This is a genomic window from Pseudomonas sp. NFACC32-1, assembly GCF_900101215.1.
GTDB lineage: Bacteria > Pseudomonadota > Gammaproteobacteria > Pseudomonadales > Pseudomonadaceae > Aquipseudomonas.
On sequence record NZ_FMUL01000025.1, the window covers coordinates 1 to 56,845 of the forward strand.

Genomic DNA, 56,845 nt, shown 5'->3' on the forward strand with positions numbered 1-56,845 from the left:
CATCCCGAGTTCATGTTTTCCTTCACGGTCACCGACCAGTTGGGCAACTCGCCGGACCTTGACTCACCCTTTTCGGCAATACAGATCGTGGACGTGGACCAGGCCGGCCTTCGACTGCCGGTGCCGATCCCGCGGGAAATCGCCAGCGACGGAACCGACGATCCCAGCACCATCGACCTCGACAAGCTGGGCACCAACCCGCTGTTGTTGATCATCTTGACCGGTGACTCACGCTTCCTGCCGGGGGATACGATCGAGGCGACCTACGTCGCGAAGGTGGCAGGCCAGCCGAATGTCACCCACAGCGAGACGGGAACGGTCGAAACCGATGGTTTTGGGCAGAAACAGGCCTGTGTGCTGGAAATTCCCAACGACAAGGTTATTCCGGACAGCACGGTAGAAATGTCCTACAAACTGTTCAGGGGCACGACACTGATAGGTACCTCAAAAACGGCCCATGCGACCGTGATCGGGCAAGGTGCGCCGGAGATAGAGCCTGTGATCACTCGGATAGAGGATTCCAGGGGGGAGGAGATAGTGGAGGGAGGAATCACCGTCGATACCACGGTCAAACTCTTCGGAACTGCCCTTTAAGCAATCAACCCTGCAAACAGGGGCTGGATGGGCTGCCGTAACCGGGATCGACGGGTCCCCGTCATTGCCCTGCCACGAAAGCCCGAGCCCTTCACAATGCCTTACTGACCTTGACGTCAGTAATCTCATCGTTGGCCTGGCCGTGCTGCGCCTGCAGCACGGCCCGGGCTTCTTCTTCGGTTCCGGTTTCCAGTTGCGCGAATTCGAAACGGCGCTCGCCATTGAGCTTGTACTTGATGACGTATTTGGTCGTCTGGTCCACGGTTTTACCTGCAGTTGAAGTGTGGGCGATATTCAGCTCAGTTTGGAGCTGGAGCGCCGGATGATCTTGATCTTGTGGGTCAGGTTCGGCTTGCGCGTGACGCTGATGGCCCGGCGGCTGACGGTGTCGATGGTGATGTTCCAGAAACCGGTGCTCGGGGCGGTGATTTTCGCGGGGAATTTATCGAACGCGCCGCCATGGTAAGTGTGCCGCCCACCATTCTTGAAACTGCGGAAATTGGCGTCGCTCATCAGGCGGATGTTGCACATTTGGGAGCATTCGATGACAACAATGTCGTCTTCGTTGAGGTGCTCGCGCTGGTGGATGAATTTCATGGGCGCCTCCAGAAGGGCTTTTCTACACGATCAAAACGGCAGGGGGCTGCGATAGGCGGGCAGTTTACCAGCACCGGCGACCAATAACCGACCCACGCCGGGGCTTTGTTCGTATGATGCAGTGGCGTGGAACAAAAAAAGCGTCGTGCGCCGGAGAAAAACACCGTTTGCATTGTCGGAGGGTCTTTATCGGAGGATTGATATGAAGCGTTGCGTGTGGGTGTTGGCATTGGCCTTGGGTGGATGTGCATCGGTATCGGACATCAACCAGACGCCGCCCACCATGAGCTTCATCTCCGGCAAGAAGCCCCATGAGTACGCTCGCTGTGTTGCCGACAGGCTGGCCGACAGCCGCGGGGCACTGCAGATGGAGCCTCACAAGAACGGCGTGCGGTTGATCGTCCCAGGCAAACTGTCGTCTCTTCCGGCTGCGGTGTTCGACATCGAGGAGCGTTCCAGCGGCAGTGGCATCAAGCTGCACGAAAGCCTGTCCAATGTGCCGGTGCGCCCGGGTGATGTTCAGGACGCGGCCAACGCCTGCATTTCCGGTTGAGCCAGACGTTTTTTTCCATCAGCGGCTGATTCGGTCATTTCTTGCGGCGGCTGCGGGCTGGAGCCTGTTCACGTTCCTTGGCCGCCGGGGCAGGGCGTTCGTCCTGGAAAACCGCCGCCACTTCCACCGCCATCGTCTTGCTGGGCAAGGGGCCGGCGACCTGTTCGCCGTGGTAGTTGACTATCCACCATTGCCCGTCCTTGTCCTGGGTGACTGAATAACCGTTTGCGTTTCGTGGTGCCGACATCTGCTGGCCTCGTTGGCGGAATCGAGGACGCATGATACGTCAAATGCACGCAAACGGTGCCCGGGACGCTTAATGGACACCGTTGAACCCCGGAAACGAAAGGCGATTGAACTATCCGCCGGTTTATTTCTCTATGATGGCATCGGTTAGCCAGTGCAGGCATTGTAAGGTGCCTACAGCCTGATTAGACTGCGCCGAATTTCGTCGTACACACCGCCTTTACAAGGATTCATATGATCAAGAAATGCTTGTTCCCAGCAGCCGGTTACGGTACTCGCTTCCTGCCAGCGACTAAAGCCATGCCCAAAGAAATGCTGCCGGTGGTGAACAAGCCACTGATCCAGTACGGTGTCGAAGAAGCCCTCGATGCGGGCCTGAATGAAATCTCCATCGTGACTGGCCGTGGCAAGCGTGCCCTGGAAGACCATTTCGACATCAGCTACGAGCTGGAAAACCAGATCAAGGGCACCGACAAGGAGAAATACCTGGTCGGCATCCGCAAGCTGCTGGACGAGTGTTCGTTCTCCTACACCCGCCAGACCGAAATGAAGGGCCTGGGCCACGCCATCCTGACCGGTCGTCCGCTGATCGGCGACGAACCCTTTGCCGTGGTGCTGGCGGACGACTTGTGCGTCAACCTGGAAGGCGACGGTGTCCTGACCCAGATGGTCAAGCTGTACAAGCAGTTCCGCTGCTCCATCGTGGCGATCCAGGAAGTCGATCCGCAGGAGACCAACAAGTACGGTGTGATCGCCGGCGAGATGATCCGCGACGACATCTACCGCGTCCACAGCATGGTTGAAAAGCCAAAGCCTGAAGATGCCCCGTCGAACCTGGCCATCATCGGTCGCTACATCCTGACCCCGGATATCTTCGACCTGATCGAACAGACCGAGCCAGGCAAGGGCGGCGAAATCCAGATCACCGACGCCCTGATGAAGCAGGCCCAGAACGGCTGCGTCATGGCCTACAAGTTCAAGGGCCGTCGTTTTGACTGTGGTGGCGCCGAAGGCTATATCGACGCGACCAACTTCTGCTTCGAGAACTTCTACAAGACCGGCAAGGCCTACTGATAGCCACCGTGCCTTGAAAAAACGCCCCGACTGGTTCGGGGCGTTTTTGTATGTGCAAAAAATATTCTGCTTTCCTCCACAAATTGGCGAGGGGATTTATCCCCGTTGGGCTGCACGGCAGGCCCACTGCTGACCACTCAATCGAGTTCACATGCCGAGTTTCGATGGGGGAGTGCCGCTGCACAGCCCGGCGGTGATAAATCTCCTCGCCACAAGAGCCGCGCTCGGCTTTGTCTTCTTGAGTCAACTCTCACTGGTTTTTTCGTTTTTCGAGCCCATATCCTTTGGCAAAGTTACTCGATGTGGCTGCCCACTGTGGAAGCAGCGGGTATGCTGATGGCCTGCCAAAGGAGATTGAAGATGGCCTATGATTTTGACCTGTATGTGATTGGCGCCGGTTCCGGCGGTGTGCGGGCTGCGCGATTCGCTGCCGGGTTCGGGGCCAGGGTGGCCGTGGCGGAAAGCCGCTACCTGGGCGGTACCTGTGTGAACGTGGGCTGTGTGCCGAAGAAGCTGCTGGTCTACGGGGCCCATTACGCCGATGATTTCGAGCAGGCTTCGGCCTACGGCTGGACCGCCGGCGAGGCGAGTTTCGACTGGGCCACCCTGATCGCCAACAAAAATCAGGAAATCAACCGCCTCAACGGTATCTATCGCAACCTGCTGGTCAACAGCGGGGTGACCCTGCATGAAGGCCACGCGAAGGTCACCGGCCCCCACGAAGTCGAGATCAACGGCCAGCGCCACACCGCCGAGCATATCCTGATCGCCACGGGCGGTTGGCCGGTGATCCCGGACATTCCGGGGCGTGAGCACGCCATCAGCTCCAACGAGGCGTTTTTCCTCAAGGAACTGCCCAAGCGCATCATCGTCGTGGGCGGTGGCTATATCGCAGTGGAGTTCGCGGGTATTTTCCATGGCATGGGGGCGCAGACCTCCCTGCTGTATCGCGGTGAGCTGTTCCTGCGGGGCTTTGACGGCGCAGTGCGCAAGCATTTGGCCCAGGAACTGACCCAGCGCGGCCTGGACCTGCGGTTCAACGCCGATATCCAGCGCATCGACAAGCAGGCGGATGGCAGCCTTGAGGTCACGCTCAAGGACGGCAGCGTCCTGTCCACCGATTGCGTGTTCTATGCCACCGGCCGGCGACCGATGCTCGATAACCTCGGCCTGGAGAACACCGCGGTGACCCTGGATGAGAAAGGCTTTGTCCAGGTCAACGAAAGGTACGAGACCCAGGAACCGTCCATCCTGGCCATCGGCGACGTGATCGGCCGTGTGCAGCTCACGCCCGTGGCCCTGGCCGAAGGCATGGCGGTGGCGCGACGGCTGTTCAAGCCCGAGCAGTACAGGCTGGTGGATTACCGGATGATCCCCACGGCCGTGTTCAGCCTGCCCAACATCGGCACGGTTGGCCTGACCGAGGAGCAGGCGCGGGAAGAGGGGCATGAGGTGCAGGTTTTCGAAAGCCGCTTCCGACCGATGAAGCTGAGCCTCACCGACAGCCAGGAGCGCACGCTGATGAAGCTGGTGGTGGACGCCCGGACCGACAAGGTGCTGGGGTGCCACATGGTCGGGCCGGATGCCGGTGAAATCGTCCAGGGGTTGGCCATCGCCCTCAAGGCCGGGGCTACCAAGCGTGACTTCGACGAAACCATCGGCGTTCACCCGACCGCCGCCGAAGAGTTCGTCACCATGCGTACCCCCACCGCCTGAGCCACTGGCGAGGCCCGATGGCTGGAGGCTGCGTTTTCTTGACCTGCGTCACCCTGACGCAAGATAGGGAAGCGTGGCCTTCGGCAGCTTCTATGCTTGGGTTCTTCTATCTATAGAGATTCCTGATAGCCAAAACCAATTATTCGCATGAGCTTTGCCAATGAGCCAGCATGGGAATGAATGGGTAAGCTTCACTCCATCAACTTTTCAACCCTGACGGAGAAACATCGATGCCTATCATCAACAGCCAAGTCAAACCGTTCACCGCTACCGCTTACAAAAACGGCAACTTCGTTGAAGTCTCGGACGCCGACCTGAAAGGCAAGTGGTCTGTCGTGTTCTTCTACCCAGCCGACTTCACCTTCGTCTGCCCGACCGAACTGGAAGACCTGGCCGACAACTACGCCGAGTTCCAGAAGCTGGGCGTGGAGATCTACAGCGTGTCCACCGACACTCATTTCGCCCACGCTGCCTGGCACAACACTTCGCCAGCCATCGGCAAGATCCAGTACACCATGATCGGCGACCCGACCCACGTGATTTCCCGCAACTTCGACGTACTGATCGAAGAAGTCGGCCTGGCTGACCGTGGCACCTTCGTGATCAACCCTGAAGGCCAGATCAAGATCGTTGAAATCAACGACGGCGGTGTGGGTCGTGACGCTTCCGAACTGCTGCGCAAGGTCAAGGCCGCTCAGTACGTCGCCGCTCACCCGGGCGAAGTCTGCCCAGCCAAGTGGAAAGAAGGCGAGGCCACCCTGGCTCCGTCCCTGGACCTGGTCGGCAAGATCTAAGACCGTGAGTTCCTTGAGGGCGGTCATCCGCACCTGAGTAAGCCGCACCGCCCACAAAAAACGCCCGGGCGAGATTCGCTCGGGCGTTGTTTTTTCTGAAATTCAAAAAATGGAAATCGCCCGTATGTTGGACGCCAATCTTAAAGCTCAGTTGAAGTCATATCTGGAACGGGTCACCCAACCGATCGAGATCGTTGCATCCCTCGACGACGGTGCGAAATCCCAGGAAATGCTCGCTTTACTCAAAGACGTTGCCAGTCTCTCCGACAAGATTACCTTGCTCGACAACGGTAACGATGCGCGCAAGCCTTCGTTTTCGTTGAATCGCCCGGGAGCCGATATCAGCCTGCGTTTTGCCGGCATCCCCATGGGCCATGAATTCACTTCGCTGGTGCTGGCCCTGCTGCAAGTCGGTGGCCACCCGTCGAAGGCCAGTGTCGAAGTCATTGAACAGATCCGCTCCCTCAAGGGTGAATTCAACTTCGAGACTTATTTCTCGCTGTCGTGCCAGAACTGCCCGGACGTGGTCCAGGCGCTGAACCTGATGGCGGTGCTGAACCCGAACATCCGCCATGTCGCCATCGACGGCGCGCTGTTCCAGGCCGAGGTCGACGAACGCCAGATCATGGCGGTGCCGAGCATCTACTTGAACGGCGTGAACTTCGGCCAGGGCCGCATGGGGTTGGAAGAAATTCTCGCCAAGATCGACACCAGCGGCATCGAACGCCAGGCCGAGAAGATCAGCGCCAAGGATGCCTTCGACGTGCTGGTGGTCGGCGGTGGCCCGGCCGGTGCTTCGGCGGCGATCTACGCGGCTCGCAAAGGCATCCGCACGGGGGTGGCGGCCGAGCGTTTCGGCGGCCAGGTGCTGGACACCATGGCCATCGAGAACTTCATTTCGGTCCAGGAAACCGAAGGGCCGAAACTGGCTGTCGCCCTGGAAGAGCACGTCAAGCAGTACGACGTGGACATCATGAACCTGCAACGTGCCGATGCGCTGGTGCCGGGTAAAGAGGGCGAGCTGCACGAAGTCAGGTTCGCCAGCGGTGCGCGCCTCAAGGCCAGGACCGTGATCCTCGCGACCGGCGCCCGCTGGCGCGAAATGAACGTACCGGGCGAGCAGCAATACCGCAACAAGGGCGTGGCGTACTGCCCGCATTGCGACGGTCCGCTGTTCAAGGGCAAGCGCGTGGCGGTGATCGGCGGAGGCAACTCCGGTGTCGAGGCCGCCATCGACCTGGCGGGCATCGTGGCCCATGTCACCTTGCTGGAGTTCGATGTGCAATTGCGTGCCGACGCCGTGTTGCAGCGCAAGTTGCACAGCCTGCCGAACGTGACGGTGATCACCAACGCCCAGACCACCGAAGTGACCGGTGACGGGCAGAAGGTCAACGGCTTGCGCTACAAGGATCGTCCAAGCGCAGAAGTACACGATGTGGCGCTGGAAGGCATCTTCGTGCAGATCGGCCTGTTGCCCAACACCGATTGGCTCAAGGGTACCGTCGAACTGTCCCCACGTGGCGAGATCGTGGTCGATGCCCGTGGTGAAACCTCGATCCCAGGCGTGTTCGCCGCCGGTGACGTGACCACGGTGCCGTACAAGCAGATCGTGATCGCCGTAGGCGAGGGCGCCAAGGCTTCGCTGGGAGCCTTCGACCACCTGATCCGCACCTCCGCACCGGCCTGAGCGGCCGATCGCGGGCAAAAGGAAAACCCCATGAGCCTTGGCTCATGGGGTTTTTTATCGCCCATCATTCTGTGGGAGGGCGCTTGCTCGCGATGGCGGCGGGGCAGCTTGCCTCAATGCTGAATGTGCTGCCCTCATCGCGAGCAAGCTCGCTCCCACAAGAGGCATCAGTGCAGCTTACAGTGGCGCTGGCTGGATGATCTCGACCCAGTAGCCGTCCGGGTCCTTGATGAACGCCAGGCTTTTCATGCGGCCATCGTTCAGGCGCTTCTGGAAGTCACAGCCCAGTGCTTCGAAGCGTTCGCAGGCCGCGACGACATCCGGCACCGAGATGCAGATATGACCGAACCCGCGCGGGTCGGTGTTGCCGTCGTGGTAACTGAACGCCGGGTCGTTTTCGGTGCCGTGGTTATGGGTCAGTTCCAGGATGCCTGGTATCGACTTCATCCATTCGGTGCGTGCCGCGGCATCGGCCGGGATCTGGCGCTTGTCCACCAGGGCCAGGAAATACAGGCTGAATTCGGCTTCCGGGAAGTCGCGTTTTTCCACCAGGGTAAAACCCAGAACCCGAGTGTAGAAATCCAGCGATTTGGTAATGTCCTTGACCCGAAGCATGGTGTGGTTGAAGACGTAGTGGGTCGTGGCGGCATCGGGTTGGGCGGTGACGCCCGGGAAGTGTTCGAGTTCGTGCAGGCTCATGGGCCCTCCAAAAAGAAGTGAGGCAGACGGCGCCGCAGAGCGGATCGCGACGGTTCTGGGGCTGCGCTGAATGGCTTGTAGCATGATACGCAAGGGACGCGGCAACGCCAAACCGCGAGTGGCTATTGCCTGTGTTTGCGGCCGGCTTCAGACTTGCCGATCCGTCCTTGAGTGCAACCTGATGATTCGACCGCTCCTTTCGCTGTTTGTCCTGTCGTTTGCCTTCGTTGCGAGTATCGAGGCCCAGGCGGCTGAACCGCAGGTCGCATGGCCCGAGGGCTGGGTCGTCGAGTCGTTGCCTTCAGACGCCGTCACGCCAACCCGTCAAGGGACTACACGCCAGCGAGCGACCAAAAACGATGCCGCGGGAAATGCATTGTTGGTCATGGAGCTGACTGCGACGCCTGTGGAACCCGATCATCAAGTCAACTTGCAGGGCGTGCTGCTGGAAATGCGAAAATCAATCCAGAAGGATTTTTTCCAGGGCGGTTATCAAAGTGTCTGCAATAAGATTCATGCTTCGATGTTGGGCGAGGCAACAGCTTTGGAGACCACTTGCACAATCACGCAAAATGGCCGGCACGTGTTGTCCCAGACTCTGGTTGCAGCACTAAATGCCGGGCGGGCGTATGTACTGTCCTATGCCGGGCAGGCGCAGGTGTTTGCCGAAAGCCAGGAGGAAATACAGGCGGTACGAAATAGCCTGAAACTATAAGGTTATCCGCCTGATACTCTGGGTTTAATCCAGAAGTTGAAGTCCATAAAAAAGCCCTGTTGATCAGGGCTTTCATTCAAGGCTGGATGTCAGGTACGTACCCAGGAGTCAACGGTCTCGGCGCCGTACTGCTCTTTCCAGGCTTTCAGGCCGCGATGGTTGCCGCCCTTGGTTTCGATCAGTTCGCCGGTATGGGGGTTCTGATAGACCTTCACCACCCGTGCGCGGCGCGTTTTAGGGGTCTTGCCGGCCGCTGCCGCGCCTGCCTTGGCCGGGCCCGGATCGAGAATCGCGATGATGTCGCGCAGGCTCTTGCCGTAGGTTTTCATCAGTCCCTGGAGCTTTTCTTCGAATTCGATTTCTTTCTTGAGCCCGGCATCGTTCTTCAGCTTTTCCAGCTGTTTGAGCTGGTCCTGAAGGGCCTTTTCGGCTTTACGAAATTCAGCGAGTCTGGACAATTATCGTTACTCCAATCAAATATGTGGCTGATACCAACCGCAAACAAAGCTATAAGCCAAGCGCCTTGACGCGACTCGGTGATAAATGACTCCCTGCTATCCAGCACAGGTAGAAAAATTGTAGTAGTTAAACCGGGGAGTGTAAATCGTAACTTTTTCGTTATGTAACAATGGCAAACGTTTTCCTACTAGTTGGAGTCCCGGCAGGCACGCCGCGTCAGGGCTTTGAGCCAACTATGATGCACTAGATAATTCGACGCAAAGTTGCAGCTCCACTGTCCCTTAATTGCAAAGTGTTATCACACAGTGGCGTCTATCAGGCTCTGTACGAACAGTCTTGAGCCGAAGGTCAGGCAAGGCGAAAACAGCCAAGCAAGCGCAGTTCATTGGAGTACATGAGTAATCCGAGGCTGTTTTCAGCGCAGCATGAGCGAGTCTCAAGGTTGTTCGTACAGAGCCTGATTCAGGTGGATCTGGCCAAGTCGATGAACGCCTGGGTGGCAGGCGAAACCTGGCGGCTGTCCAGCACTGCCAGGCCGATCCGGCGCGGGACCCGTGGGGCCAAGGGACGGACTACGAAGCCGCAGTGCTCGCCTTCCGGTAGCGAGCCTTCCGAGACCACGGTCACGGCTTCGCCCCGGCTCACCACATTCAACGTGCTGAGCACCTGCGAACAGCGATAGCGTACGTTTGGCGTGAGCCGCTCGGCGTTGAACAGGCGTGTGACCAGCTCCGAGGAGCCGGCCTCGGTGAGCACGAAAGGGTCGTCGCACAGGTCCTTCAGGCCCAGGCTGGATCGGGCGGCGAGGGGATGGGTGGCGGGAAGCAGGGCCACCATCTGGTCCTCCATCAGGGCGACGGTATCGAAACGCTCCTCGGGCAGGACCACGAAGCCAATGTCGATCCGTCGTTCATCCAGCCATTGGATGACCTGGCGGTCCGGTCCTTCGTCGATATGAACCTCGATGCCCGGGTGCAACGCTCGATAGCGTTGCAGGATAGGGGGCAGCAACTTCATGGAGGAGGTCGGACCGAACGAGCCGATACGCAACGTGCCCCGGCGCATGCCCTGGGCGTCGGCGGCTTCCTGGCGCAAGGTGTTGGCCAGCCCGAGCATGGCCCGGGCCCGTGACAGCAGTTGCTGGCCGATGTCGGTGAGTTCCACCAAGGATTGATGGCGCCTGAACAATTCGACGCCCAGCTCCTGCTCCAGCGACTTGATAGCGTGGGATACCGCTGACTGGCTGACCCCCAGCCGCATCGCTGCGGCGGTGAACCCTCGCAGTTCAGCGACCAGGGAGAATATTTCGAGCTGGGTAAGGGTCATGAGTATTTGCTCATTTTACGATGATAAGACATGAGTTCGAGAATACGCCATGGCGGCATTCGATTGAACTGATGTGGTGAACCATGAAGACCCTTGAACAAACTGCTCCAACCTCCTCGGACCTGCCGGTGTACCTGAACCTGTCCATGGTCACCATGATCTGGGGCGGGACCTTCGTGGCCGGCAGGATGTTGTCCAGTACCCTGGAGCCCCTGCTGGCCGCCAGTCTGCGCTTTTCGCTGGCCAGTATCGCGCTGTTGCTGTTTCTCTGCCTGGCCAGGGTCGCGCTGGTCAGACCCACGCTGAAACAGGCGTTGCAACTGGCCGTGCTGGGGTTCTTCGGCATCCTTTTCTACAACCTGTGCTTTTTCCATGGGTTGCAATATGTCCAGGCGTCGCGCGCTTCGCTGATCGTGGCCTTGAACCCGGCGGTCATCGGCCTGGCGTCCTGGTGGTTGTTCAAGGAGCGGCTGGGCCCCTCAAAGGTCTGGGGAATCGTGTTATGCATCGGCGGGGCGGGTCTGGTGATCGTCAGCCGCGATCCGTCCTCGCTGCAGAGCGCCGCACAAGGCTGGATGGGAGACCTGCTGATTTTCGGCTGCGTGTTGGGGTGGGGTATCTATTCGCTGTTTTCCAGGAACCTGAACGACAGCCTTGGTCCGTTGCAGACCGTCACCTGGTCGATTCTGCTGGGCACGGGGATGTTGTGGCTGGCTTGCGTGGCCGGGGGCGAAGCTCGGCTGGAGCCGCTGCGTGGCCTGGATATGCGCCAGTGGCTGAGTCTGCTGTACCTCGGTGTGTTGGGCTCGGCCCTGGCCTACATTGCCTGGTACGAGGGTATTCGCCGGATCGGCGCCACCCGCTGCGGCGTATTCATTGCGCTCAACCCGCTCACCGCCGTGCTGCTGGGGGCCCTGTTGCTCGATGAACGACTCGGCGCGCTGATGGGCGTGGGCGCAGGATTGATCCTGACGGGCATTTTCCTGTGCAACAAGCCTCTTGCACGATCGGCGCAAAAGACGATTTGATACAGGAGGCGGACAAATCGGGTTACGCTGTGTAGAATCGGTTTACGCATATAAGAATAACGTCTTCTGGCAGCAGAAGCCTCGCCCGCAAGAGCCTTGGGTCGACAATGAAGATACTTGGGTTACAACTGATCTATGGCGATTTCCTCGCCCGCAGCGTTCGCGGTATTTCCTGCGCGCCACCCCGCGTCCTCAGCATCGCCAGCAACTAACGCTCCGTTAATTGACAAGCATGATGAGGCGCCGACATGGCAGATCTATACGAAAACCCAATGGGCCTGATGGGCTTCGAGTTCATCGAGTTCGCATCCCCGACTCCCAATACCCTGGAGCCGATCTTCGAGATCATGGGCTTCACCAAGGTGGCCACGCACCGTTCCAAGGATGTGCACCTGTATCGCCAGGGTGCGATCAACCTGATCCTCAACAACGAACCCCACAGCGTGGCGTCCTACTTCGCCGCCGAGCATGGCCCGTCGGTGTGCGGCATGGCGTTTCGCGTCAAGGATTCGCAGCTGGCCTACAAGCGAGCCCTGGAGCTCGGCGCCCAGCCGATCCACATCGAAACCGGCCCCATGGAGCTGAACTTGCCGGCGATCAAAGGCATCGGCGGTGCGCCGCTGTACCTGATCGATCGTTTTGGCGAGGGTAGCTCGATCTACGATATCGATTTTGTGTTCCTCGAAGGTGTCGACCGTCATCCGGTGGGTGCGGGCCTCAAAATCATCGATCACCTGACCCACAACGTTTATCGCGGCCGCATGGCCTACTGGGCCGGCTTCTACGAGAAGCTGTTCAACTTCCGTGAGATCCGTTATTTCGATATCAAGGGCGAATACACCGGCCTGACATCCAAGGCCATGACCGCTCCGGATGGCATGATCCGCATTCCGTTGAACGAGGAATCGTCCAAGGGCGCCGGGCAGATCGAAGAGTTCCTGATGCAGTTCAACGGCGAAGGCATCCAGCACGTGGCCTTCCTGACCGATGACCTGGTCAAGACCTGGGACAAGCTCAAGAGCATCGGCATGCGCTTCATGACGGCGCCGCCGGACACCTACTACGAAATGCTCGAAGGCCGCCTGCCGAACCACGGCGAGCCGGTGGGCGAGCTGCAATCGCGGGGGATCCTGCTGGACGGTTCCTCCAACCCGGACGACAAGCGCCTGCTGCTGCAGATTTTCTCGGAAACCCTGATGGGGCCGGTGTTCTTCGAGTTCATCCAGCGCAAGGGCGACGACGGCTTCGGCGAAGGCAACTTCAAGGCGCTGTTCGAGTCCATCGAGCGTGACCAGGTGCGTCGGGGTGTGCTGGCGACCGAGTAATACCTGAGCGCAAAAAAAAGCCCGCCTGGCAGTGATGCCAGGCGGGCTTTTTATTGAGCGACGCAAACCCTTGTGGGAGCGGTGTGTACGTCAGTCCCGGCGCCGCTGCCGCATCAGGTGTTTGAATCCCTCGAACACCAGCACCGCCACGGCCATCCAGATGGGGATGTAGGTCAGCCATTCAGTGGCCTTGATGCTTTCGCCCAGTAGCAGCGCCACGCCCAGCAATAGCACCGGTTCGACATAGCTCAACAACCCGAACAGGCTGAACGGCAGCAACCGACTGGCGACGATGTAGCACACCAGCGCAGAAACACTGATCACGCCGAGCAGCGGAATCAGCAGCGACAGCCACGGGTATTGATTGAACACCTCGAAACCCTGTTCGCCGCTTTGCACGAACCAGAGGGCCAGCGGCAGCATCAGGGTCATGTCCAGCCAGAGCCCGCCCAGGTTGTCGGTCTTGGTGCGCTTGCGCAGGATGAAGTAGAGCGGATAGCCCAACACCACCAGCAAGGTTGCCCAGGAAAAACCACCCACTTGGTACAACTCATTGAACACGCCAAGGGTGGCGAAGAACACGGCGACTTTTTGCAGGTAAGAAAGGCGTTCGCCATAGACGATGCGGCCGGTCAGGACCATCGACAACGGCAGCAGGAAATACCCCAGCGATACGTCCAGGCTGTAGCCGTTGAGCGGCGCCCACATGAACAGCCACAATTGGGCGCCCATCAGTGCCGACGAGGCTATTGCCGCGATCAACAGGCGTGGCGTGGCAACCAGGCGGCGGATCAGCGCCGTGACCAGGTGCCACTCTCGTGCCACCAGCATGAACACGGTCATGCATGGCATCGTCAGCAGCATACGCCAGCCGAAAATCTCCAGGCCGGTCAACGGTGAGAGCAACGAGGTGTAGTAGTACATGACGGCGAACAGCGCAGAGGCTGAGACCGATAGAGCGATGCCTTTGGACACTGAGGCCTCTTATTTTGATGGGCAGGAACACCGTTGTGGTGAGAAGGGTAGTTGCGGCGAGGGAGCTCGCTCCCGCAGGGCAGCGTACCGAACCCTGGATTGCGGTCGCTCGCGGCCCAGCGGGAGCAAGCTCCCTCGCCAGGTTCTTGTTCGATGAGTGCTTAGGACGTCAGCGGCACGCGTCCCGGCACGAAATGCCCCACATCGTTGAACCCTGGCGTGGAGGCATGCCCCGGCGTCACCAACGAATCGATGAAGGCTTCATCCTCCGCGGTGATTTTCACGGCTTGCGCCTTGGTATAGGAATCCCACTGCTCCTCGGTGCGCGGCCCGACGATGGCCGAGGTCACTGCGCGGTTGTTCAGCACCCAGGCGATGGCGAATTCGACGATCCCCACGCCCCGGCCCTGGGTGTATTGCAGGATCTGCTGGGCAATGCGCAGAGACTCCACCCGCCATTCGGTCTCCAGGATGCGCTTGTCCTGCCGGCCGGCGCGGCTGTTGGCATCCGGCGCAACGTCCGGTGCGTACTTGCCACTGAGCACGCCCCGGGCGAGAGGGCTGAAGGGCACCACGCCGAGACCGTAATGCTGCGCGGCGGTGATCTGCTCGGTCTCGGCCTGGCGATTGACGATGTTGTACAGCGGCTGGCTGATCACCGGGCGGTCGATGCCCAGGCTGTCGGCGATCCGGATCACTTCGGCGATGCGCCAGCCACGGTAGTTCGACAGGCCCCAGTAGCGGATCTTGCCCTGGCGAATCAAGTCGCCGATGGCCGACACCGTCACCTGCAGCGGCGTGTTGTGGTCTTCTCGGTGCAGGTAGTAGATATCCAGGTAATCGGTGCCCAGGCGAGTCAGGCTGGCCTCGATACCGTTGAAGATGTGCTTGCGGCTCAGGCCGCTGCGATTGGGCACGCCGTCCGCCGGGCCGAACCCGACCTTGGTGGCGAGCACCCATTCCTGGCGGCGGCTGGCAATCGCTTCGCCAACGATTTCTTCGGAGCGACCATTGGTGTAGACGTCCGCGGTGTCGATGAAATTGATGCCCTGGTCCCAGGCCTTGTCGATGATCCGCAGCGAATCCTCGGTGCTGGTCTGTTCGCCGAACATCATGGTGCCCAGGGTCAGGGTCGAGACTTGCAACCCGGAATGGCCAAGCGTGCGGTAGCTCATGACAAGATCCTTTCATCCATGGGAAAGGCCCAATCAAACCCCAGAACAGGCGCGCGGATCAAACAGATTTATCGGACCCCCCTGAATCCCTGTGGGAGCGAGCTTGCTCGCGATGGCGTCGGATCAGTCGATATTGATGTTGACTGTTCGACCGCTATCGCGAGCAAGCTCGCTCCCACAGAGGATTGGCGTCAGGCGCGCAGGGTGCGGGTCATGCGCAACGCCAACAGGCTGCCGCAGACGATCACGCCAGCCAGCAGGTACAACGCCGCATCGGTCGATCCGGTGACGTCCTTGACCCAACCCACCAGGTACGGGCTGAGGAAGCCCGCCATCTGTCCCATGGAGTTGATCAATGCCAGCCCACCGGCGGCCGCGCCGGCGCTGAGCAGGGCGGTGGGCACCGGCCAGAACATCGGCAGGCCGGTGAGGGCTCCCATGGTGGCGATGGACAGGCCGACAATGGCGATGGCCGGTGTGCCGGCGAAATTGACCGCGATCAGCAGCCCGACCGCGCCCATGAGCATCGGCACTACCAGGTGCCAGCGACGTTCCTTGCGCAGGTCCGCCGAGCGACCGACCAGCAACATGAACACGGCTGCCAGCAGATAAGGGATCGCGCTCAGCCAGCCGATCACCAGGTTGTCGCTGAAGCCCAGGTTCTTGATGATCGACGGCAGCCAGAAGTTGATCGCGTACACCCCGCTCTGGATACAGAAATAGACCAGGCCGAACGCCCAGATCGCCGGGTTCTTGAACACGGCGAGCAAGGAGTCGCTGGCGGTCTTCGGCTGGCTCGCCAGGTCTTGCGCATGGTCGGCAGTGAGTACGGCGCGCTCCTCGGCGGTCAGCCAGCGTGCGTTGGCGAAGGTGTCGCTGAGCAGGAAAAATGCCAGCGCTCCCAGGATGACCGTCGGTACCCCTTGCAGCAGGAACATCCACTGCCAGCCTGCCAGGCCACCCTGGCCGGCGGCGAAGTGATTGAGGATCCAACCGGAAAACGGGCTGCCCAGCAGGCCGGACACCGGGATGGCCGACATGAACAGCGCCATGATGCGGCCTCGACGGAACGTCGGGAACCATTGCGAGAGGTACAGCACCACGCCCGGGAAGAAACCGGCTTCAGCCGCGCCGGTGAACAGTCGCAGGGTATAGAACTGGGTGGGGGTGGTGACGAAGAGCAAGCAGGTCGACAGTGTGCCCCAGGTGATCATCATCAGGGCGATCCAGCGCCGCGGGCCGAACCGGGTCAGGGCCAGGTTGCTCGGCACGCCGCACAGCACGTAGCCGATAAAGAAGATCCCGGCACCGAGGCCGTACACGGTTTCGCTGAATTTCAGTGCGTCGAGCATCTGCAGCTTGGCGAAGCCGACGTTGACCCGGTCAAGGTAATTGAACAGGTAGCAGATGAAGATGAAGGGAATCAAACGCAGGGTAATGCGTTTGTAGACGGTGTTCTTTTCGTCTGGAGTAGCCAGGACGGCTGCTGCGCTCTGGGACATGGCGAGTCTCTCTTTATTATGATTTTTGCGAGCCAAGGGGTAACGTTGACCGCCCCTTGAGTCTCGGCCAGCCCAAGGCCCCGTGTCTTTGTGCCTGAGCACAGGGTTTGAGTGCCGACCCTGTGCGCCTGACCAATCACCCTTGCAAGGAACACCGTGCATGTTCGAACTCGATCACGACCTGGCGCAGGATATCGTCGACCGGGCGATGGCGATCCTGCCGTACAACGTCAATGTCATGGACAACCAGGGCCTGATACTGGGCAGTGGCGAGCGCGAGCGCATCAACACCCGTCACGAGGGCGCGCAGCTGGTATTGGCCAATGGCCGGGTGGTGGAAATCGATGCCCACACGGCGGTGCATCTCAAGGGCGTACAGCCGGGGATCAACCTGCCGCTGATGCTCGACCAGCGGCTGATCGGTGTGCTGGGCATCACAGGCGAGCCGGAGCAGTTGCGCACCTACGCCGAACTGGTGCGCATGACCGCCGAGATGCTCCTGGGCCAGCGCAACCAGCAGGCCGAACAGCAGTGGCGTCGTCAGCGTTGCGATGACCTGTTGGCGTTGCTGCTGGGCGATAGCGGGGATTCGCCACGCTTGCTGGACGAGGCGCAGCAGATGGGCCTCAAGCCGCAATTGTCGCGGGTGCCTTATCTGTTCGAGCTGGGTCTTGAGCATGGGCCCGGGCAGACCGTCGAAGCCCTGAGTGCCTGGCTGATGTCCCGCTATCCCGACAGTTGGTGCCTGACCTCGTCCAAATCGTCGTTGCTCTGGTGCCGGCCGGTCAGCGCGTCGGTGGAGAACGAGCGGCTGTTGGCCAAGCTGGACGGGTTGGGCTGGAACATCCTGCGGGTGGCGGTGGGTGGCCAGGCCGAAGGGCTGGCGGGCCTGCGCCGCTGCTACCGACGGGTCGGGGACCTGCTGGCCTATGGACGGGATGTGTTGCCGCAGCATCGCTTGCTGGTTCTCAACCGCCATCGCCTGCCCGTCATGCTCTGGCGCCATCGCAGCGACGATGCCCTGGACGAACTGCTCACCCCGCTGCGCAAGGTGATGGCCAGGGACAGCAACGGCCAACTGCTCGCCACCTTGCGCAGCTGGTGCGAGCACGACGGCCAGAGCCAGGCCTGCGCCGACGCCCTGGGCATTCATCGCAACAGCCTGCGCTACCGCATGGAGCGCATCGCCGAACTCAGCGGCGTGGACCCGTTGCGGCTGGACGGGATGCTGGCGTTGTACCTGGGCGTGCAACTGCTGCCGCAGAGCGACCTTCCACCGGCATAGGCCCCGTGGTGGCAGGCCTGCTCGCGATAAGGCCATCAGCCTCGACCCCACTCCTCGCCAGGTCGATATTGTGGAATTGAACAATAATGCCGGGTGTCTTTTGTGCGGCGGACCGGCGTCACGGCTGCGGTCAGCTGGCAGCATGCTGGGCATCGGAACCGGAGAACACTATGAAAATAATCATCGCCCCCGACTCGTTCAAGGACAGCCTCAGCGCCCAGGGCGTCGCCGATGCCATTGCGCTCGGGCTGGCCCAGGTCTGGCCGGATGCCCAATTGGTCAAGTGCCCTATGGCCGATGGCGGCGAGGGGACGGTGGAGTCGGTACTGGCCGCCTGCAACGGCGAGTGGCGTCGTAGCCCGGTCCGTGGCCCCTTGGGCGCTGCCGTCGAGGCGCGTTGGGGGTGGTTGGCCGACAGCCGCACCGCGATCATCGAGATGGCCGAGGCCAGCGGCTTGCAACTCGTGCCGCCGGGGCAGCGCGATGCCTGCTCCAGCAGCACCTACGGCACCGGCCAATTGATCCGCGCGGCGCTGGATGAGGGGGCCGAACGGGTCATCCTGGCCATCGGCGGCAGCGCCACCAACGATGGCGGTGCCGGCGCGATGCAGGCGCTGGGGGTGGCATTGCTGGACCGACGAGGCCAACCTCTGGGCCCCGGAGGCCTGGCCTTGGCGAACCTCTCGCGCATCGACCTCGCCGGCCTGGACCCGCGCCTGGCCCGGGTCAGTTTCGAAATCGCCGCCGATGTCGATAACCCGTTATGCGGTCCCCAGGGGGCTTCCGCCATTTTCGGTCCGCAGAAGGGCGCCTCGGCCTCGCAGGTGCAGAGCCTGGACCGCGCACTGGGTCATTACGCTGACCATTGCGCCGAGGCATTGGGCCGCGATGTTCGCGACGAACCGGGCAGTGGCGCCGCTGGCGGCCTGGGATTCGCGGCCAAGGCATTCCTGCAGGCGCAGTTCCGGACCGGTGTGGACGTCGTGGCCCAGTTGACCGGGCTGGCCGCAGCGCTCGAAGGCGCCGACCTGGTCATCACCGGCGAAGGCCGTTTCGACGCCCAGACCCTGCGCGGCAAGACCCCGTTTGGCGTGGCCCGCATGGCCCGCCAGCATGGCGTGCCGGTGCTGGTCATCGCCGGCACGTTGGGGCAGGGGTACGAGGCGCTGTATGAACACGGCGTCGATGCCGCCTTTGCCCTGGTCGCAGGCCCTACGACCTTGCAGGACGCCTGCGCTGATGCCCCGCGGCTGTTGACTGAGCGAGCCCGGGATATCGCGCGCCTCTGGCGAGTGGCGGGTCGATAGGGTGGCGCGGTTCCTGATTTGCGATAGGGTTGAACCGGACCGCGCAAATTCAGGAGAAGTGCATGCGTTATTCAGCCTTGACCCAACGGATCGCCGGCGACGGCGCCGCTGCCTGGGAAATCCATGATCGGGCGCTAGCCATGCAAGGGCAGGGCATGGAAGTGTTGTTGCTATCGGTGGGCGATCCGGACTTCGATACACCGCAAGCCATCGTCACCGCCGCCATTGACAGCCTGCGGGCCGGGGAGACGCACTATTCGGATGTGCGCGGGCTGCACGGGCTGCGTCAGAGCATTGCCCGTCGCCACCGTCAACGCTGCGGCCAGCCCGTGGAGGCGCAGCACGTCACGGTGCTGCCGGGAGCGCAATGCGGGGTCTACGCGGTCGCGCAGTGCCTGCTCGACCCTGGTGACGAGGTGATCGTCGCCGAACCGATGTATGTCACCTACGAAGCCGTCTTTGGCGCCTGCGGGGCGAAGGTAGTGCCCGCGCCGGTGCGTCCGGAAAACGGTTTCCGGGTCGAGCCGGCCGAGGTGGCCCGGCTGATCACGCCGCGAACCCGCGCGTTGCTGCTCAACAGCCCGAACAATCCATCCGGCGCCAGCCTGCCGTTGGCGACCTGGCAGGCGCTGGCGCAGGTGTGCATTGAACACGACCTGTGGCTGATCAGCGACGAGGTCTACAGCGACCTGCTGTACGAGGGCGAGCACATCAGTCCGGCCAGCCTGCCGGGCATGGCTGAGCGCACCGCGACCATCAACAGCCTGTCCAAATCCCACGCCATGACCGGTTGGCGCATCGGTTGGGTCATCGGGCCTGAGCCCTTGGCCGAGCATCTGGCGAACCTGTCCCTGTGCATGCTGTTCGGCCTGCCTGACTTCGTCCAGCGCGCCGCCCAGGTCGCGCTGGAGGCGGATCTGCCGCAAGTGATGCAGATGCGTGAAGAGTATCGGCGGCGCCGGGACCTGGTGTGCGCCATGCTCGATGACTGTCCGGGCCTCAGGCCGGTGCGGCCCGATGGTGGCATGTTCGTAATGGTCGATGTGCGCGGCACCGGGCTCGCTGCCCAGGCATTCGCCGAGCATCTGCTGGATGGATATGGCGTGTCGGTGCTACCCGGCGAGGCATTCGGGCGAAGTGCGACGGGGCATATTCGCGTTGGCCTGGTGGTGGATCAATCGAGGCTGGCCGATGCCTGTCGGCGTATTGCCTTGTGCGCGGCGCGGTTGTAGCACGTGCGCGAGGCCGAACGTTTGCCTTCAAGTCGAGGACTCATCGCCGCCCGGGCGTCTGCGTGAGGAATTAAACCTGGATAATCTTCCGACCAGCGGTATTTCACACTGTCAGATATGACAGTTGGCAGCTCCGCAGGCCCGGCGCCTAATGAATTCAACGGCCGGGCTAAAACGAAAGGTGTTTCGGACGCACCTTTTTCGGAGAGCGAAATTCAATGTCACAGTCCCCTGAATACATGACGGCGGTCGCGTTGCGGATAGATGGCGTGAGCGACTCGAGTCCGGCCCGGATACCCAGAGATGTGTTGATCAATGGCACGACGGGAAGAGTTACGAGGCCATTGGGTTTTCCTCAAATTCCTAATGAACAAATAACGTTGACTGTTTACTGGGAACAAACCAATTACCCCTCCCAAACGGTAATTTTCCAGAGAACTTACACTGAAAGTGAGGATCAGCCGGAATTCACCTTTCCTATTACGCCTCAACATATGAGTGTTGATGGGATGGCCATCATTCGGTATGTCTGGATGATGTTCAATCCTGATCCTTCACCCAGACGTACCCTGATCATCGATCACACGTTGGCGCCAACGCTCCAGGAGCCGCACTATCCCGATAAGAACCCGCTGAATGGGTTTATCAACTGTGACACGGTGCCGCCCATCTGGGAAAAGATCAGGATCCAGATCAAGCCCGAATCCATCTTCGAGGAATTCGATGTATGCGTGCTTGAATGGCAGGGTTTCGAAACCTTGAATGGTCAGCCTCCGGCGCTCACACCGGTCCATGAGTTTCGCAAGACGTTGAGCAGGGATGAGGCGTTGAATGGATTCATCATCGAGATTCCCTTCGATCCCTATATAAGGCCCATGAAGGATTACGATTCGGGTGCCGCCCAATATACGATTTTTAGAAACACCATAGCCATTGCCAAATCCGAACGGGGAGTGGTGAGGTTGGACCGTATGATTCCCGGACAGGACGAGCCATGCGGGGGATTTGCCTGACCAACATGAGGGTCGGGTGTCGCCGTCAGTCTTTGACAGGTTTTCGAAGACAGTAAGAGTTGTATCGAATTTTTGCTCGACGGGCTGACCTCATTCATTTCTCAAGGAGAAACAAAAATGACTGTCAAAAGTAATGTCGTGAACTTGGATGGTGAGGAACTGACGTTGAACGAAGTCGCTGAACGCTCGCGATCGGCACTGCGTACAACCGGGGCCGAGTCGGGTGTCTTGGTTGATCCTCCTAGCATCGATGGCCAGATTGTCGACGATCTTATTCCTTTATCGGTGCTGGATCCGGGGCCCATGATTTTTCGATTTCCAATCAGTAAGATTGTGAACCCCCATGATGGCGATGCATATATATTGCAGCACAGGGACAAGAGTGGAGTAGTCACTACAATCGCAAGCGACTCGTTCGGCGCCATAGGAAACCGTCCACCGGAGATTGAAATACCCGTGGCTACGACATCCCTTGTCGATGACGATCTGCTTCGTGGATCAACCGCCTACGAGTATCGATTCTCTATTGTCCAAGGAGGTACTGGTAATCCGGACCGATCACCGTGGTTCAAGGCCGAAGTTGACCGGACTGCACCAGAGCAGGACAAGGCTTCAGGGCAGAAATTTCAGCCGGACCCTCCCGACCTGTTGAATTTGCCCGCCAGCACTATCGATGATGACTGGCTTGACAATAATTCAGCGCTTGAACTCAGCATTCATATTGGTTACCCGTTCTATCGCCCGGATGACAATATCGATGTCTACGCGGAAACCAACTATGGCACCGGAACGCCGATACACTCACAGTTTTTGACCTCCGGGACGGTTTCCGTTCCCAAGGATAAACTGCCTAAAATCGATGGCACTTATTTCATCTGGTATGTGTTGACCGATATCGTGGGGAATGCCAGTGAGGACTCTTTCTCGACGCGTGTAGCCGTTGTACGTCTTCCGCCACCTGGACTTTTTGAATGCGTCATCCCCAAAGGGGTTCCGCCGGACGCAATCGATCTCAAAGATATTGAAACGCCCGTCTACATCAACGTTGATCGTGCAACGAATGGGCTGGACGACGACAGGGTTTCGATGATTATCGGCAAAACCGGTAGGGCTTTCGAGTTGGGTTCGCTGCCGTTAGGTACGGCGCCGATGCTCCAGTTCGTAGCGACCAAAAGCAGAATTCTGGCGCTTTGGGATAACGCTACGGCACCCGTGGATATCTTTGCCAGGTATAACTACCTGAGGGGAACGGATTCGCCGATTCCTTCCGCCGTATTCGACACCCAGCTAGATTTCACCTATCGGGGCCCGGTGAATCCAGATTTCCCCAGTCTGGAAAACAAAGACATGGACGTCGTGACAGTCGTAGACTTCGAGGGCAATGTAGACCGTATAACTTCGAAGAATCGCGACAAAATCGCGACCATCAGCACACCCATGATTTCCGGCCCTACGACCTGGACAGCGCTGGGTGATGAAAAAGCCAAGCTCTGGTATGACGGTAACGAGATCTACAGCGAGGACATACCTGCCGGGCCCGTTACAGGCATATTGTCTTATGCTATGGACCCTAATAATGGATTTGATTTTAAAGTCGGCTCCATCACTGTCTACTGGACAATTGAAGAGGACGGCGGTCGTAATAGAATGAAATCACCGGACAAGACGATCACGGTCGATCCAGTTCTTGTCACAATGCCAGCGCCTACCGTTTATCTCTTTGATGGCACATTTGTGACATGCCTCTCTTTGAAGGAAGAATCTTTTTTTGAGCTGCCCGTGACTGTTCAAATCGACTCGGCTTATATGCCGGCCGGTACTGTCGTCACAGTAAAGTCCGTCGGGACCACTGATGCAACGGGAAACACAGAAGTCCCGGGCACACAATTCAGCGATACCTATAGAGTGACAGGTATGGAGCCCAATGGAGAGTTCGTTCTGGATGTCCAACCCTATCTGGAAAAATTAAAGCCGATCCAGCCTCCGAATGGCAGCAGTCAGCCCAACGGTTGGATAAAGATATGGTATGAGGTTCCAGGCGTCCCAGACCCTTCGACTGCACTGTTCAATGAAGTCAGGTTTCTCAATACCAGTTTCAACTACTGCGATGAGGCCGATGGCTAATTTTCGATACGGCGATGTCGGAGGGAGGAATTGCTCTTTCCTCCGACATTCGAATCTATTGAAGATAAATCCTAGATCGTCACCAGACTATTCCTACATACCGCCTTTGTATAGATCTGTAGTTTACCGGCCGTCTTGGGTGGAGGGCTTTCGTCCGCCCACTAGCTAGGTCTTCCGTCGGAAGGACTTGTGAGGGTAATTCTATATGTGGTCAATAAAATACAATGGGACACGGCCAAGGACGGCAATCTGGCTTGGCGGTTCATCGCTGTGTTTTTCTTTATTACTCCCTGAATCCGTGCTCGGCGGGACACTGGTGGGTGGCAGCCAGACCATTACCGACGGCTATGCCGTGGAGTCGTGGGGGCTCACACAAGAGGCCACATTGAACGTAAATGGGGCGCAGACCCTGGACATCCTTGCTTTTGAGTCCACGTTGAATGCCAATGGTGCCGCCACCTTGGACATTTCAGCTTCCGACGGCTCGACGGTGAACCTGATCAACTCGACGGTCACCGGCGGCGATGCGCTTGCGGGCCTCGAACTGGTCAACAGCACCGCTACCATCACTGGCAGCACCGTCACCAGCAACAATATAGGCCTACAGGCAGCTCACGTGGTCGGTACTCCCACCGGTTCGACGGTCACGGCGGTCAATAGTCGTTTCACCGGCGCGACCGGTGGGGCTCGTGCGACGGCCTTCAGTGCCCTGACGTTTTCAAACTCAGTGGTCGAAGGGACGAACGCCGACAGTTTTGGCCTGGCGCTGCTGGGCGGGTCGGCTTCCGCAAGCGATGGAACCCGCATCATCGGTGGTCAGAACGGCGCGGTACTGCGCCTTGAAGGGGGTGTGGCAGCAGGCAATCAGTTGACCCTCGATGGATCGAGCGTCGAGGGCAGGAACGGTTCGGCCATTGTCGTGGATTACGCGGGCGCCACCGCACCGGCTTCCCGGATCGATGTGCTCAACGGCTCGACGTTGACCGGCAGCAACGGCACCATTCTCGAAGTGAAGGAGGCAGGCGATGCGGTGATGAACGTCGGGCTCAGCAACCTGACGGGTAATGTCCAGGTCGCTGGCGACAGCAGGGCCGCGTTGAACCTCACCCAGGCTACCTTGACCGGGGATGTACGGGCCGAGGCGGGTGGCACTGCAACGGTGGCCCTGCAGCAGGGTTCGCAGATGACCGGCATCATGGATAACGTGGCCACGGCCAGTATCGATGAGCAATCGGGTTGGACCATGACGGGCGACAGCCAGGTCGGCGACCTGGTGCTCAATGGCGGCACCGTGCGGTTCGGCGCCGATAATGCGTTCTATCGATTGAACGTAGACACCTTGTCCGGCAGTGGCCTGTTTGCAATCGGCACTGACTTCTCGACCAACCAGACCGATTTCCTCAATGTCACGGGCACGGCCACGGGTAATCATCAACTCATGATCGCCAGCAGCGGCGTCGATCCGGCCAGCGGCCAACCCATCCAGGTGGTCCATACCGGCGGCGGGGACGCCTCGTTCTCCCTGGCCAATGCCGGTGGTGAGGTTGACCTGGGCGCCTACTCCTACGGCTTGAAGCAGAGCGATACGGGCAACGATTGGTTCCTGGATCCTACCGCCCGCACCGTCAGCCCTTCCACCCGGGCGGTCATGGCACTGTTCAACACTGCGCCGACCGTCTGGTACGGTGAAATGATGTCGTTGCGCAGCCGGATGGGGGAGTTGCGCTTCAACTCGCAGAAATCCGGTGCCTGGATCAGGGCCTATGGCAACAAATACAACGTTTCCGACAGTTATGGCGCGGGCTATCGCCAGGCCCAGCACGGCTTCACCCTGGGTGCCGACGCACCGTTGCCGATGGGCGATGGACAATGGCTGCTGGGGGTCATGGCCGGTCACAGCACTTCTGACCTGGACCTGCATCGTGGTACTTCCGGTACGATCAAAAGTTACTACGTCGGTACCTACCTGACCTGGATGGATGATGTCAGTGGCTACTACGTCGACAGCGTACTGAAACTCAACCGTTTCCAGAACGATGCCAAGGTCGGCATGAGCGATGGCAAGCGTTCCAAGGGTGATTACGACAACAATGGTCTCGGTGGTTCGGTGGAGGTCGGTCGTAACATCAAACTGGACGACGGTTACTTCATCGAGCCATTCACCCAATGGTCTGCCGTGGCTATCCAGGGCAAGGATTACCATCTGGACAATGGCCTTCAGGCCGAAGGTGATCGTACCTATTCGTTCCTTGGCAAGGCCGGTGTCACGGCGGGTCGGGACATGCAACTGGACAATGGCGCGACGGTACAACCTTATGTACGCGCGGCATTCGCCCACGAGTTTTCCAAGAACAATGAAGTGAAAGTCAATAACAACGTATTCAATAATGATCTTTCGGGGTCGCGGGTCGAGTTGGGCGCGGGCATTGCCGTGAACCTGTCGGAGCGCTGGCAGGCCCATGCGGAAGTCGAATACATGAATGGCAAGGGCATTGAAATGCCGATAGGTGGAACCGTCGGCGTGCAATTCAAGTGGTGATACGCAGCCGGCACCTGTCCTGCCCATAAAAGGTAATGCGTGCAAAAAGAGCCCTGGTTAAAACAGCCAGGGCTCTTTTTTTGACTCTTTCCAGACCATGACTACCAACTGAGTGCCGTATCGAAGTTGCCGGTGCACAGGTAAGTGCCACCTCCTTGAGCTTTATCGATTTGCGCTTCGAACGATCCGCTGAAACACATGCCCGGCCCAACCTGGTAGGTGATCTTGCCTGAGCGTGCCCGTTGCAATGTCGGCGCATCCGGATCGTCATAGTTGTTGTAGAGCAGGTTGACGTGCGCATCATCGACCGTGATGACAGCGTCCGTTTCTTCCTTGATGTCTTTGGAAAAGATGATCGTGAAGGTTCTTGGCCGGTTGTTTTTCCATTCGGTTGCCACCACGATCCACACTTCACCCCGTTTAGGGGTGGTAGAACCTTTCAATGTGGTCATGACTGCGCTGAAGTTTGAATTGTCCTCCAGGTTGGCCGTGAAGTTGACTTCCGACCCGAGAGGGTCCAGGGCTGGTTTCGTACTTGCGTTGCTCATGGATATAAGCTCCGTAATGTTCGGCGGGAGATCCAGCGGGCATCCTGCGATGTCATTGGCATGGAATGTTCATCTAAGACCCATCTTTCCCGCCTGTATACTGTCAGACATGACAACTGTACAAAGCCGTATTTTTATGGTTGATCTTTCAGATTTTCAAAGTCTTCCAGAATCCCCTTGCTGCGCTGTCTCGCCAGCTTCATCACCCCCACGAAAAACACCGGCACGAACACCACCGCCAATGTCGCGGTGATCATCCCGCCAATCACCCCGGTGCCGATGGCCTGCTGGCTCGCCGAACTGGCGCCGGTAGCGATGGCCAGGGGTACCACGCCGAGGATGAAGGCCAGGGAGGTCATGATGATCGGACGCAGGCGCAAGCGCGCGGCCTGGAGCGTGGCATCGACCAGGTCATGGCCTTCGTCGTAGAGGCTCTTGGCGAACTCGATGATCAGGATGGCGTTCTTGGCCGACAGGCCGATGATGGTGACCAGCCCCACCTTGAAGAACACATCGTTGGGCATGCCGCGCAACGACACCGCCAGCACCGCGCCGAGCACGCCCAGTGGTACCACCAGCAGGACCGAGGTGGGGATCGACCAGCTCTCATAGAGCGCCGCCAGGCACAGGAACACCACCAGCAGCGACAGGCCCAGCAGGATCGGCGCCTGGCTGCCGGACAGGCGCTCCTGCAACGACAGCCCGGTCCATTCCTGGCCCAGTCCCGCCGGACCTCGGGCCACCAGGCGTTCGATTTCCGCCATGGCTTCGCCGGTGCTGTGGCCAGGCGCCGGTTCGCCGGAAATGCTGATGGCCGGGTAGCCGTTGTAGCGGGTCAGTTGTGTCGGGCCCTGGGTCCATCGGGCCTGGACAAAGGCCGACAGCGGCACCATTTTCCCGCTGTCGTTGCGCACATGGATCTTCAACAGATCGGCGACCTGGCTGCGTTGATCGCCTTCGGCCTGGACCACCACCCGCTGCATCCGCCCCTGGTTGGGGAAGTCGTTGATGTAGCTTGAGCCCACGGCAGTCGCCAGCACGTTGCCGACGTCGGCGAAAGACACCCCCAAGGCATTGGCTTGCTTACGGTCCACTTCCAATTGCACTTGCGGCGCTTCGGCCAGGGCACTCTCGCGCACGTTCATCAGCACCGGGCTTTTTTCAGCGGCGGCGAGCAATTCGCTGCGAGCCTGCATGAGGGTGGCGTGGCCGAGCCCACCGCGATCCTGCAAGCGGAACTCGAAACCGCTGGAAGTCCCCAGGCCATCCACTGGCGGCGGGAGAACAGCGAAGGCCACGGCATCCTTGATCCGGCCGAAGGCCTGGTTGGCGCGCTCGGCAATGGAGCTTGCCGAGTCGTCGCTGCCACGGTCCGACCAGTCCTTGAGGGTGGTGAACGCCAGCGCGGCATTCTGCCCGCTGCCGGAAAAGCTGAAGCCGAGGATCACCGTGCTGTCGCCCACCCCCGGCTCGCCGGCGTTGTGCGACTCGATCTGCTCGACCACCTGCACCGTGCGGTTCTTGCTCGCGCCGGGCGGCAGCTGGATATCGGTGATGGTATAGCCCTGGTCTTCCACCGGCAGGAAGGAGGAGGGCAAGCGACTGAACAGCAGGCCCAGGCTCACCAGCAATACGCCGTAGATCAGCAGATAGCGCCCGGTGCGTTTCAATGCATAGGCCACCCAACCTTGATAACGATCACTCAATTGATCGAAACGCCGATTGAACCAGCCGAAGAATCCGCCTTTGGCGTGGTGTTCGCCCTGGGCGATGGGTTTTAACAAGGTCGCGCAAAGCGCCGGGGTCAACGTCAAGGCGAGGAAGGCTGAAAACAGAATCGACGTGGCCATGGACAGCGAGAACTGCCGATAGATGACCCCCACCGAGCCTTGCATGAACGCCATCGGAATGAACACCGCCACCAGCACCAGGGTGATGCCGACGATCGCGCCGGTGATCTGCCGCATCGCCTTGCGCGTCGCTTCCCTGGGGGACAAGCCCTCGCTGGCCATGATCCGCTCGACGTTCTCCACCACCACGATGGCGTCGTCCACCAGGATGCCGATGGCCAGCACCATGCCGAACATGGTCAGCACGTTGATGGAAAAACCCAGGGCAAGCATGGTGGCGAACGTCCCCATCAGCGCCACGGGCACCACCAGGGTCGGGATCAAGGTGTAGCGGATGTTCTGCAGGAACAGGAACATCACGGCGAACACCAGCAGCATGGCCTCGCCGAGGGTATAGACCACTTTGGTGATAGAGACTTTGACGAAAGGCGAGGTGTCGTAGGGGATCTTGTATTCCACGCCGGCCGGAAAATAGCGCGCCAGTTCGTCCATTTTTTCCCGTACCAGGGTCGCCGTGCTCAGGGCGTTGGCCCCGGGTGACAACTGCACGCTGACGGCGGTGGACGGCTTGCCGTTCAAGCGCGTGGAAAATTGATATTCCTGGCTGCCGACCTCGACCCGGGCCACATCGGCGATGCGCACGGTGGAGCCGTCGGGATTGGCCTTGAGCACGATGTCGGCGAATTCTTCAGGCGTCGACAGTTGGCCCTTGACCAGGACGGTCGCGGTGATTTCCTGGGTGGTACGGGTCGGCAGATCACCGATGCTGCCCGCCGACACCTGGGCATTCTGCGCCACGATGGCGGCGTTGACGTCGGCCGGCGTCAGGTTGAAGCTCAGCAGCTTCTGTGGGTCGATCCAGATCCGCATCGCCCGTTCGGCGCCGTACAACTGCGCCTTGCCGACACCGTCCAGGCGCTTGATCTCGTTCATCACGTTGCGCGCCAGGTAATCGCTGAGGGCCACATCGTCGAGCTTGCCGTCACTGGAGGTCAGGGTGATCAGCAACAGGAACCCGGCCGAGACCTTGTCCACCTGCAGGCCTTGCTGAGTGACCGCCTGAGGCAGGCGCGACTCCACGGCCTTGAGGCGATTCTGTACGTCGACCTGGGCCAGTTCGGGGTTGGTCCCGGGCTGGAACGTCGCGGTGATGGTGGCGCTGCCCAGGCTGCTCTGGGAACCGAAGTACAACAGGTTGTCGGCGCCGTTGAGCTCTTCTTCGATCAGGCTGACCACGCTTTCGTCCACGGTCTGCGCCGAGGCGCCCGGGTATACCGCATAGATCTCGATCTGCGGTGGCGCGACGTCTGGGTACTGCGCCACCGGCAGCTTCGGGATGGCCAGCGCACCGGCCAGCAGGATGAACAACGCCACCACCCAGGCGAACACCGGGCGGTCGATAAAGAACTGCGGCATAGGAAACGTCCTGCTTACTGCCCAGGGACCTGGGCAAGGGGAAGAGGGGAGTCGTCGATCCGGACTTTTTCACCGGGGCGGGCGTGTTGCAGGCCTTGCACCACGATGCGGTCGCCGGGCTTCAGGCCGTGGGTGACGATCCAGCGGTCGTTTTGTACGGCGCCCAGTTCCACCGGTTGCAGGCTGACCTGTTGTTGCGCGTCGAGCAGCAATACCTGGGCCACGCCGGCGCTGTCTCGCTGGATGGCCTGTTGTGGCACGCTGATGCCTTGCCGATCGAAGGCTTGCTCCAGGCGTACGCGCACGAAGCTGCCCGGCAACAGGTCGAGGTCAGGGTTGGGAAATTCGCTGCGCAGGGTGATCTGGCCGGTGCCCGGGTCGACGGCGATGTCGGTGAACAGCAGCTTGCCCGGCAACGGGTAGAGGCTGCCGTCGTCCTGGATCAACGTGGCCTTGGCCTGGTCCTGGCCGACCTGCTGCAACTGTCCGGAGCGCAAGGCCCGGCGCAGCTCGTTGAGTTCGCGGGTCGATTGCGTAAGGTCGGCATGGATCGGATTCAACTGCTGGATCAGGGCCAGCGGCGTGGTTTCGTTCTGGCCCACCAGCGCGCCCTCGGTCACCAGTGCCCGGCCGATGCGCCCGGCAATCGGCGCGGTGACCGTGGCATAGTCCAGGTTCAGCCTGGCCCGCTCCACGGCGGCCTTGTTGGCGGCGACATCGGCGGCAGTCTGGCGGACGGCCGAGCGGGCATTGTCATAGTCCTGGCCGCTGATGGCATTGTCGGCGATCAACTGCGAATAACGTTGCTCTTGCAGGCGGGCCTGGAACGCGTTGGCCTCTGCCTTGCGCAACGCGGCTTCGGCGCTGTCCAGGTCGGCCTTGAACGGGGCCGGGTCGATGCGGAACAGCACATCGCCTTTCTTCACATCAGTGCCTTCGCGATACACCCGTTGCAACACCACGCCGGGAACGCGTGCACGTACTTCGGCGGTTCGCGGCGCGGCGATGCGCCCGCTCAGTTCACTGCTGATGGACAGCGGCCGGGCCTGGATCGTTTCGATGGTTACGGTGGCCAGCGGCGCTTCGTCGGCCGGGGGCAAGGCGCTGTCGCAGGCGCTCAACAGCAGCGCCCCGAGCAACAGGCCCAGGGTGGCGAAGGTGTTCGTTGACATGGTGCTTCCCCAATAATGAACGCTGCCATGCTACGGGGGGCGGCCGCAGGCAACGGTAAAGCTTTGTAGGGGGTGTGTGAAATTGTGTAAGGGTTTTGTTCGCGGGTGGGTGAGGGCGTATATCCTTGGCTGCTTGAGATTTTCCGCGCTTGTCCTATCGCCATCGCGAGCAAGCTCGCCCCCACAATGATCACGCGAACCCTGTGGGGGCGAGCTTGCCCGCGATGAGGCCTTTCCAGGCGCCCCAGCACTTTCTGGAAACACGATGCCCAACATCCTCCTGGTCGAAGACGACACCGCCCTCTGCGAACTGATCGCCAGTTACCTGGAGCGCAACGGCTATCAGGTCAGCGTGCTCAGCCGTGGCGATCATGTGCGTGAGCGGGCGCGGGTCGACCCGCCGGACCTGGTGATCCTCGACCTCATGCTGCCAGGGCTGGACGGCTTGCAGGTCTGCCGTCTGCTGCGGGCCGACTCGGCGACGTTGCCGATCCTGATGCTCACCGCCCGGGACGACAGTCACGACCAGGTGCTCGGCCTGGAGATGGGCGCCGACGACTACGTCACCAAGCCCTGCGAGCCACGGGTATTGCTGGCGCGGGTCCGCACCTTGCTGCGGCGCAGCAGCCTCACCGAACCCCAGACGGCCAACGACCGCATCCTGATGGGCAACCTGTGCATCGACTTGTCCGAGCGCACCGTGATCTGGCGCGGCCAGCCGGTGGAACTGTCCAGTGGCGAATACAACCTGCTGGTGGTGCTGGCACGGCATTCGGGGGAAGTGCTGAGCCGCGACCAGATCCTGCAACGCCTGCGGGGCATCGAGTTCAACGGCACCGACCGTTCGGTGGACGTGGCGATATCCAAGCTGCGCCGCAAGTTCGACGACAACGCCGGCGAGGCGCGCAAGATCAAGACCGTGTGGGGCAAGGGTTACCTGTTCAGCCGTTCCGAGTGGGAATGCTGAGCCCATGTGGAAACTGCTGATCCGTCTTTACCTGGTGACCATCGTCTCCTACAGCGCGGCGATCTACCTGATGCCCGAACTGGTGATCCGCCTGTTCCACGAGCGCTTCCTGACCTATAACCTCGACTATTCACGTGGCCTGCAAACCCTGATGGTCAAGCAGTTCCATGCAGCGCCCGTGGCGCAGTGGCCGGCGCTGGCGGCGCAGATGGACAAGGAATTCGACCCGCTGCGCATCGAGCTGGCGTCCATCGACGACAGCGGTTTCAGCCCCGACGAGCAGGCGCGCCTCAAGCGCGGTGAGAACGTGGTGCGCCTCGGCGAATGGGGCTGGCGGACCCTGGCGGTGTCGCCCCTGGACGGGCAGGTGGCGGTCAAGATGGTCGTGCCGCCGGATCCGGCCGATGTCAGCTGGTTGTACTGGAGCATCAACGTGTTGATCGGCGCGACGCTGCTCGCCTGCCTGTTGCTCTGGCTGCGCCCCCACTGGCGCGATCTGGAGCGCCTCAAGCGCACCGCCGAACGTTTCGGCAAGGGGCATTTGAGCGAACGAACCCTCATCGCCTCCAGCTCCAACATCGGCAGCCTGGCCCATGTGTTCGATACCATGGCCGGCGACATCGAGAACCTGCTCAACCAGCAGCGCGACTTGCTCAACGCCGTCTCCCACGAACTGCGCACACCCTTGACCCGGCTCGACTTCGGCCTGGCCCTGGCATTGTCCGATGACCTGCCACCGGCCAGCCGCGAACGCCTGCAAGGGTTGGTGGCGCACATTCGCGAGCTGGACGAACTGGTGCTGGAGTTGCTGTCCTACAGTCGCCTGCAGAACCCCGAGCGTTTGCCCGAGCGGGTCGAAGTGCCGCTGGATGAGTTCATCGACAGCATCCTGGGCAGTGTCGACGAAGACCTGGCAGCGCCGGACGTGGTGATCGACGTGCTGTTGCACGGCACCCTGGAGCGTTTCGTGCTGGATCCGCGCCTGACCGCCCGGGCGCTGCAGAATCTGTTGCGCAACGCCATGCGCTATTGCGAAAAGCGCATCCAGGTCGGGGTGCTGGTCAGCGACCAGGGCTGCGAGATCTGGGTGGACGACGATGGCATCGGCATTCCCGACGACGAGCGCGAGCGGGTGTTCGAGCCGTTCTACCGCCTGGATCGCAGCCGTGACCGTGCCACCGGCGGCTTCGGCCTCGGCCTGGCCATCAGTCGCCGCGCCCTGGAGGCCCAGGGCGGCACGTTGACGGTCGAGCCCTCGCCCCTGGGCGGCGCGCGGTTCAGGCTGTGGCTGGCGACGCCCCAGTCATAGGCTACGGTTTCCCGTGGCGAGGGGATTTATCCCCGCAGGAGCGCGAAGCGGTCCCTTTCACCCGAACAACCCCGCCGCGATATTGATCGAGAACCCCAGGATCGCGGTGTTGAACACGAAGCCGATCAACGATTGTGCCAGCACGATCTTGCGCAACTGCCGGGTGGCGACGCCCACGTCCGAGGTCTGCACCGCCACGCCGATGGTGAACGAGAAATAAAGGAAGTCCCAATAGTTGGGCGTGGTCAGGCCTTCGGCGAAGCGCAAGGCCGGCTCCTTGCCGTCCCAGGTGTAATACAGTCGTGCATAGTGGACACTGAAGATCATGCCGATCAGCAACCATGAACCCAGCACCGTGAGTGCGGTGAAGCCATAGTGCAGCAGCTTGCCGGATGCCTGCAGGTCACGGCTGCCGGCCAGTTCCAGGGTGATGGTCGCCAGGCTGGCCATTGCCGCGATGCAGACCATCAGCAGGACCAGCCCGGCGTTCTCGTCTTCGATTTCGGCGATGCGCCGGACATCGGGTGCCTTGGCCTTCACGGTCAGCCAGAACATCAATGCCAGGTACGTCCAGACCCCGACATTCCAGCCGATCAGGATCCTGCCGATGACCGAGTCGGCGGGCGCCAGCACACCCGCCGTCATCCCCAACAGTGCGGCGGCGCAGAGACGTGGGTGGGTACGGGGCAGGAAGGACATGGACACCAGAGCCTAGCCTGTCAGGACGCTGGACTGGATCAGCTCTACGTTCGCTTCCTGCATCCGCCGGATTGCCGATTCCATCGAGCCCTCGGTGTCGATACCCCGGCAGGCGTCGAGCAGCACGAAGGCATTGAACCCCGCCGCCCGGGCATCCAGGGCCGAGAACATCACGCAGAAATCCAGGGCCAGGCCCACCAGGTATACGGTGTCGATGCCGCGTTCCTTGAGGTAGCCGGTCAGGCCGGTGGGAGTCTGGCGGTCAGCTTCCATGAAGGCCGAATAACTGTCGATGCCCGGGTTGCACCCCTTGCGAATGATCAGCTGTGCGTGGGGCAGGTCCAGTGCCGGGTGCAGCTCGGCGCCCTGGGTACCCTGGATGCAGTGGTCGGGCCAGAGCTTCTGCTCGCCGTAGGGCAGTTCGATCAGGTCGAAAGGTTGTCTGCCCGGATGACTGGAGGCAAACGAGGCATGCCCGGCAGGGTGCCAGTCCTGCGCGAGAATGACCTGCCTGAATGAGCGGCCCAGCCGGTTGATCAACGGCACGATTTCATCGCCCCCTGGAACGGCCAGTTGGCCACCTGGGATGAAATCGTTCTGTACGTCGATCACCAGCAGCGCGGTGTTCGTGGTTCGGGTGTCGTGCACTGGCATGGCTGCAATCTCCTTATAAGGCCTCCCCAGCTTAGCCAAACAGGCTTTGGATCAGTGTGTTTTTTTGCAAGACCAATGAGTCGGCACCTGACCCGATCGGCAACGTGCATATCGGCAGGCACTTCTTGTATGCGAGTCAGCCAGCGCTCGCCATCAGGGGCTGGGGCGCGAAGTGTCTTTCGTCGCAAATAATGGCTTTTTGATATTTGTGGCGATGCGTCTGCGGCGCGCTTGTGTACAATCGCAACCTAAACCGGGCATGGAGGCAGTTCGGCTTCAGTACGAGAAAACATCCATGCTTATCGGCAGTTATTCCCCCGCCCTTGTTTTGATTTCCCTCCTGGTCGCTGTCCTGGCGTCTTATACCGCGCTGGACCTGGCCGGCCGTATCGCCACCACCCAGGGGCGCGCCGCCCGGTTGTGGATGACCGGTGGCGCGCTGGCGATGGGGGTGGGTGTCTGGTCCATGCATTTCATCGGCATGCTGGCGTTCACCCTGCCCATAGAGCTTGGCTACGACGTCTCGATCACCGCGCTGTCGTTGCTGATCGCCATCCTTTCCTGCGGTTTCGCCCTGTGGCTGGTCAGCCAGCCCCGGCTGCCTGCCTGGCAGTTGGCTTTCGGCGCGCTGTTCATGGGGGCCGGCATCAGTGCCATGCACTACACCGGCATGGCAGCGCTGCAGATGCAGCCGGGGATCGACTACGACCCGACGCTGTTCGGCGCCTCGCTGGTGATCGCGGTGGGGGCTTCGGCGGCTGCCTTGTGGATCGCCTTTCGCCTGCGCCAGAACACGCCGCACGTACGACTGGCACGTGCCGGCGCGGCGGTGATCATGGGTATTGCCATTGTCGGCATGCACTACACCGGCATGGCCGGGGCACGGTTCAGCGAGGGCAGTTTCTGCGGCGCCCTTGGCGGATTGAGCGGCAAGGGCCTGGACAACCTGGTGCTGATCACGACCCTGGCGGTGCTGTCCATTGCCTTGCTGACATCGATACTCGACGCTCGCCTGGAAGCCCGCACCGCGGAGCTGGCGCAATCCTTGACCCTGGCCAACCGGGAATTGACCCAGCTGGCCTTGCACGACCCCCTGACCGGGTTGCCCAACCGCGTGTTGCTGGCCGACCGCATCGGCCAGGCGATGTACCGGGTGCGGGAGCAGGGCGGTTGCTTTGCCTTGATGTTCATCGACCTGGACGGCTTCAAGCCGGTCAACGACGCTTTCGGTCATCACATGGGTGACCTGTTGTTGCGCGAGGTGGCCCTGCGCCTGCGCGAAGACCTGCGCAGCCAGGACACCCTGGCGCGAATTGGCGGTGACGAATTCGTGTTGCTGGTGCAATTGGCCGAAGCGGATGACGCCTTGCGGCTGGCGGCGCGCCAGGTGGGGTTGATCGGTCGTACGTTCCGGGTCGCCGAGCATGAGCTGCAGATTTCCGCCAGCGTCGGCATTGCGCTGTATCCGGGCAACGGCCATAGCGCCGAAGAGTTGCTGATGAATGCCGATGCGGCGATGTATCACGCCAAAGGCACTGGCAAGAACGGCTACAGTTTTTTCGACGCGTCGATGAACAGCAATGCCCGCCGCCAGCTGCAACTGCTTCAGGATCTGCGTATCGCCGTCGAACAGCGGCAGTTCAGCCTGCATTACCAGCCCAAGTTCGACGCCGCCAACGGTCGTCCGGTCGGTGCCGAGGCCTTGTTGCGCTGGGTTCATCCGACCCAGGGCCTGTTGATGCCCGATACCTTCATCGACCTGGCGGAAAAGACCGGCCTGATCATCGCCATCGGCGAATGGGTGCTCAACGAGGCCTGTCGCCAGATGCGCGAATGGTACGTGCTCGGCTATACCGACTGGCGCATCGCGGTGAACCTGTCGGCGTTGCAGTTCTGCCACGCGGGCCTGGTGCAAAGCGTGGCCACGGCGCTGGCGACGCACTGCCTGCCGGCCAACAGCCTGACCCTGGAAATCACTGAAACCACGGCCATGAGCGACGCGGATGCGAGCATGACGGTGTTGCAACAGCTATCGGACATGGGCGTGGACTTGTCCATCGACGACTTCGGTACCGGCTATTCGAGCCTGATGTACCTCAAGCGCCTTCCGGCCAATGAATTGAAGATCGATCGCGGTTTCGTGCGTGACCTGGAGCATGACAGCGACGATGCGGCCATCGTCTCGGCCATTGTCGCCCTCGGCCAGGCCCTGGGCCTGCGCATTGTCGCCGAAGGTGTGGAGACCGATGTGCAGCAGAGCTTCCTGACCCGGTTGGGCTGCGATTCGTTGCAAGGCTACCTGCTGGGCCATCCGTTGCCGGCGGAGCGTTTCCTGCAGAATATCCGCCAGGCGCCACGGATGGTGGCGGTCTGACTGGGCGTCACCCAAGGATATCGAACGCCGTGCTGCCCAATCGCTCGCCATTGACCAGCAGGTGCACCGCATGCCGGCCCGCGTAGTGCCGGCGAGTGGTCAGCTCGCGGATGAATTGGGAGCGACTCAGGGCGACGCAGCCGTGGGCCGGCAGATCGAAGGTCTTTAGCTTGAAGACCTTGGCCGAGGTGCCGCCCGAGGCTTTCACATAATCGATGGCATAGTCGATCACCAGGCGCTGGGGCTTTTCCAGGGTGGATTGCACCTTGAAGGACAGCGTGATCTGGTCTCCGAGGCGAATCACCCCAGGCGTCACCTTCAATTCCGAAACCTGGACCTGGGCCTTGCCGCCGACCCCGATGACGGCCAGCGCCCTGGGATCGCCCTGCTTGATCAGGCTGCGCAGCGCATGTCGGGCGATCCAGGCGGTATGGCGGTCTTGCAGCGGCCAGCCTTCGATCCGGTCGAGCACCCAGTCGGGATGCTGCTTGGTCACATCGTTGAGATGATTGGCCACGGACTTGCGCACATAGAGGCTGCTATCGGCCTTGAGGGTCTCCAGGATAGCGGCGGTGAGCTCGGGGTTGGCCTGGATCGGCTCCAGGTGAAACGACCACGGTAGCCGCGGACGGCTGCCTTCGCTGGCCAGGCGTCGTACGTGCTCGTTGGGATCCAGCGCCCAGGTGTGCATGACCTTGAGGCAGCGTTCCAGATCATCGCGCAGGAAGTGCCGCACCGCGAATTCCGAAGAGCCGAACCGGGTGAAATACTTGAGCGCGTCCAGGGACAGGTCGAAGGCGTGCCGGCCATGGCAGGCGACATAGTGCGGCAGGAACATGCTGACGAACATGCTGTTCAGGCGCGGGGCCAGGTCCCGCAGCACGTCCAGCGAGGCTTCATAGCTCAGGGGCAGCACCGCATGCAGGCATTCGCTGACCCGGGCCATGCGTTGCATCACCGACAACTCGGCCAGCCCGTCGTTGGCCATGCGCAGGAAGGCCTTGGCATCGAATGCCGGGTACACCGCGCTCATTTGGCTGGCGATGTGTTCCAGGCGCGCGGCGTTGAAGATTTCCTTGAGGGCAGGGGAGGCAGTGGTCGGGGTCGTCATGGTGAGGGCCGATGTCCAAGGGGTGGTCACTATATCCCGTGGCGAGGGCACAAGCTTCCCTCGCCACGGCTACAGCCAATGGAATGATTCGTCGCTGGCGAAGTCCCAGCTTCAGTCCCTCGCAAAACTGGAGTTTTTTCTATGCGTAAACCAACCCTGACCGCCAGCCTGCTCCTGATCGCCGGCCTCGCCGCCCTCGGGCCTGCCGCCCAGGCAGTCGAGAAGACCGGCGATGCCCTGGAGCATTCGCCAAGCAATGGTCGCAGGCTGGTGGAGAACGACCGCGTGCCGGCGGACTACCAGCGCGCCGACAGGGCCGTGAAGGATTGGAAACAGAAGCAGCTCGAGCAGCCGACAAGCGAGCAGCAATGGGTGCATATCGACGACAAATACCTGCTGATCGAAACCGTCTCGGGCGCCATCGTCAAGATCGTTCCGGCCACGCGTTAGGCTTTGTACGTAGAGTGCCCTGGGCAACTCTTCGTACAACCCCGGGTCCTCAGATGACTTCGCCCTTGTCCCACAACTGGATCAATTCGCCGGGTGCCCGGTCCTCGGGCACCTGCAGCACCATTTCGTCGTCCTGGTCGTTGGTGCGGTAGCGCACCTCGATCTGGAAGAAACGCTGGTCGCCGCGCCCGGGCGTGGAAGAGGTCAGCGGCAGGCAGCCCTCCAGGACCGAGCAGATGCGCGTTCGCTGGTCGAGGTCGCATTGGGCGAACTCGATCTCCCGGGGCCGGGTCAGGGCATGGATGGCCGCCACGCCGCCCTGGCGTGACAGCCGCACCACGGCCTTGTCGTCGAGGTCTGGAAGGTTCTTCATCAGCTCTCCTCAGTCAGGTCGACGCCCACCTGGTCCCAGCCATCCTGCACCGCTTGCACTTCCCGCTCGCCAAACCGCTGGCGGGCGTGCTCGACGGTCAGGCGGGCGAAAGCACTGAAGGACGCGTCGTTGGCCAGTTTTCGGTCGCACAAGGTGTCATACCAGATTCGGCCGGCCTTTTCCCAGGCAAATCCGCCCAGCGCGGTGGCCACCAGATAAAAGGCGCGGTTGGGAATGCCGGAATTGATGTGCACGCCGCCATTGTCCTCGCGGGTGATGACGAACTGACGCATATGCGCCGGCTGCGGGTCCTTGCCCAGCAACGGATCGTCGTAGGCCGTGCCGGGGTTGGACATGCTGCGCAGGCCGTCGCCGTTGATCCTGTCGGTGAGCAGGTCGGCGCCGATGAGCCAGTCTGCCTGGTCGGCGGTCTGTTCGAGCACGAACTGCTTGACCAGCACGCCGAACACGTCGGAGACGGATTCGTTCAGGGCGCCGGACTGGTTGGCATAGATCAGGCCCGCTTCGCTTTCGGTGACGCCGTGGGCCAGCTCGTGGGCCACCACATCGAGGGAGCGGGTGAAGCGTTGGAAGATTTCCCCGTCGCCGTCGCCGAACACCATCTGCGCGCCGTTCCAGAAGGCGTTTTCGTAGCCCTGGCCGTAATGCACGGTGCCCACCAGGGCGAAGCCCTTGTTGTCGATGGAGTCACGGCCCAGGACTTTCCAGAAGAAATCGTAGGTGGCGCCCAGGGCATCGTAGGCTTCGTCCACGGCCGGGTCGCCGCTGGCCGGTTGGCCTTCGAGGCGCACGGGCTGTCCGGGCAGTTCCATGCTGTTCTGTGCGTCGTGCACGCTGCGCTGAGGATGGCCGGGCTTGCCCGGCCTTGCCAGTGCGGCAGCGACGGGTGGGGTGTGGGGCGGGCCGGGATTGTGCCGCAGGCTGCGCACATGGGTCAGGGTGCCCAGGGCGCTGGAGCGCTGCTGTTCGGAGCCGTGGGCGATGATGCGGTTGAGGATATAGGGCGGAATGAAGCCATGAAGAGGGCGAGAGTCGATCATCAGAACATCCTTATCTGAAATGCAGGGTCGATACCCATGTGAACCAGGGCGGCCGCTGCGGTTCCCTCCCGCAGCGAAGCCGCTGGCCATAAAAGTTTGCCAGGCGCGTGGATTTCTGCGAAAAACCGCGCCTCGAACCCAACGGAAAATGGCCATGAGCGAAGAATTGCAAATCATCGACCTGGAGCAGGGCGACGGTAAAAGCGTAGTCAAAGGGGCGCTGATCACCACTCAATACCGCGGCACGCTGGAAGACGGCACCGAATTCGATTCGTCCTACAGCCGTGGCAAACCCTTCCAGTGCGTCATTGGCACCGGTCGTGTCATCAAGGGCTGGGACCAGGGCTTGATGGGCATGAAGGTCGGTGGCAAGCGCAAGCTGCTGGTGCCGGCCCACCTGGCCTATGGCGAGCGGTCCATGGGTGCCCACATCAAGCCCAACAGCAACCTCATCTTTGAAATCGAACTGCTGGAAGTACTGACCCGCGACGATTGAACGCCTTTTGGGGGCGCCTTTCACGGGCGGTCGCTGAACACTGGGATGCGACCGTTGACCGAAGGGCGGTAGCGCCAGTCCAGCCGGTCCGGCTGGGGGGCTCGCTCGAGGATCGTCGCCAGGGAGGCCGCGGCGATATCCATCGCCAGGGTTTGCCCCGGGCATTCATGGCGCCCGGCACCGAAGCTGAAGCTGCGGCGATTGAGGCGGTCCGTCAGCAAGAGGTCCGGCTGTGGGTTGAGGGCCGGATCGCGATTGGCCGAGGCGAGCAACACCACGATCGCCTCCTCCGGTTCCAGGGATACGCCGAGGATGTCGCAGCGGGCGACAACGAAGCGACGGGTGTTCTGTACGGGAGGGTCGAAGCGCTGGACTTCGGCCTGTAACGGGCCGATTAGCGTCGGCTCCTCCCTGATCCTGTGCAGCAACGCCGGATCGCGTATCAGCGCCAGCAGGGCATTGCCGATCAGGCCGGCGGTAGCTTCGTGGGTTTGTGCGAGCAGCCCGATCAGGTTGGCGACCAGGTCGTTCGGCGCGACGCCTGCGAAGCCTTGGCAGATGCCTGTGAGCCAGGCGCTGGCCGAATCGTTGGCCTCGATTCGCTTGCGAAACAGAACCTGCAATTGACCGGTGGCGCGGTGCGCGGCGTGCAGTTGCGCAGCGTCGCTCAGGGGCGACAAGCACGCGACGAAATCCCTCGTCAGTGCACTGAGCAGTCGGCTGTCCGCCGGGCTGAAGCCCAACAGCGCCGCCACCACGGCGACCGGTCCGATGAACTGTGCGTGATGCAGGCCCGCGGCCCCATCCTCGAAAAAACCGGCCCTGACCCATGCCCTGACCTGCTGTCGATCGATGTCCTGCAAACCCGGGGCGATCGCCGACCTGGGGCAGCGCTGGCGTTCGCCTTCGTTCATGCGCATCAGGTGCCCGAATACCTGGCCGGCGGGCCTGCCGGCGATGGCCTTCGGCACAGGTTCCTGGGGCGGGCGAACATGGCAATCGGCGTGACGCAGCACGGCGCATACGGCTTCGGCGCTGCTGGCGATCCACGACTGCACCTGCTGATCGAAGGTCAGCCCGCCTTTGGCGCGCAGGCTTGCGTAATAAGGATAGGGGTCGGGATGAGTCGCGGCGGTGATGGGGTCCATGAAGCGCTGCCTCGTTGAGGATGAAGAAAGAGTTGCTACTATCTCCAGTCGATGCATGGCTTGATTCGTCCAGGAGCGAAATATGAATGCGCAGCACCACGATCTCGGTGTTTCCCAGGTGGCGGCGGCGATTGCCGAACCGGCACGCACCCGCATGCTCTGTTCGTTGATGGACGGTCACGCCCGGACCAGCACAGAGCTGGCGAGCATTGCCGAGGTCAGTGCTTCCACCGCCAGCGCCCATCTGGCGAAACTCAAGGAGCTGGCCCTGGTGCGCTTGCATGTCCAGGGGCGTCATCGCTACTACAGCCTTGCGGACAAACGCGTGGCCCAGGCCCTTGAAGCGCTGATGGTGATCGGTCAGAACGCCGCGCCGGCCTTCGTCCCACGAACCCCGGACCGCCTGCAATTCGCCCGTACCTGCTACGACCACATGGCTGGCACGTTGGCGGTGCGGCTGCATGACCGCATGCTCGAAGCCGGATGGCTGGTGGACGTGGAAGGGCAGGCTTATCGGCTGAGCGAGTCGGGTGAAGCGTTGTTCCAGGCGCTGGGCATCGATGCCCAGGCCCTTGCCACCCAGCGACGGCGATTCGCCTGCCCTTGCCTGGACTGGAGCATGCGTCGGCCTCACCTGGGAGGTGCCTTGGGGGCGGCGTTGTTGCAAATGGCGCTCAAGCGCCAGTGGCTGAGCCAGGATCTGGACAGCCGGGCGTTGGGGTTGACCGCCATTGGGCGCAAGGAGATGGCGAGGCGGTTCGGTATCAATGCGCACGTGGAGGTGGGTGAGAGCAGCGAGAACAGGCTCGCCCCTACGCTGGGTCTGCGCTGATCGACAGGCAATGAAAAGCCCACTCGTGCTGATGCAGGAGTGGGCTTTGAGGATGTCGCTTACACAGCCTGGTGTGTTACCGATGGCCTGGGATCAGACCTTGACGATCCAGCCTGCCGGCGCTTCGATGTCGCCGGTCTGCACGCCGGTCAGCTCTTTGTAGAGCTTCTGAGTGATCGGACCGACCTCGGTTTCGCTGTGGAAGACGTGCAGCTTGTCCTTGTAGCTGATGCCGCCGATCGGAGTGATCACCGCTGCGGTACCGCAGGCACCGGCCTCCTTGAAGTCCGAGAGCTTGTCGATGAACACGTCGCCTTCGACCACTTCCAGGCCCAGGCGCGATTTGGCCAGCTCGATCAGCGACAGACGGGTGATTCCCGGCAGCACGGACGGCGAGTTGGGGGTGACGAACTTGTTGTCGTGGGTGATACCGAAGAAGTTGGCCGAGCCGACTTCTTCGATTTTGGAGTGGGTCAGCGGGTCCAGGTAGATACAGTCGGCGAAGCTCGCCTTCTTGGCCTGCGAGCCGGGCATCAGGCTGGCCGCGTAGTTGCCACCGACCTTGGCCGCGCCGGTGCCTTGTGGCGCGGCACGGTCGAAGCTGGAGATGAGGAAGTTGTGTGGCGTCAGGCCGCCCTTGAAGTAGGCGCCCACCGGAATGCAGAAGACCGAGAAGATGAACTCGGGCGCGGTACGCACGCCGATATTGTCACCCACGCCGATCACGAAGGGACGCAGGTACAGCGCGCCACCGGTGCCGTAGGGCGGGATGAAGCGCTCGTTGGCGCGGACCACCTGCTTGCAGGCTTCGATGAACTGCTCGGTGTCCACGTGGGGCATCAGCAGGCGGGCGCAACTGCGCTGCATGCGGGCGGCGTTCTGGTCAGGACGGAACAGGTTGATCGAGCCGTCCTTGCAGCGGTAGGCCTTCAGGCCCTCGAAGCATTGCTGACCGTAGTGCAGGGCGGTGGAGCCCTCGCTGATGTGCAGCACATTGTCGTCGGTCAGGGTGCCGGCGTCCCAGGCGCCATTGCGCCAGTGCGACAGGTAGCGTTTGTCGGTCTTGATGTAGTCAAAGCCCAGTTTGTCCCAATTGATGCTCTCGTTACCCATGACACCCTCTATATCTTGACGACCGTCGAAACGGTTAAAGGCTTCTGACGTTTTTTGGATGGGCACAACAATACTTCATTCCGGGGCTGTTTCGCAGCCCGTAACACCAATCCCCGGGGTGAAAACCTGTCCCCGGATTAAACAAAACCCTGTGGCGAAGGGATTAATCTCCGCTCAGGTGCGAAGCAGCCCTAAATCCAACAAGCCGGTGTGTCGGGCACACCGATATCGCTGTCTTGGGACTGCTTAGCAGTCCAGCGAGGGTAAATCCCCTCGCCACAAGCTCATTGACCTGCAACTGATCGGCTACAGATGCAACGCATGCCCCAACGCCCGCAGCGCGGCTTCCTGCACCGCTTCGCCCAGGGTCGGATGGGCGTGGATGGTGCCGGCGATATCTTCCAGTCGTGCGCCCATTTCAAGGGACTGGCCGAATGCGGTGGACAGCTCCGAGACGCCGACGCCCACCGCCTGCCAACCGACGACCAGGTGGTTGTCCCGCCGAGCCACGACCCGGACAAAGCCGCTTTTCGATTCCAGGGTCATGGCCCGGCCGTTGGCGGCGAACGGGAAGCTCGACACCAGGCAGTCCAGGCCGTCGGCCTTGGCTTCGTCCGGGGTCTTGCCCACGACCACCACTTCCGGATCGGTGAAGCACACCGCGGGAATGGCTGCCGGATTGAACTCCCGAGCCTTGCCGGCGATGAGTTCGGCAACCATTTCGCCCTGGGCCATGGCCCGGTGGGCAAGCATCGGTTCGCCGCTCAGGTCGCCGATGGCCCAGACGTTGCGCATGCTGGTCTGGCAGCTGTGGTCGACTTTCACGGCGGCGCCGTTCATCGTCAGGTTCAACGCTTCGAGGTTCCAGCCTTGGGTGTTGGGTTTGCGTCCGACCGCCACCAGCACCCGGTCCGTCTGCAGGTCCAGCGTGCCGCCTTCGGGGTCGCGCACTTGCAGGGCGCTGGCCTGGGCATCGAAACCTTCGACGCTGTGCTTGAGGTACAGCTTCACGCCCAGCTGCTTGAGCGCTTCGTGCACCGGTTGGGTCAGTTCCCCGTCATAGGCGGGCAGGATCCGCTCCCGGGCTTCAACGACGCTGACCTCGGCGCCCAGCTTGCGGTAGGCGATGCCCAGTTCCAGGCCGATGTAACCGCCTCCGACCACGACCAGGTGCCGGGGTATCGAGGTCGGTGCAAGGGCTTCGGTGGAGGAGACGATCGGCCCGCCAATGGGCAGCATCGGCAGGTCGACGCTTTTCGAGCCGGTGGCCAGCACCAGGTGTTCGCACTGGATACGGGTGTCGCCGACTTCGACGGTCTTGCCATCGACCACTTTCGCCCAGCCATGGATGACCTGGACCTTGTGTTTCTTCAGCAATGCCGCGACGCCGGTGGTCAGGCGGTCGACGATGCCGTCCTTCCATTCCACGCTCTTGCCGATGTCCAGGGAGGGCGGCGATACGCTGATGCCCAGGGCCGATCCCTGGCTGTGGTGACATGTCTGGTGGAACTGCTCGGCGACATGGATCAACGCCTTGGACGGAATGCAGCCGATGTTCAGGCAGGTTCCGCCCAACGCCTGGCCTTCCACCAGGATGGTCGGGATGCCCAACTGGCCGGCGCGGATGGCCGTCACGTAGCCGCCGGGACCGCCGCCGATGATCAGCAGCGTGGTGTTCAGTGTCTGTTGCATGCCTGCTCCCATTATTGATCCACGAACAGCGTTGCCGGTTGTTCGAGCAGGCCACGCAAGGCCTGGATGAATTGCGCCGCGTCCATGCCATCGACCACCCGGTGGTCGAAGGAGCTGGAGAGGTTCATCATCTTGCGGATCACGATCTGGCCCTTGATCACTACGGGCCGCTCGACGATTTTGTTGACGCCGACGATTGCCACTTCCGGCAGGTTCAGCACCGGGGTGCTGACGATCCCGCCGAGGGCTCCGAGGCTGGTCAGGGTGATGGTGGAACCGGACAACTCATCGCGGCTGGCCTTGCCGTTGCGGGCGGCCGTGGCCAGGCGCGCGATTTCCGTCGCGCTGTCCCACAGGCTGCGGGATTCGGCATGGCGCATCACCGGTACCATCAGGCCCACGTCGCTCTGGGTGGCGACCCCTACATGCACCGCACCGAAGCGCTGGATGACCTGGGCTTCGTCATCGTAGCGGGCGTTCATCTGCGGGAAATCCCGCAGGGCCACCACCAGGGCCCGCACCAGGAACGGCAGCAGGGTCAGCTTGCCGCGGCTGGCGCCGTGTTTTTCGTTCAGGTGGATGCGCAACTCTTCCAGGGCGGTGACGTCGATTTCCTCGACATAGCTGAAATGCGCGGCGCGCTGGGTTGCTTCCTGCATGCGCTGGGCGATCTTGCGGCGCATGCCGATCACCGGGATCTGCTGTTCGTCGTGGCGTTCGGCGTAGCTCGAACCGCCCTTGGCCGGGGGTGTCGAGCCCTGGGCCAGGTAGGCTTCCAGGTCTTCGTGCAGGATACGCCCGGCGGGGCCGCTGCCCTGCACCAGGCGCAACTGGATACCCAGGTCCAGGGCATGTTTGCGCACGGCCGGAGACGCCAGCGGCCGTTCGGCGGGCTCACGGGCCACAGGGGCCTGGGGCGCCGGGCGCGGTGCTGCGGCAAGTTTTTCCAGCGACGGTTCAGGTGCCGCCACCGGGGCAGGTTTCGCCGCCTGGGGCTGTGCCGGCGCAGCGAATGGCGCTGCCGACTCCTTGAGGTTGCCAGCGCCTTCCACTTCGATGCGGATCAGCTCGCTGCCCACCGCCATCACTTCACCCGGTTCACCGCCCAGGGCGATGACCCGGCCATGGACGGGCGAGGGGATGTCCACCATGGCCTTGTCCGTCATGACATCGGCCAGCACCTGGTCTTCGACCACCATGTCGCCGACCTTGACGTGCCACACCGACAATTCCACTTCCGCGATGCCTTCGCCGATGTCCGGCATCTTGATAACGTGCGTGCCCATTCAGACCTCCATGACCCGTTTCAATGCCGCGCCCACTCGGGACGGCCCTGGGAAATACGCCCACTCCTGCGCATGGGGATAGGGGGTGTCCCAGCCGGTGACGCGCTCGATGGGCGCTTCCAGGGAGTGGAAGCAGTGTTCCTGGACCAACGACACCAACTCGGCGCCGAAGCCGCAGGTGCGGGTGGCTTCATGGACGATTACGCAGCGTCCGGTCTTTTTTACGGACTTGACGATGGTCTCCAGATCCAGCGGCCAGAGGCTGCGCAGGTCGATGACTTCGGCATCGATGCCGGTCTCTTCGGCCGCCACTTGGGAAACGTAGACCGTGGTGCCGTAGGTGAGCACAGTCACGTCCTTGCCCGGACGGGTGATGGCGGCCACGTCCAGCGGCACGGTGTAGTAACCGTCCGGAACCTGGGCCGAGGGGTGTTTCGACCACGGGGTTACCGGGCGGTCGTGGTGGCCGTCGAACGGACCGTTATACAGGCGCTTGGGTTCGAGGAAGATCACCGGGTCATCGTTTTCGATGGAGGCGATCAGCAGGCCCTTGGCGTCGTAGGGGTTGGACGGCATCACGGTGCGCAGGCCGCAGACCTGGGTGAACATCGCCTCGATGCTCTGGCTGTGGGTCTGGCCGCCGTAGATGCCGCCGCCGCAGGGCATGCGCAGGGTCATGGGCGCAGTGAACTCACCCGCCGAGCGATAGCGCAGGCGCGCCGCCTCGGAAATGATCTGGTCCGAGGCCGGGTAGACGTAGTCGGCGAACTGGATCTCGGCCACCGGCCGCAGCCCGTAGGCGCCCATGCCCACCGCCACGCCGACGATACCGCTTTCGGAAATCGGCGCATCGAACACCCGGGAGGTGCCGTACTTGCTCTGCAGGCCTTCGGTGCAGCGGAACACGCCGCCGAAGTAACCCACGTCCTGGCCGAACACCACGACGTTGTCGTCGCGTTCGAGCATCACGTCCATGGCCGAGCGCAGGGCCTGGATCATGGTCATGGTGGTAGTGGTCATGGCGGTGTCCAACGCAATATTGTTGTTGTGATCGTTCATGTCAGATCCCCAACTGCTGACGCTGGCGCTTCAAGTGCTCCGGCATCTCTTTGTAGACGTCCTCGAACATGGTGGCAGCGCTTGGAATCTGCCCGCCGGCAAGGGTGCCGTACTGCTCGGCTTCCTTCTGCGCGGCGATCACTTCGGCTTCCAGTTCGGCGGTAACCGCCGCATGTTCCTCTTCGGACCACTGGCCGATCTTCACCATGTGCTGCTTGAGGCGGGCAATCGGATCGCCCAGCGGGAAGTGGCTCCAGTCGTCGGCGGGGCGGTACTTGGAGGGATCGTCGGAAGTGGAGTGCGGGCCGGCGCGGTAGGTGACCCATTCGATCAGCGCCGGGCCGAGGTTGCGCCGGGCGCGTTCGGCGGCCCAGCGGGAGGCGGCATAGACAGCCATGAAATCGTTGCCATCGACCCGCAGCGAGGCGATGCCGCAACCGACGCCGCGTCCGGCGAATGTGGTGGCTTCACCCCCGGCGATGGCCTGGAAAGTGGAAATCGCCCACTGGTTGTTCACCACGTTGAGGATCACCGGGGCCCGATAGACATGGGCGAAGGTGAGGGCGGTATGAAAGTCCGACTCGGCGGTGGCGCCGTCGCCGATCCAGGCCGATGCGATCTTGGTATCGCCCTTGATCGCCGAGGCCATGCCCCAGCCCACGCCCTGGATGAACTGGGTGGCGAGGTTACCGGAAATGGTGAAGAAACCGGCGTCCTTGACCGAGTACATGATCGGCAGCTGCCGGCCCTTGAGCGGATCGCGCTCGTTGGACAGCAACTGGCAGATCAGGTCCACCAGAGGGACCTCCCGGGCCATCAGGATGCTTTGCTGGCGGTAGGTGGGGAAGCACATGTCGTCGATGTTCAGCGCCAGGGCCTGGGCACTGCCGATGGCTTCCTCGCCGAGGCTCTGCATGTAGAACGACATTTTTTTCTGGCGCTGGGCGACCACCATGCGGTTGTCGTAGATCCGCGTCTTGAGCATGGCACGCATGCCCTTGCGCAGGATCTCGAGGGGGATGTCTTCGGCCCATGGACCGTGGGCATTGCCCTGGTCGTCGAGTACGCGGATCAGGCTGCGGGCCAGGTCGGCGGTATCGGAGGGCTCAACGTCGATGGACGGTTTGCGCACCGTGCCGGCATCGCTCAGGTGCAGGTAGGAGAAGTCGGTCTTGCAGCCGGGACGGCCCGTGGGTTCGGGGACGTGCAGGCGTAGCGGTTCATACGCTGGGTTCATGGCTTTCTACGCTCGATCTTGTGAATTTCTTGTAGTGGGCGCGCTAGCTGACAGCTCTCCTGGATAAGGAAAATTGTCCTACAACAATCATAGGCTCGACGCAGAAGAATATTTTTCTCTGTTGGCTTGCTGTTCAGGTTATTTGCAGATAAAAAATCTGCACAACGATAAAAATCAGGAATATCTGTCTCATGCGTAAACTGGATCGCACCGACATCGGCATCCTGAACAGCCTTCAGGAAAACGCCCGTATCACCAACGCCGACCTGGCCCGTTCGGTCAACCTTTCACCGACGCCGTGCTTCAATCGGGTCCGGGCCATGGAGGAGCTGGGGGTCATCCGCGAGCAGGTCACGCTGCTGGATGCCGACCTGCTGGGCCTGCATGTCAACGTGTTCATCCATGTCAGTCTGGAGAAGCAGGTGGAGGAGGCGTTGCAGCATTTCGAGGAGGCCATTTCCGACCGGCCCGAGGTGATGGAATGCTACCTGATGGCGGGCGACCCGGATTACCTCATCCGCGTACTGGTGCCGACGATCCAGGCCCTGGAGCGGTTCATGATGGACTTCCTGACGAAGGTCCCGGGGGTGGCGAATATCCGCTCCAGTTTTGCCCTCAAGCAGGTGCGCTACAAGACGGCGCTGCCGTTGCCGGCCAATGGCTTGACCTTGGGAACCTGAAAGTCGAAGGATCGCTGCCTTCGGCAGTTCCTGCTGGGGAGGTTTTGCTTGTCTGATGGATCATTGTTGCTGACCCACTGCCATCGCGTTCAGTACAAGCTTCTAAAGCTGATTGAGCGGAATCTTCAGGTACGTCACGCCATTGTCCTCGGCCGGCGGCAGGTTGCCGGCCCGCACGTTCACCTGGATCGCCGGCAATAGCAGCGTCGGCATGCCCAGCGTTGCATCCCGCTGGGTACGCATGGCGACGAACGTGGCCTCGTCGATGCCGTCGTGGACGTGAATATTGTGCTGGCGCTGCTCACCCACGGTGCTCATGCAGTGCGGTTCGCGGGTGTCCGGAGGGTAGTCGTGGCATACGTACAGCCGCACGCTGGCGGGGAAGGCCAGCAGTTTGCGAATCGAGGCATAGAGGTGGTGGGCGTTGCCTCCGGGAAAGTCGCAACGGGCGGTGCCCACGTCCGGCATGAACAGCGTGTCGCCCACCAGGATCGCATCGCCGTCGATCAGGTAGGCCATGTCCGCCGGCGTATGGCCGGGCACGTGCAGGGCCGTGGCCTTGAGATTGCCAATGAAAAACCCTTCGTCGGCGGCGAACAGGTGATCGAACTGGGAGCCGTCGACGGCAAACTGCGGTTCAAGGTTGAACAGCTTCTTGAAGACCTGCTGGACCTCGCCGATGGCCTGGCCGATGGCGATCTTCCCTCCCAGCACCTTGCGCAGGTAAGGCGCGGCGGACAAGTGATCGGCGTGGGCGTGGGTCTCCAGCAGCCATTGCACCGTCAACCGGTGTTCGCGCACGAAAGCGATCACCCGCTCGGCCTGAACGGTGCCGCTGCGGCCCGAGGCCGGGTCATAGTCCAGCACCGGGTCCACCACCGCGCATTGCCCTCCCTCGTGTTCATAGACGACGTAGGTATAGGTCTTCGAGGCGGGGTCGAGAAAGCTCTGGATCTGCGCGGGCATGACAGCGAACCTGTACGGGAAGAAGCGGTTGCAACGCTTGAGGTTTACAACATATGGTCCGCAGCTTAGTGAGGGCCGAGGCGTCCTGCAAATGCGATCGCACCTGACAACAGGTGTGCGTGGCTTGAGAGAGTTTTATGGTTCTGGCAGGTTTTTCTGGCGTGATCATGGGGGTGATCCTCGGACTGACGGGGGCCGGTGGTGGCATCCTGGCGGTGCCGGCACTGGTGCTCGGGTTGGGCTGGAGCATGACCCAGGCCGCGCCGGTGGCGTTGCTGGCGGTGGGCAGCGCGGCGGCGGTGGGGGCCATCGACGGGCTGCGCCATGGCCTGGTGCGTTACCGGGCGGCGATGCTGATCGCCTTGCTCGGCGCGGTGTTTTCGCCGCTGGGGATCCATATGGCCCACCGGCTGCCGGAAAAAGTCCTGATGATCCTGTTCGGCCTGCTGATGGTGCTGGTGGCTGCGCGCATGTTGCGTGGAGAAACCGCGCAACCGGGGCCCAGCGATCACGGCGCGGCCAGTTGGGGCCAGAAGAACTGCATGCTCGATCGCCAGACCGGGCGCCTGGCCTGGACGCCTCGCTGCACCGTTACGCTGTCGGCTTTGGGGGCGGTGACGGGCCTGGTATCGGGGTTGCTGGGCGTGGGCGGTGGTTTCCTGATCGTACCGGCGTTCAAGCAACTGACCGACGTGCAGATGCGCGGCATCGTCGCGACGTCCTTGATGGTCATCAGCCTGATTTCACTGATTGGCGTGGTGGGGGCGTTTCATGCCGGGGTGAGCATCGACCGGGTCGGCGCGGTGTTCATCGCGGCAAGCATCGTCGGGATGATGCTGGGGCGGCGCCTGGCGGCGAGGGTCCCGGCCCGGGTGCTGCAGGTGGGGTTCGCCGGGGTTTGCCTGGGGGTGGCTGTGTTCATGTGGGTACGGGCGTAGCGGTCACGCACCAGATCCTCGGCCCCAATCGGGGAATGGGGTTCATAGCAACCTGCACTGCATCGAGAACTGCATCGCCATCGATTGCCCCTGCTCCAGCAGGCGCAACCCGGGACGTCCGGGCAGGTGATGGGCGTTGACCGGATGGCTGACCGGTTCGAAGCAAAAGAAGTCCAGGCCCACCGGGCAGTAGAGCAGGAAGTAATCGCTGCCGCTGGCCCGGCACTCCAGCGTGTAGCCCAGGTCTGGCTGCTGGATCAGGCAATGCCCGTCCCAGCCACCGAAGCCATTGTCCACCAGGGTGTCCGGCAGCAAGCGGGCCTCGCCAAAATCCCAGTGTGCGGGGAGGTCGATCAGTTCCGTCGGCAGTTTCGTGGCGTCGCACAGCCAGGCTTGGGTTGCGCGGGTTTTCAGGCGGGTGGCGGCGGTGCGCGGGAAGTACGGGTGCAGGCCCAGTCCATGCCACGCCGGCTGTTTCGCTGTGTGGGTGACCAGCATCGCGATCTGCAACTGGCCGCCGTTCAGGCCGATGCGCAGACTGGCCCGGTAACCGAACGGATGTCGGGAGTCGAGTTGCAGCAGGGCTTCGTGGGCGCTGTGTTCGATCACCTGCCACGGTTGCTGCCAAGCACTGCCATGGATCGGAAACGGGTCGTTGGGGCTGTTGGCATCCAGGGCGAGCCAGCCGCCGGGGCAATCGAAGCCGCCCTTGGCGATCCGGTTCGACCAGGGGATCAGTGGGAAGCCCCCCAGTTTGCCTGGCAGGCCATTTTCCAGCGCCTGGGGCGCGGGAGGGCGCAGCAGGGGCGCACCGGTGCCACGCACGGTCCACTCAACGAGACTGGCACCCAGATGTGGGGCCAGGATGAGGCGGGTCAGTTCGTCTTCGAGATGGAGAAGGGGGGGCGTCATGGTGGTTGTCTGCCAAAGAGGAAAGGCTGTTATGCAGAGAATTGGATGTCTGTATGTGAACCCCGATTTTGGCGAAGGATTTATCCCCGCTGGGCTGCAAAGCAGCCCCGGAACCAGCAGCCCCGATCTGTCTGGCACCGGGATCTGAGCTTCAGTGCTGCGTTGCAGCCCAACGGGGAACCCTCCTTGCCACGAGAGGGATTTGTCGTTTGTTACAACACCAGTTTCGGCAGCCACAGGGAAATGGCAGGGATGTAGGTCACGGCCAGCAGGACCAGGAACAGCATGCCGTAGAACGGCAGCAGGGCCTTGACGGTGCTTTCGATGCTGACCTTGCCGATGGCGGATCCGACGAACAGCACCGCGCCCACAGGTGGCGTGATCAGGCCGATCCCCAGGTTCACCAGCATGATCATGCCGAACTGGACAGGGTCCACGCCGATGCCCACGATCACCGGCATCAGGATGGGTGTCAGGATCAGGATCAGCGGCGCCATGTCCATCACGGTGCCTAGCAGCAGCAACATCACGTTGATGCACATCAGGATCACGTAGCGGTTGTCCGACAGGGTCAGGAACGCGGTGGTGATCTTCGCCGGGATTTCCATCAGGGTCATGATGTAGCCGAAGCTGGCGGCGAAGCCGATCAGGATCATCACGATGGAGATGGTGCGTACCGTGCGGTGCATCAGTTTCGGCAGCTCGCTCCATTTGTAGTCGCGATAGATGCACATGGTCACGAAGAACGCCCACACCACGGCAATGGCGGCCGATTCTGTGGCGGTGAAGACGCCCGAGAGGATGCCGCCAAGGATGATGAACAGGGTCATCATGCCCCACATGGCTTCCTTGCAGATCTTCAGTGCTTGCTTGAGCGGAATCACTTCGCCCTTGGGGTAATTGCGCTTTTTCGCAAAAACCAGGCACAGAGCCATCAGGCAAAGGTTCATCAGGATGCCGGGGACGATGCCGGCCATGAACAGCGAACCGATGGAGACGGTGCCGCCAGCGGCGAGGGAATACAGCACCGCGTTGTGGCTGGGCGGTGTCAGCAGCGCTTGTACCGAACCACTGACGGTGACGGCGGTGGCGTAATCACGCGGATAGCCCCGGCGTGTCATTTCCGGTATCAGCACGGAGCCGACGGAGGCGGTGTCGGCCACCGAGGATCCGGAGATTGCACCGAAGAAGCTCGAAGCGACGAGGTTGACCAGGGACAGGCCTCCGCGTACGAACCCCACCAGCACACTGGCGAACGCCACCAACCGGCGGGACATGCCGCCCTCGGCCATGATGGCGCCGGCCAGCACGAAAAACGGAATGGCCAGCAACGAGAACTTGTTCACCCCGCCCGCGACCTGGATCATCATGGCCTGGAACGGAATATCGATCCACCACGCCCCGATCAGAGCGGCAGCGCCCAATGCGTAGGCGACCGGCATGCCGATCAGGATCAACAACAAAAAACTGCCCAGCAGGATCAGAGCGTCCATTAAACGGCACCTTCGCTTTCTTCAACCAGGTCGAACTGCACGACCCGACGCTGGCTTTGATCACCCAGCAAGAGTTTTTCCAGGACAAAAATCAGGGTCAGGAAACCTCCAATCGGAATCGGCATGTAGGTAATGCCGACGCGCAGGGTGGGTATGGCACTCATGAACTGATTCCAGGTGGTCATGCACAGCTTGGTGCCCCAGATGGTCATGAAAATGCAGACTGCGGCCATCAATAACTGGGTGAAGACCGACGCCACCGTGCGCCAGTGCGATGGCAAGCGGCTGGTGACCATGTCCACGGCCATGTGCGAGCCAGAGCGGTAGCTGGCGGCCGCACCGATGAAGGTGAACACGATCATCAGCAAGATCGCGGTGGGCTCCGGCCAGCTGGAACCTGAGCCCAACACATAACGGGCAAACACACCCCAGGGAATCATCAGTGCAACGGCCAGCACAGACAGGCCGGCCACCCAGATGCAAGTCATGTAAATCGTGTCGTTGATACGCAGCAGCAAATTCTTCATCGGGTTCCACCGTAACCGGGCGCGCCGTCAACCGCAGGCGCGCGCGGCCTTTTCAGGAGTACAGATCGAAAGGTCTTACTGGACAGCTTCGATACGCTTGATCAGGTCGGCATACGGCGCGCCGTATTTGGCGCGGATCGGCGCGGTGGCGTCATAGAAGGGCTTTTTGTCCACGGTGATGAACTCGACGCCGGCGGCCTTGAGTTTTTCTTCACTGGCGGCGGACTTCTGGTCCCACAGCTTGCGCTCCTCGGCCTGAGCAGCCTTGGCGGCTTTTTTCACCATGTCTTGCTGTTCCGGCGTGAGCTTGTTCCAAGTGATCTTCGACATCACGATAGGCTCGGGCAGGATCAGGTGGCCGGTCAGGCTGTAGTACTTGGCGTTCTGGTAGTGGTTGTGCTCGAGCATGGTCGGCGGGTTGTTTTCCGCCCCGTCGATCACGCCGGTCTGCAAGGCGCTGAAGATCTCACCGGTGTCCATGGCGATGCCGTTGGCGCCCATGGCATTGAACGTCTCGATGAACATCGGATTGCCCTGGACGCGGATCTTCATGCCCTTGAGGTCTTCGAGCTTGCGCACCGGCTTCTTGGTGTAGAGGTTGCGCGTGCCGCCGTCCATCCAGGCCAGGGCCACCAGACCGAACTCGGAGTTGGTGATCCGGTCGAGGATCGCATCGCCGACATCGCCGTCGATGACGGCGCGCATGTGGGCCTGGTCGCGGAAAATGAACGGCATGTTGAAGACGTTCACATCCGGCACCACGGGACCGACGATGCCGAGGCTGACTCGGGACATCTGGATCGCGCCGGCCTGCATCTGTTCGATGACTTCTTTCTCCGAACCCAGCACGCCGCCCGGGAAGTACTTGAACTTCAGTTCGCCATTACTTTCCTTTTCCAGGGTTTTACCCATGGATTCCTCGGCCATCACGGTCGGGTAACCCTTGGGATGGATGTCGGCGATCTTGAGTTCAAGGGCATGCGCCGCCTGGGCCAGGAAGGCCAGGGGCAGGGCCGCGATCAGAAGCGTGCGTTTGAAATTCATGGTCAGTCTCCAGTGTTGTTGTTTTTATGGCTCATCCAGTAAAGCGGTGCAGCAAGTCAGTTCGCGGCGTGTTTCAACCCTCCGAATGCGGGTTCGGCCAGGCCCTTGACGCCAGGGTTCAACGCGAACACACCCCCGGCGAGGGATTGGGGATCGCTGTCGTCGCCAAGGCGGATCGAGGTGACGAAGAGGGTGTCGAGGCGGCTGCCGCCGAAGGCGCACATGGTCGGTTTCTTGACCGGCACTTCCAGCGAGCGGTCGAGGCGCCCATCCGGGGTGAAACGATGGATCAGGCCGGCATCGTTGGCGCAGATCCAATAGCAACCCTCGGCGTCCACTGCCGCGCCGTCCGGGCGACCGGCCAAGGGCATCATGTCGACGAACAGGCGCCGGTTGGTAGGCGTGCCGCTGTCGATGTCGTAGTCGAAGGCCCAGATCTGCTGGATCAGCGGATGCGAGTCTGAGAGATACATCGTGCGCCCGTCCGGGCTGAAGCCCAGGCCGTTGGGTACGATGAAACCGCTCAGTTGCGCCTCGACCGGGCTGCGTTGCCCGGCTTCAAAGCGGTACATCCTGCCTTCGGCGACGTTGGCGCCCATGTTCAGCACCATGCTGCCGGCCCAGAAGCGACCCTGGCGGTCGCAGCGGCCATCGTTGAGGCGCATGTCGGGGCGGCTGTGTTCGACGTTGGCGCACAACTCGCTGTCCAGCGTGTCGTCGTCATTGGGGTGCAGGCGAAAGAAGCCGCTTTCCATGCCGGCCACCCAGCCGCCGTCCTGGTGGCGGGCGATACAGGCAAGCATTTCCGGAGTGTTCCAGCCCTTGAGCTGGCCAGTCCCGGCGTTCCAGCACTGCAGGCCGCCGCTGGGGATGTCCACCCAGTACAGGGCGTTTTCCTCGGGGACCCAGACCGGGCTTTCCCCGACGGCGTTGCGTGCATCGACAATCAATTCGGCTTGCATGGTGATTCCCTTGTGGCGTTCGTATCCCATGGAAAAACAGACGAATCAGTCATCGAACGGGCCGGCCGCCACGAAGGCGCCGCCCTGATAGATCCTGGCCGGATCGTCGGCGGCCGGCATGGGTTGCGCCTCGACCTTGGCCCGGAAGATTTCAGAGCTGTCCTTGGGTTGATAACCCAGGTGTGCGGCGTGGCTGTTGTCCCACCAGACATCACGGTTGGCGGACATGCCATACACCACGGTATGGCGTACGCTCGGGGTGTAGAGCGAGCATTCGATCAGTTGGGTCAGGTCGTCGTAGCTCAGCCAGGTGCTCAGCATCCGGCGATTCTGCGGCTCCGGGAACGACGAGCCGATGCGGATGCTCACGGTCTCGATGCCGTAGCGATCGAAGTAGAAACTGGCCATGTCTTCGCCGTAGGACTTGGACAGGCCGTAGTAGCCATCCGGGCGGCGAGGGGAGAGGGCGTCGAGGGGCTCGTCCTGCTTGTAGAAACCGATGACATGGTTG

52 protein-coding genes and 1 pseudogene (1 of these 53 cut by a window edge) are annotated in these 56,845 nt (G+C 61.6%); 23 read left to right on the plus strand and 30 right to left on the minus strand.

Annotated features, from left to right (window positions below):
• A pseudogene (locus tag BLP99_RS25275) lies at positions 1-594 on the plus strand (hypothetical protein); the annotation flags it as partial.
• Between the two features lie 91 nt (positions 595-685).
• Here the strand turns inward: BLP99_RS25275 and BLP99_RS26490 are convergent.
• Positions 686-856, minus strand: coding sequence for a hypothetical protein (locus BLP99_RS26490; RefSeq protein ID WP_092182102.1), 171 nt, complete (start codon positions 854-856; stop codon positions 686-688).
• A gap of 32 nt (positions 857-888) precedes the next feature.
• Complete coding sequence (locus tag BLP99_RS25285; RefSeq protein WP_072459631.1) at positions 889-1,191, minus strand: DUF1883 domain-containing protein; 303 nt, start codon at positions 1,189-1,191, stop codon at positions 889-891.
• Positions 1,192-1,393: 202 nt separating this feature from the next.
• Here BLP99_RS25285 and BLP99_RS25290 point away from each other — a divergent pair, with 202 nt between their 5' ends.
• Positions 1,394-1,744: a hypothetical protein gene (locus tag BLP99_RS25290; RefSeq protein ID WP_072399039.1), complete on the plus strand. Its 351-nt coding sequence runs from the start codon at positions 1,394-1,396 to the stop codon at positions 1,742-1,744.
• Between the two features lie 34 nt (positions 1,745-1,778).
• Here the strand turns inward: BLP99_RS25290 and BLP99_RS25295 are convergent, their stop codons facing one another.
• A complete protein-coding gene (locus BLP99_RS25295; protein WP_072399038.1) occupies positions 1,779-1,991 on the minus strand; it encodes a hypothetical protein in 213 nt (70 codons plus the stop codon).
• Positions 1,992-2,224: 233 nt separating this feature from the next.
• Between BLP99_RS25295 and galU the strand changes: the two genes are divergently transcribed.
• The 4 genes from galU (at position 2,225) to ahpF (ending at position 7,261) form a co-directional block, all read left to right on the plus strand.
• Positions 2,225-3,064 carry a UTP--glucose-1-phosphate uridylyltransferase GalU gene (gene galU, locus BLP99_RS25300; protein WP_072399037.1) on the plus strand — a complete coding sequence of 280 codons (840 nt, stop codon included), beginning with the start codon at positions 2,225-2,227 and terminating at the stop codon, positions 3,062-3,064.
• Between the two features lie 360 nt (positions 3,065-3,424).
• Positions 3,425-4,780, plus strand: coding sequence for a glutathione-disulfide reductase (gene gorA, locus BLP99_RS25305; protein WP_072399036.1), 1,356 nt, complete (start codon positions 3,425-3,427; stop codon positions 4,778-4,780).
• Positions 4,781-5,010: 230 nt separating this feature from the next.
• The gene (gene ahpC / locus BLP99_RS25310) at positions 5,011-5,574 is read left to right on the plus strand and encodes an alkyl hydroperoxide reductase subunit C (RefSeq protein WP_053157484.1); all 564 of its coding nucleotides are present in this window, start codon (positions 5,011-5,013) and stop codon (positions 5,572-5,574) included.
• Between the two features lie 124 nt (positions 5,575-5,698).
• Complete coding sequence (gene ahpF / locus BLP99_RS25315; protein ID WP_072430587.1) at positions 5,699-7,261, plus strand: alkyl hydroperoxide reductase subunit F; 1,563 nt, start codon at positions 5,699-5,701, stop codon at positions 7,259-7,261.
• A 177-nt stretch (positions 7,262-7,438) separates the two neighbouring features.
• On the opposite strand, the gene gloA is transcribed toward ahpF, so the two are convergent.
• The gene (gloA, locus tag BLP99_RS25320) at positions 7,439-7,960 is read right to left on the minus strand and encodes a lactoylglutathione lyase (RefSeq protein ID WP_092182105.1); all 522 of its coding nucleotides are present in this window, start codon (positions 7,958-7,960) and stop codon (positions 7,439-7,441) included.
• A gap of 181 nt (positions 7,961-8,141) precedes the next feature.
• On the opposite strand from gloA, the gene BLP99_RS25325 reads away from it, so the two are divergent.
• Positions 8,142-8,675, plus strand: coding sequence for a DUF4946 domain-containing protein (locus tag BLP99_RS25325; protein ID WP_092182108.1), 534 nt, complete (start codon positions 8,142-8,144; stop codon positions 8,673-8,675).
• A gap of 89 nt (positions 8,676-8,764) precedes the next feature.
• Here BLP99_RS25325 and BLP99_RS25330 read toward each other — a convergent pair whose 3' ends face one another.
• Entirely contained in the window at positions 8,765-9,133 is a 369-nt protein-coding gene (locus BLP99_RS25330) for a histone-like nucleoid-structuring protein, MvaT/MvaU family (RefSeq protein ID WP_072399032.1), read from the minus strand.
• A gap of 463 nt (positions 9,134-9,596) precedes the next feature.
• Positions 9,597-10,460: a LysR family transcriptional regulator gene (locus tag BLP99_RS25335; protein WP_072430584.1), complete on the minus strand. Its 864-nt coding sequence runs from the start codon at positions 10,458-10,460 to the stop codon at positions 9,597-9,599.
• A gap of 83 nt (positions 10,461-10,543) precedes the next feature.
• Between BLP99_RS25335 and BLP99_RS25340 the strand changes: the two genes are divergently transcribed.
• Positions 10,544-11,488, plus strand: coding sequence for a DMT family transporter (locus BLP99_RS25340; protein ID WP_072430583.1), 945 nt, complete (start codon positions 10,544-10,546; stop codon positions 11,486-11,488).
• A gap of 248 nt (positions 11,489-11,736) precedes the next feature.
• Entirely contained in the window at positions 11,737-12,813 is a 1,077-nt protein-coding gene (gene hppD / locus BLP99_RS25345) for a 4-hydroxyphenylpyruvate dioxygenase (RefSeq protein WP_072399029.1), read from the plus strand.
• 90 nt (positions 12,814-12,903) lie between these two features.
• Here the strand turns inward: hppD and rarD are convergent, their stop codons facing one another.
• The 3 genes from rarD to BLP99_RS25360 all read right to left on the minus strand — a co-directional run bounded on the left by rarD (position 12,904) and on the right by BLP99_RS25360 (position 16,465).
• Positions 12,904-13,788 carry an EamA family transporter RarD gene (rarD, locus tag BLP99_RS25350; RefSeq protein ID WP_072399028.1) on the minus strand — a complete coding sequence of 295 codons (885 nt, stop codon included), beginning with the start codon at positions 13,786-13,788 and terminating at the stop codon, positions 12,904-12,906.
• A 161-nt stretch (positions 13,789-13,949) separates the two neighbouring features.
• Entirely contained in the window at positions 13,950-14,963 is a 1,014-nt protein-coding gene (locus tag BLP99_RS25355; RefSeq protein WP_072399027.1) for an aldo/keto reductase, read from the minus strand.
• Positions 14,964-15,154: 191 nt separating this feature from the next.
• The gene (locus BLP99_RS25360) at positions 15,155-16,465 is read right to left on the minus strand and encodes an MFS transporter (RefSeq protein WP_072432293.1); all 1,311 of its coding nucleotides are present in this window, start codon (positions 16,463-16,465) and stop codon (positions 15,155-15,157) included.
• A gap of 160 nt (positions 16,466-16,625) precedes the next feature.
• On the opposite strand from BLP99_RS25360, the gene BLP99_RS25365 reads away from it, so the two are divergent.
• The 6 genes from BLP99_RS25365 to BLP99_RS25390 all read left to right on the plus strand — a co-directional run bounded on the left by BLP99_RS25365 (position 16,626) and on the right by BLP99_RS25390 (position 25,965).
• Entirely contained in the window at positions 16,626-17,750 is a 1,125-nt protein-coding gene (locus tag BLP99_RS25365; RefSeq protein ID WP_072399025.1) for a sugar diacid recognition domain-containing protein, read from the plus strand.
• 170 nt (positions 17,751-17,920) lie between these two features.
• A complete protein-coding gene (locus BLP99_RS25370; RefSeq protein WP_092182111.1) occupies positions 17,921-19,057 on the plus strand; it encodes a glycerate kinase in 1,137 nt (378 codons plus the stop codon).
• Between the two features lie 62 nt (positions 19,058-19,119).
• Positions 19,120-20,289: a pyridoxal phosphate-dependent aminotransferase gene (locus BLP99_RS25375; protein WP_072399023.1), complete on the plus strand. Its 1,170-nt coding sequence runs from the start codon at positions 19,120-19,122 to the stop codon at positions 20,287-20,289.
• Between the two features lie 218 nt (positions 20,290-20,507).
• Positions 20,508-21,302 (plus strand): hypothetical protein, encoded by a 795-nt coding sequence (locus BLP99_RS26335; protein WP_143007979.1) that lies wholly within the window; start codon positions 20,508-20,510, stop codon positions 21,300-21,302.
• 117 nt (positions 21,303-21,419) lie between these two features.
• A complete protein-coding gene (locus tag BLP99_RS25385) occupies positions 21,420-23,426 on the plus strand; it encodes a hypothetical protein (protein WP_092182117.1) in 2,007 nt (668 codons plus the stop codon).
• A 298-nt stretch (positions 23,427-23,724) separates the two neighbouring features.
• Positions 23,725-25,965, plus strand: coding sequence for an autotransporter outer membrane beta-barrel domain-containing protein (locus BLP99_RS25390; RefSeq protein ID WP_256327897.1), 2,241 nt, complete (start codon positions 23,725-23,727; stop codon positions 25,963-25,965).
• A 101-nt stretch (positions 25,966-26,066) separates the two neighbouring features.
• Here the strand turns inward: BLP99_RS25390 and BLP99_RS25395 are convergent, their stop codons facing one another.
• From BLP99_RS25395 to BLP99_RS25405, 3 genes are all read right to left on the minus strand, one after another.
• The gene (locus BLP99_RS25395; protein ID WP_072399020.1) at positions 26,067-26,513 is read right to left on the minus strand and encodes a hypothetical protein; all 447 of its coding nucleotides are present in this window, start codon (positions 26,511-26,513) and stop codon (positions 26,067-26,069) included.
• A 134-nt stretch (positions 26,514-26,647) separates the two neighbouring features.
• Entirely contained in the window at positions 26,648-29,779 is a 3,132-nt protein-coding gene (locus tag BLP99_RS25400) for an efflux RND transporter permease subunit (protein WP_072459637.1), read from the minus strand.
• Positions 29,780-29,793: 14 nt separating this feature from the next.
• On the minus strand, positions 29,794-30,951 hold the full coding sequence (locus BLP99_RS25405; protein ID WP_072459638.1) for an efflux RND transporter periplasmic adaptor subunit: 1,158 nt from the start codon (positions 30,949-30,951) through the stop codon (positions 29,794-29,796).
• A 265-nt stretch (positions 30,952-31,216) separates the two neighbouring features.
• Between BLP99_RS25405 and BLP99_RS25410 the strand changes: the two genes are divergently transcribed.
• The gene (locus BLP99_RS25410) at positions 31,217-31,918 is read left to right on the plus strand and encodes a response regulator transcription factor (RefSeq protein ID WP_072399017.1); all 702 of its coding nucleotides are present in this window, start codon (positions 31,217-31,219) and stop codon (positions 31,916-31,918) included.
• Between the two features lie 4 nt (positions 31,919-31,922).
• Positions 31,923-33,227: an ATP-binding protein gene (locus BLP99_RS25415; protein WP_072399016.1), complete on the plus strand. Its 1,305-nt coding sequence runs from the start codon at positions 31,923-31,925 to the stop codon at positions 33,225-33,227.
• A gap of 57 nt (positions 33,228-33,284) precedes the next feature.
• Here the strand turns inward: BLP99_RS25415 and BLP99_RS25420 are convergent, their stop codons facing one another.
• Positions 33,285-33,926, minus strand: a complete 642-nt coding sequence (locus BLP99_RS25420) for a DUF1345 domain-containing protein (protein ID WP_092182120.1) — start codon at positions 33,924-33,926, stop codon at positions 33,285-33,287.
• Between the two features lie 12 nt (positions 33,927-33,938).
• A complete protein-coding gene (gene pncA, locus BLP99_RS25425) occupies positions 33,939-34,580 on the minus strand; it encodes a bifunctional nicotinamidase/pyrazinamidase (protein ID WP_072399014.1) in 642 nt (213 codons plus the stop codon).
• Positions 34,581-34,839: 259 nt separating this feature from the next.
• Here pncA and BLP99_RS25430 point away from each other — a divergent pair, with 259 nt between their 5' ends.
• Positions 34,840-36,954 carry a putative bifunctional diguanylate cyclase/phosphodiesterase gene (locus BLP99_RS25430; protein ID WP_072399013.1) on the plus strand — a complete coding sequence of 705 codons (2,115 nt, stop codon included), beginning with the start codon at positions 34,840-34,842 and terminating at the stop codon, positions 36,952-36,954.
• A gap of 7 nt (positions 36,955-36,961) precedes the next feature.
• Here the strand turns inward: BLP99_RS25430 and BLP99_RS25435 are convergent, their stop codons facing one another.
• Complete coding sequence (locus BLP99_RS25435; protein ID WP_072432308.1) at positions 36,962-38,065, minus strand: DNA alkylation repair protein; 1,104 nt, start codon at positions 38,063-38,065, stop codon at positions 36,962-36,964.
• Between the two features lie 141 nt (positions 38,066-38,206).
• On the opposite strand from BLP99_RS25435, the gene BLP99_RS25440 reads away from it, so the two are divergent.
• The gene (locus BLP99_RS25440; protein ID WP_072432301.1) at positions 38,207-38,515 is read left to right on the plus strand and encodes an RcnB family protein; all 309 of its coding nucleotides are present in this window, start codon (positions 38,207-38,209) and stop codon (positions 38,513-38,515) included.
• A 49-nt stretch (positions 38,516-38,564) separates the two neighbouring features.
• On the opposite strand, the gene BLP99_RS25445 is transcribed toward BLP99_RS25440, so the two are convergent.
• Together BLP99_RS25445 and BLP99_RS25450 are read right to left on the minus strand one after the other, a co-directional pair.
• The gene (locus tag BLP99_RS25445) at positions 38,565-38,888 is read right to left on the minus strand and encodes a protealysin inhibitor emfourin (protein ID WP_072432302.1); all 324 of its coding nucleotides are present in this window, start codon (positions 38,886-38,888) and stop codon (positions 38,565-38,567) included.
• Positions 38,888-39,949 carry a M4 family metallopeptidase gene (locus BLP99_RS25450; protein ID WP_072432303.1) on the minus strand — a complete coding sequence of 354 codons (1,062 nt, stop codon included), beginning with the start codon at positions 39,947-39,949 and terminating at the stop codon, positions 38,888-38,890. The genes BLP99_RS25445 and BLP99_RS25450 overlap by 1 nt, the downstream gene beginning before the upstream one ends.
• A 154-nt stretch (positions 39,950-40,103) precedes the next feature.
• Between BLP99_RS25450 and BLP99_RS25455 the strand changes: the two genes are divergently transcribed.
• On the plus strand, positions 40,104-40,445 hold the full coding sequence (locus tag BLP99_RS25455) for an FKBP-type peptidyl-prolyl cis-trans isomerase (RefSeq protein WP_072399009.1): 342 nt from the start codon (positions 40,104-40,106) through the stop codon (positions 40,443-40,445).
• Positions 40,446-40,465: 20 nt separating this feature from the next.
• On the opposite strand, the gene BLP99_RS25460 is transcribed toward BLP99_RS25455, so the two are convergent.
• Positions 40,466-41,593, minus strand: a complete 1,128-nt coding sequence (locus BLP99_RS25460) for a cytochrome P450 (protein ID WP_072459640.1) — start codon at positions 41,591-41,593, stop codon at positions 40,466-40,468.
• A gap of 82 nt (positions 41,594-41,675) precedes the next feature.
• Here BLP99_RS25460 and BLP99_RS25465 point away from each other — a divergent pair, with 82 nt between their 5' ends.
• The gene (locus BLP99_RS25465) at positions 41,676-42,425 is read left to right on the plus strand and encodes an ArsR/SmtB family transcription factor (protein WP_072459641.1); all 750 of its coding nucleotides are present in this window, start codon (positions 41,676-41,678) and stop codon (positions 42,423-42,425) included.
• A 93-nt stretch (positions 42,426-42,518) separates the two neighbouring features.
• On the opposite strand, the gene BLP99_RS25470 is transcribed toward BLP99_RS25465, so the two are convergent.
• From BLP99_RS25470 to BLP99_RS25490, 5 genes are all read right to left on the minus strand, one after another.
• Positions 42,519-43,538, minus strand: a complete 1,020-nt coding sequence (locus BLP99_RS25470) for a branched-chain amino acid aminotransferase (protein ID WP_072399006.1) — start codon at positions 43,536-43,538, stop codon at positions 42,519-42,521.
• Positions 43,539-43,844: 306 nt separating this feature from the next.
• Entirely contained in the window at positions 43,845-45,230 is a 1,386-nt protein-coding gene (gene lpdA / locus BLP99_RS25475; protein WP_072459645.1) for a dihydrolipoyl dehydrogenase, read from the minus strand.
• An 11-nt stretch (positions 45,231-45,241) separates the two neighbouring features.
• A complete protein-coding gene (locus BLP99_RS25480) occupies positions 45,242-46,516 on the minus strand; it encodes a dihydrolipoamide acetyltransferase family protein (RefSeq protein WP_072399005.1) in 1,275 nt (424 codons plus the stop codon).
• Positions 46,517-47,575 (minus strand): alpha-ketoacid dehydrogenase subunit beta, encoded by a 1,059-nt coding sequence (locus tag BLP99_RS25485; protein ID WP_072399004.1) that lies wholly within the window; start codon positions 47,573-47,575, stop codon positions 46,517-46,519. It abuts the gene before it with no gap.
• Position 47,576: 1 nt separating this feature from the next.
• Positions 47,577-48,812: a 3-methyl-2-oxobutanoate dehydrogenase (2-methylpropanoyl-transferring) subunit alpha gene (locus BLP99_RS25490; protein ID WP_072399003.1), complete on the minus strand. Its 1,236-nt coding sequence runs from the start codon at positions 48,810-48,812 to the stop codon at positions 47,577-47,579.
• A 191-nt stretch (positions 48,813-49,003) separates the two neighbouring features.
• On the opposite strand from BLP99_RS25490, the gene bkdR reads away from it, so the two are divergent.
• A complete protein-coding gene (bkdR, locus tag BLP99_RS25495) occupies positions 49,004-49,492 on the plus strand; it encodes a Bkd operon transcriptional regulator BkdR (RefSeq protein ID WP_053157366.1) in 489 nt (162 codons plus the stop codon).
• Between the two features lie 102 nt (positions 49,493-49,594).
• On the opposite strand, the gene BLP99_RS25500 is transcribed toward bkdR, so the two are convergent.
• Complete coding sequence (locus BLP99_RS25500; protein ID WP_072399002.1) at positions 49,595-50,458, minus strand: MBL fold metallo-hydrolase; 864 nt, start codon at positions 50,456-50,458, stop codon at positions 49,595-49,597.
• A 137-nt stretch (positions 50,459-50,595) separates the two neighbouring features.
• Between BLP99_RS25500 and BLP99_RS25505 the strand changes: the two genes are divergently transcribed.
• Entirely contained in the window at positions 50,596-51,396 is an 801-nt protein-coding gene (locus tag BLP99_RS25505) for a sulfite exporter TauE/SafE family protein (RefSeq protein ID WP_072399001.1), read from the plus strand.
• A 42-nt stretch (positions 51,397-51,438) separates the two neighbouring features.
• Here BLP99_RS25505 and BLP99_RS25510 read toward each other — a convergent pair whose 3' ends face one another.
• From BLP99_RS25510 to BLP99_RS25535, 6 genes are all read right to left on the minus strand, one after another.
• Positions 51,439-52,308 (minus strand): aldose 1-epimerase, encoded by an 870-nt coding sequence (locus BLP99_RS25510; RefSeq protein WP_072399000.1) that lies wholly within the window; start codon positions 52,306-52,308, stop codon positions 51,439-51,441.
• A 212-nt stretch (positions 52,309-52,520) separates the two neighbouring features.
• Complete coding sequence (locus BLP99_RS25515; RefSeq protein ID WP_072398999.1) at positions 52,521-53,801, minus strand: TRAP transporter large permease; 1,281 nt, start codon at positions 53,799-53,801, stop codon at positions 52,521-52,523.
• Positions 53,801-54,328, minus strand: coding sequence for a TRAP transporter small permease (locus tag BLP99_RS25520; protein WP_072398998.1), 528 nt, complete (start codon positions 54,326-54,328; stop codon positions 53,801-53,803). Before BLP99_RS25520 ends, BLP99_RS25515 begins: the two co-directional genes overlap by 1 nt.
• Positions 54,329-54,403: 75 nt before the next feature.
• Positions 54,404-55,372, minus strand: coding sequence for a TRAP transporter substrate-binding protein (locus BLP99_RS25525; RefSeq protein ID WP_072459642.1), 969 nt, complete (start codon positions 55,370-55,372; stop codon positions 54,404-54,406).
• Positions 55,373-55,428: 56 nt separating this feature from the next.
• Positions 55,429-56,334, minus strand: a complete 906-nt coding sequence (locus BLP99_RS25530; RefSeq protein ID WP_092182123.1) for an SMP-30/gluconolactonase/LRE family protein — start codon at positions 56,332-56,334, stop codon at positions 55,429-55,431.
• A gap of 45 nt (positions 56,335-56,379) precedes the next feature.
• A protein-coding gene (locus BLP99_RS25535) for an NAD-dependent epimerase/dehydratase family protein (protein ID WP_072398995.1) crosses the window boundary here: on the minus strand, positions 56,380-56,845 show its 3' portion. Its footprint extends 356 nt past the window's final position; only the last 466 of its 822 coding nucleotides appear in the window; its start codon lies beyond the right edge, outside the window; the stop codon is at positions 56,380-56,382.

Coding starts and splice junctions, on each gene's coding strand:
- lpdA (WP_072459645.1), bottom strand. CDS start 45,230: ATGCAACAGACACTGAACACCACGCTGCTGATCATCGGCGGCGGTCCC.
- BLP99_RS25415 (WP_072399016.1), top strand. CDS start 31,923: ATGTGGAAACTGCTGATCCGTCTTTACCTGGTGACCATCGTCTCCTAC.
- BLP99_RS25325 (WP_092182108.1), top strand. CDS start 8,142: ATGATTCGACCGCTCCTTTCGCTGTTTGTCCTGTCGTTTGCCTTCGTT.
- BLP99_RS25375 (WP_072399023.1), top strand. CDS start 19,120: ATGCGTTATTCAGCCTTGACCCAACGGATCGCCGGCGACGGCGCCGCT.
- bkdR (WP_053157366.1), top strand. CDS start 49,004: ATGCGTAAACTGGATCGCACCGACATCGGCATCCTGAACAGCCTTCAG.
- ahpC (WP_053157484.1), top strand. CDS start 5,011: ATGCCTATCATCAACAGCCAAGTCAAACCGTTCACCGCTACCGCTTAC.
- BLP99_RS25465 (WP_072459641.1), top strand. CDS start 41,676: ATGAATGCGCAGCACCACGATCTCGGTGTTTCCCAGGTGGCGGCGGCG.
- BLP99_RS25460 (WP_072459640.1), bottom strand. CDS start 41,593: ATGGACCCCATCACCGCCGCGACTCATCCCGACCCCTATCCTTATTAC.
- BLP99_RS25335 (WP_072430584.1), bottom strand. CDS start 10,460: ATGACCCTTACCCAGCTCGAAATATTCTCCCTGGTCGCTGAACTGCGA.
- ahpF (WP_072430587.1), top strand. CDS start 5,699: ATGTTGGACGCCAATCTTAAAGCTCAGTTGAAGTCATATCTGGAACGG.
- BLP99_RS25440 (WP_072432301.1), top strand. CDS start 38,207: ATGCGTAAACCAACCCTGACCGCCAGCCTGCTCCTGATCGCCGGCCTC.
- BLP99_RS25430 (WP_072399013.1), top strand. CDS start 34,840: ATGGAGGCAGTTCGGCTTCAGTACGAGAAAACATCCATGCTTATCGGC.
- BLP99_RS25365 (WP_072399025.1), top strand. CDS start 16,626: ATGTTCGAACTCGATCACGACCTGGCGCAGGATATCGTCGACCGGGCG.
- BLP99_RS25490 (WP_072399003.1), bottom strand. CDS start 48,812: ATGAACCCAGCGTATGAACCGCTACGCCTGCACGTCCCCGAACCCACG.
- BLP99_RS25515 (WP_072398999.1), bottom strand. CDS start 53,801: ATGGACGCTCTGATCCTGCTGGGCAGTTTTTTGTTGTTGATCCTGATC.
- BLP99_RS25500 (WP_072399002.1), bottom strand. CDS start 50,458: ATGCCCGCGCAGATCCAGAGCTTTCTCGACCCCGCCTCGAAGACCTAT.
- BLP99_RS25455 (WP_072399009.1), top strand. CDS start 40,104: ATGAGCGAAGAATTGCAAATCATCGACCTGGAGCAGGGCGACGGTAAA.
- BLP99_RS26335 (WP_143007979.1), top strand. CDS start 20,508: ATGTCACAGTCCCCTGAATACATGACGGCGGTCGCGTTGCGGATAGAT.
- BLP99_RS25445 (WP_072432302.1), bottom strand. CDS start 38,888: ATGAAGAACCTTCCAGACCTCGACGACAAGGCCGTGGTGCGGCTGTCA.
- BLP99_RS25360 (WP_072432293.1), bottom strand. CDS start 16,465: ATGTCCCAGAGCGCAGCAGCCGTCCTGGCTACTCCAGACGAAAAGAAC.
- galU (WP_072399037.1), top strand. CDS start 2,225: ATGATCAAGAAATGCTTGTTCCCAGCAGCCGGTTACGGTACTCGCTTC.
- BLP99_RS25520 (WP_072398998.1), bottom strand. CDS start 54,328: ATGAAGAATTTGCTGCTGCGTATCAACGACACGATTTACATGACTTGC.
- hppD (WP_072399029.1), top strand. CDS start 11,737: ATGGCAGATCTATACGAAAACCCAATGGGCCTGATGGGCTTCGAGTTC.
- BLP99_RS25370 (WP_092182111.1), top strand. CDS start 17,921: ATGAAAATAATCATCGCCCCCGACTCGTTCAAGGACAGCCTCAGCGCC.
- BLP99_RS25385 (WP_092182117.1), top strand. CDS start 21,420: ATGACTGTCAAAAGTAATGTCGTGAACTTGGATGGTGAGGAACTGACG.
- BLP99_RS25420 (WP_092182120.1), bottom strand. CDS start 33,926: ATGTCCTTCCTGCCCCGTACCCACCCACGTCTCTGCGCCGCCGCACTG.
- gloA (WP_092182105.1), bottom strand. CDS start 7,960: ATGAGCCTGCACGAACTCGAACACTTCCCGGGCGTCACCGCCCAACCC.
- BLP99_RS25290 (WP_072399039.1), top strand. CDS start 1,394: ATGAAGCGTTGCGTGTGGGTGTTGGCATTGGCCTTGGGTGGATGTGCA.
- BLP99_RS25505 (WP_072399001.1), top strand. CDS start 50,596: ATGGTTCTGGCAGGTTTTTCTGGCGTGATCATGGGGGTGATCCTCGGA.
- BLP99_RS25525 (WP_072459642.1), bottom strand. CDS start 55,372: ATGAATTTCAAACGCACGCTTCTGATCGCGGCCCTGCCCCTGGCCTTC.
- BLP99_RS25340 (WP_072430583.1), top strand. CDS start 10,544: ATGAAGACCCTTGAACAAACTGCTCCAACCTCCTCGGACCTGCCGGTG.
- BLP99_RS25295 (WP_072399038.1), bottom strand. CDS start 1,991: ATGTCGGCACCACGAAACGCAAACGGTTATTCAGTCACCCAGGACAAG.
- BLP99_RS25480 (WP_072399005.1), bottom strand. CDS start 46,516: ATGGGCACGCACGTTATCAAGATGCCGGACATCGGCGAAGGCATCGCG.
- BLP99_RS25530 (WP_092182123.1), bottom strand. CDS start 56,334: ATGCAAGCCGAATTGATTGTCGATGCACGCAACGCCGTCGGGGAAAGC.
- BLP99_RS25485 (WP_072399004.1), bottom strand. CDS start 47,575: ATGAACGATCACAACAACAATATTGCGTTGGACACCGCCATGACCACT.
- BLP99_RS25470 (WP_072399006.1), bottom strand. CDS start 43,538: ATGGGTAACGAGAGCATCAATTGGGACAAACTGGGCTTTGACTACATC.
- BLP99_RS25410 (WP_072399017.1), top strand. CDS start 31,217: ATGCCCAACATCCTCCTGGTCGAAGACGACACCGCCCTCTGCGAACTG.
- BLP99_RS25450 (WP_072432303.1), bottom strand. CDS start 39,949: ATGATCGACTCTCGCCCTCTTCATGGCTTCATTCCGCCCTATATCCTC.
- pncA (WP_072399014.1), bottom strand. CDS start 34,580: ATGCCAGTGCACGACACCCGAACCACGAACACCGCGCTGCTGGTGATC.
- BLP99_RS25435 (WP_072432308.1), bottom strand. CDS start 38,065: ATGACGACCCCGACCACTGCCTCCCCTGCCCTCAAGGAAATCTTCAAC.
- BLP99_RS25285 (WP_072459631.1), bottom strand. CDS start 1,191: ATGAAATTCATCCACCAGCGCGAGCACCTCAACGAAGACGACATTGTT.
- BLP99_RS25355 (WP_072399027.1), bottom strand. CDS start 14,963: ATGAGCTACCGCACGCTTGGCCATTCCGGGTTGCAAGTCTCGACCCTG.
- BLP99_RS25395 (WP_072399020.1), bottom strand. CDS start 26,513: ATGAGCAACGCAAGTACGAAACCAGCCCTGGACCCTCTCGGGTCGGAA.
- gorA (WP_072399036.1), top strand. CDS start 3,425: ATGGCCTATGATTTTGACCTGTATGTGATTGGCGCCGGTTCCGGCGGT.
- BLP99_RS25405 (WP_072459638.1), bottom strand. CDS start 30,951: ATGTCAACGAACACCTTCGCCACCCTGGGCCTGTTGCTCGGGGCGCTG.
- BLP99_RS25400 (WP_072459637.1), bottom strand. CDS start 29,779: ATGCCGCAGTTCTTTATCGACCGCCCGGTGTTCGCCTGGGTGGTGGCG.
- BLP99_RS25510 (WP_072399000.1), bottom strand. CDS start 52,308: ATGACGCCCCCCCTTCTCCATCTCGAAGACGAACTGACCCGCCTCATC.